The organism is Lactobacillus sp. ESL0230, assembly GCF_003692805.1.
GTDB classification, from domain to species: domain Bacteria; phylum Bacillota; class Bacilli; order Lactobacillales; family Lactobacillaceae; genus Lactobacillus; species Lactobacillus bombicola.
The window spans coordinates 576,713-628,312 of sequence record NZ_REHI01000006.1; the positions used below are offsets into that span (position 1 = coordinate 576,713).

General features: G+C 35.3%; 83 protein-coding genes (2 of these 83 only partly in view). 12 read left to right on the plus strand and 71 right to left on the minus strand.

Annotated elements, in window-relative coordinates:
- The 34 genes from F5ESL0230_RS04465 to F5ESL0230_RS04620 form a co-directional block, all read right to left on the minus strand.
- On the minus strand, positions 1-270 hold the 5' portion of the coding sequence (locus F5ESL0230_RS04465; protein ID WP_158593058.1) for an HK97 gp10 family phage protein. It extends 201 nt beyond the left edge of the window; the window shows 270 of its 471 coding nt (coding positions 1-270); its start codon is at positions 268-270; its stop codon lies off the left edge, out of view.
- Complete coding sequence (locus F5ESL0230_RS04470; protein ID WP_122021759.1) at positions 263-616, minus strand: head-tail adaptor protein; 354 nt, start codon at positions 614-616, stop codon at positions 263-265. Before F5ESL0230_RS04470 ends, F5ESL0230_RS04465 begins: the two co-directional genes overlap by 8 nt.
- On the minus strand, positions 573-929 hold the full coding sequence (locus F5ESL0230_RS04475; RefSeq protein ID WP_122021760.1) for a phage gp6-like head-tail connector protein: 357 nt from the start codon (positions 927-929) through the stop codon (positions 573-575). Before F5ESL0230_RS04475 ends, F5ESL0230_RS04470 begins: the two co-directional genes overlap by 44 nt.
- 2 nt (positions 930-931) lie before the next feature.
- Positions 932-2,161, minus strand: coding sequence for a phage major capsid protein (locus F5ESL0230_RS04480; RefSeq protein WP_122021761.1), 1,230 nt, complete (start codon positions 2,159-2,161; stop codon positions 932-934).
- 17 nt (positions 2,162-2,178) lie between these two features.
- Positions 2,179-2,811: a head maturation protease, ClpP-related gene (locus F5ESL0230_RS04485; RefSeq protein WP_369931589.1), complete on the minus strand. Its 633-nt coding sequence runs from the start codon at positions 2,809-2,811 to the stop codon at positions 2,179-2,181.
- Positions 2,804-3,955 (minus strand): phage portal protein, encoded by a 1,152-nt coding sequence (locus tag F5ESL0230_RS04490; protein ID WP_122021763.1) that lies wholly within the window; start codon positions 3,953-3,955, stop codon positions 2,804-2,806. The genes F5ESL0230_RS04485 and F5ESL0230_RS04490 overlap by 8 nt, the downstream gene beginning before the upstream one ends.
- A 2-nt stretch (positions 3,956-3,957) precedes the next feature.
- Positions 3,958-4,161 (minus strand): DUF1056 family protein, encoded by a 204-nt coding sequence (locus F5ESL0230_RS04495; protein WP_233551644.1) that lies wholly within the window; start codon positions 4,159-4,161, stop codon positions 3,958-3,960.
- On the minus strand, positions 4,142-6,028 hold the full coding sequence (locus tag F5ESL0230_RS04500; protein ID WP_122021764.1) for a terminase large subunit: 1,887 nt from the start codon (positions 6,026-6,028) through the stop codon (positions 4,142-4,144). Before F5ESL0230_RS04500 ends, F5ESL0230_RS04495 begins: the two co-directional genes overlap by 20 nt.
- Positions 6,018-6,155 carry a hypothetical protein gene (locus tag F5ESL0230_RS08400; protein WP_158593059.1) on the minus strand — a complete coding sequence of 46 codons (138 nt, stop codon included), beginning with the start codon at positions 6,153-6,155 and terminating at the stop codon, positions 6,018-6,020. The genes F5ESL0230_RS04500 and F5ESL0230_RS08400 overlap by 11 nt, the downstream gene beginning before the upstream one ends.
- On the minus strand, positions 6,152-6,607 hold the full coding sequence (locus F5ESL0230_RS04505) for a phage terminase small subunit P27 family (RefSeq protein ID WP_122021765.1): 456 nt from the start codon (positions 6,605-6,607) through the stop codon (positions 6,152-6,154). Before F5ESL0230_RS04505 ends, F5ESL0230_RS08400 begins: the two co-directional genes overlap by 4 nt.
- Before the next feature lie 106 nt (positions 6,608-6,713).
- On the minus strand, positions 6,714-7,250 hold the full coding sequence (locus F5ESL0230_RS04510; protein ID WP_122021766.1) for an HNH endonuclease: 537 nt from the start codon (positions 7,248-7,250) through the stop codon (positions 6,714-6,716).
- The gene (locus F5ESL0230_RS08405; RefSeq protein ID WP_158593060.1) at positions 7,237-7,398 is read right to left on the minus strand and encodes a hypothetical protein; all 162 of its coding nucleotides are present in this window, start codon (positions 7,396-7,398) and stop codon (positions 7,237-7,239) included. The genes F5ESL0230_RS04510 and F5ESL0230_RS08405 overlap by 14 nt, the downstream gene beginning before the upstream one ends.
- A 2-nt stretch (positions 7,399-7,400) precedes the next feature.
- The gene (locus F5ESL0230_RS04515; RefSeq protein WP_147440868.1) at positions 7,401-7,724 is read right to left on the minus strand and encodes a hypothetical protein; all 324 of its coding nucleotides are present in this window, start codon (positions 7,722-7,724) and stop codon (positions 7,401-7,403) included.
- Complete coding sequence (locus tag F5ESL0230_RS04520; protein WP_122021768.1) at positions 7,693-8,403, minus strand: site-specific DNA-methyltransferase; 711 nt, start codon at positions 8,401-8,403, stop codon at positions 7,693-7,695. The genes F5ESL0230_RS04515 and F5ESL0230_RS04520 overlap by 32 nt, the downstream gene beginning before the upstream one ends.
- 575 nt (positions 8,404-8,978) lie before the next feature.
- Positions 8,979-9,452, minus strand: a complete 474-nt coding sequence (locus tag F5ESL0230_RS04525) for an ArpU family phage packaging/lysis transcriptional regulator (RefSeq protein ID WP_122021769.1) — start codon at positions 9,450-9,452, stop codon at positions 8,979-8,981.
- Positions 9,453-9,463: 11 nt separating this feature from the next.
- Positions 9,464-9,958, minus strand: coding sequence for a hypothetical protein (locus F5ESL0230_RS04530; RefSeq protein WP_122021770.1), 495 nt, complete (start codon positions 9,956-9,958; stop codon positions 9,464-9,466).
- Between the two features lie 135 nt (positions 9,959-10,093).
- On the minus strand, positions 10,094-10,435 hold the full coding sequence (locus F5ESL0230_RS04535) for a VRR-NUC domain-containing protein (protein ID WP_122021771.1): 342 nt from the start codon (positions 10,433-10,435) through the stop codon (positions 10,094-10,096).
- A gap of 5 nt (positions 10,436-10,440) precedes the next feature.
- The gene (locus F5ESL0230_RS04540; protein ID WP_158593061.1) at positions 10,441-10,650 is read right to left on the minus strand and encodes a hypothetical protein; all 210 of its coding nucleotides are present in this window, start codon (positions 10,648-10,650) and stop codon (positions 10,441-10,443) included.
- Positions 10,651-10,654: 4 nt separating this feature from the next.
- Positions 10,655-11,125 (minus strand): hypothetical protein, encoded by a 471-nt coding sequence (locus tag F5ESL0230_RS04545; protein ID WP_122021773.1) that lies wholly within the window; start codon positions 11,123-11,125, stop codon positions 10,655-10,657.
- Positions 11,118-11,384, minus strand: coding sequence for a hypothetical protein (locus F5ESL0230_RS04550; RefSeq protein WP_090093997.1), 267 nt, complete (start codon positions 11,382-11,384; stop codon positions 11,118-11,120). The genes F5ESL0230_RS04545 and F5ESL0230_RS04550 overlap by 8 nt, the downstream gene beginning before the upstream one ends.
- The gene (locus F5ESL0230_RS04555) at positions 11,385-11,564 is read right to left on the minus strand and encodes a hypothetical protein (protein ID WP_122021774.1); all 180 of its coding nucleotides are present in this window, start codon (positions 11,562-11,564) and stop codon (positions 11,385-11,387) included.
- A complete protein-coding gene (locus F5ESL0230_RS04560) occupies positions 11,561-11,842 on the minus strand; it encodes a hypothetical protein (protein ID WP_122021775.1) in 282 nt (93 codons plus the stop codon). The genes F5ESL0230_RS04555 and F5ESL0230_RS04560 overlap by 4 nt, the downstream gene beginning before the upstream one ends.
- A 126-nt stretch (positions 11,843-11,968) precedes the next feature.
- A complete protein-coding gene (locus F5ESL0230_RS04565; RefSeq protein ID WP_122021776.1) occupies positions 11,969-12,160 on the minus strand; it encodes a hypothetical protein in 192 nt (63 codons plus the stop codon).
- Between the two features lie 13 nt (positions 12,161-12,173).
- Positions 12,174-12,926 (minus strand): site-specific DNA-methyltransferase, encoded by a 753-nt coding sequence (locus F5ESL0230_RS04570; protein ID WP_233551645.1) that lies wholly within the window; start codon positions 12,924-12,926, stop codon positions 12,174-12,176.
- A gap of 2 nt (positions 12,927-12,928) precedes the next feature.
- The gene (locus F5ESL0230_RS04575) at positions 12,929-13,108 is read right to left on the minus strand and encodes a hypothetical protein (protein WP_158593062.1); all 180 of its coding nucleotides are present in this window, start codon (positions 13,106-13,108) and stop codon (positions 12,929-12,931) included.
- A gap of 860 nt (positions 13,109-13,968) precedes the next feature.
- Complete coding sequence (locus tag F5ESL0230_RS04580; protein WP_122021778.1) at positions 13,969-15,261, minus strand: VapE domain-containing protein; 1,293 nt, start codon at positions 15,259-15,261, stop codon at positions 13,969-13,971.
- Positions 15,254-16,048 (minus strand): bifunctional DNA primase/polymerase, encoded by a 795-nt coding sequence (locus tag F5ESL0230_RS04585; RefSeq protein ID WP_122021779.1) that lies wholly within the window; start codon positions 16,046-16,048, stop codon positions 15,254-15,256. Before F5ESL0230_RS04585 ends, F5ESL0230_RS04580 begins: the two co-directional genes overlap by 8 nt.
- Before the next feature lie 5 nt (positions 16,049-16,053).
- On the minus strand, positions 16,054-16,623 hold the full coding sequence (locus F5ESL0230_RS04590) for a single-stranded DNA-binding protein (RefSeq protein ID WP_122021780.1): 570 nt from the start codon (positions 16,621-16,623) through the stop codon (positions 16,054-16,056).
- Between the two features lie 2 nt (positions 16,624-16,625).
- Positions 16,626-17,357 (minus strand): AAA family ATPase, encoded by a 732-nt coding sequence (locus tag F5ESL0230_RS04595; protein WP_122021781.1) that lies wholly within the window; start codon positions 17,355-17,357, stop codon positions 16,626-16,628.
- Positions 17,354-18,739: a DEAD/DEAH box helicase gene (locus F5ESL0230_RS04600; protein ID WP_122021782.1), complete on the minus strand. Its 1,386-nt coding sequence runs from the start codon at positions 18,737-18,739 to the stop codon at positions 17,354-17,356. The genes F5ESL0230_RS04595 and F5ESL0230_RS04600 overlap by 4 nt, the downstream gene beginning before the upstream one ends.
- Positions 18,740-19,297 carry a helix-turn-helix transcriptional regulator gene (locus tag F5ESL0230_RS04605; RefSeq protein ID WP_122021783.1) on the minus strand — a complete coding sequence of 186 codons (558 nt, stop codon included), beginning with the start codon at positions 19,295-19,297 and terminating at the stop codon, positions 18,740-18,742.
- Between the two features lie 10 nt (positions 19,298-19,307).
- Entirely contained in the window at positions 19,308-19,787 is a 480-nt protein-coding gene (locus F5ESL0230_RS04610) for a siphovirus Gp157 family protein (protein ID WP_122021784.1), read from the minus strand.
- Between the two features lie 25 nt (positions 19,788-19,812).
- Positions 19,813-19,995, minus strand: a complete 183-nt coding sequence (locus F5ESL0230_RS04615; RefSeq protein ID WP_122021785.1) for a hypothetical protein — start codon at positions 19,993-19,995, stop codon at positions 19,813-19,815.
- Between the two features lies 1 nt (position 19,996).
- Positions 19,997-20,227, minus strand: a complete 231-nt coding sequence (locus F5ESL0230_RS04620; RefSeq protein ID WP_122021786.1) for a hypothetical protein — start codon at positions 20,225-20,227, stop codon at positions 19,997-19,999.
- Positions 20,228-20,279: 52 nt separating this feature from the next.
- On the opposite strand from F5ESL0230_RS04620, the gene F5ESL0230_RS04625 reads away from it, so the two are divergent.
- Positions 20,280-20,492, plus strand: a complete 213-nt coding sequence (locus tag F5ESL0230_RS04625; RefSeq protein ID WP_122021787.1) for a YozE family protein — start codon at positions 20,280-20,282, stop codon at positions 20,490-20,492.
- A 133-nt stretch (positions 20,493-20,625) separates the two neighbouring features.
- Here the strand turns inward: F5ESL0230_RS04625 and F5ESL0230_RS08640 are convergent, their stop codons facing one another.
- From F5ESL0230_RS08640 to F5ESL0230_RS04635, 3 genes are all read right to left on the minus strand, one after another.
- Positions 20,626-20,757, minus strand: a complete 132-nt coding sequence (locus F5ESL0230_RS08640; protein WP_255409273.1) for a hypothetical protein — start codon at positions 20,755-20,757, stop codon at positions 20,626-20,628.
- A 21-nt stretch (positions 20,758-20,778) separates the two neighbouring features.
- Complete coding sequence (locus F5ESL0230_RS04630) at positions 20,779-20,976, minus strand: hypothetical protein (RefSeq protein ID WP_122021788.1); 198 nt, start codon at positions 20,974-20,976, stop codon at positions 20,779-20,781.
- A gap of 114 nt (positions 20,977-21,090) precedes the next feature.
- A complete protein-coding gene (locus F5ESL0230_RS04635; protein WP_122021789.1) occupies positions 21,091-21,300 on the minus strand; it encodes a transcriptional regulator in 210 nt (69 codons plus the stop codon).
- 270 nt (positions 21,301-21,570) lie between these two features.
- Between F5ESL0230_RS04635 and F5ESL0230_RS04640 the strand changes: the two genes are divergently transcribed.
- The 3 genes from F5ESL0230_RS04640 to F5ESL0230_RS04650 are packed head-to-tail and all read left to right on the plus strand — an operon-like array spanning position 21,571 to position 22,963.
- Positions 21,571-21,963, plus strand: coding sequence for a helix-turn-helix domain-containing protein (locus F5ESL0230_RS04640; RefSeq protein WP_122021790.1), 393 nt, complete (start codon positions 21,571-21,573; stop codon positions 21,961-21,963).
- The gene (locus tag F5ESL0230_RS04645) at positions 21,950-22,354 is read left to right on the plus strand and encodes an ImmA/IrrE family metallo-endopeptidase (RefSeq protein WP_122021791.1); all 405 of its coding nucleotides are present in this window, start codon (positions 21,950-21,952) and stop codon (positions 22,352-22,354) included. The genes F5ESL0230_RS04640 and F5ESL0230_RS04645 overlap by 14 nt, the downstream gene beginning before the upstream one ends.
- Positions 22,355-22,411: 57 nt before the next feature.
- Positions 22,412-22,963, plus strand: coding sequence for an SLAP domain-containing protein (locus F5ESL0230_RS04650; RefSeq protein ID WP_122021792.1), 552 nt, complete (start codon positions 22,412-22,414; stop codon positions 22,961-22,963).
- A 43-nt stretch (positions 22,964-23,006) separates the two neighbouring features.
- On the opposite strand, the gene F5ESL0230_RS04655 is transcribed toward F5ESL0230_RS04650, so the two are convergent.
- Positions 23,007-23,762 (minus strand): hypothetical protein, encoded by a 756-nt coding sequence (locus F5ESL0230_RS04655; protein ID WP_122021793.1) that lies wholly within the window; start codon positions 23,760-23,762, stop codon positions 23,007-23,009.
- A gap of 2 nt (positions 23,763-23,764) precedes the next feature.
- A complete protein-coding gene (locus F5ESL0230_RS04660; RefSeq protein ID WP_122021794.1) occupies positions 23,765-24,100 on the minus strand; it encodes a hypothetical protein in 336 nt (111 codons plus the stop codon).
- 632 nt (positions 24,101-24,732) lie between these two features.
- Here F5ESL0230_RS04660 and F5ESL0230_RS04665 point away from each other — a divergent pair.
- Positions 24,733-25,539, plus strand: a complete 807-nt coding sequence (locus tag F5ESL0230_RS04665) for a ParA family protein (protein WP_122021795.1) — start codon at positions 24,733-24,735, stop codon at positions 25,537-25,539.
- Positions 25,539-25,841 (plus strand): DUF5388 domain-containing protein, encoded by a 303-nt coding sequence (locus F5ESL0230_RS04670; RefSeq protein ID WP_122021796.1) that lies wholly within the window; start codon positions 25,539-25,541, stop codon positions 25,839-25,841. The genes F5ESL0230_RS04665 and F5ESL0230_RS04670 overlap by 1 nt, the downstream gene beginning before the upstream one ends.
- Positions 25,842-26,439: 598 nt before the next feature.
- Here F5ESL0230_RS04670 and F5ESL0230_RS04675 read toward each other — a convergent pair.
- From F5ESL0230_RS04675 to F5ESL0230_RS04760, 19 genes are all read right to left on the minus strand, one after another.
- The gene (locus F5ESL0230_RS04675; RefSeq protein WP_122021797.1) at positions 26,440-26,742 is read right to left on the minus strand and encodes a hypothetical protein; all 303 of its coding nucleotides are present in this window, start codon (positions 26,740-26,742) and stop codon (positions 26,440-26,442) included.
- A gap of 180 nt (positions 26,743-26,922) precedes the next feature.
- On the minus strand, positions 26,923-27,120 hold the full coding sequence (locus tag F5ESL0230_RS04680) for a hypothetical protein (RefSeq protein WP_122021798.1): 198 nt from the start codon (positions 27,118-27,120) through the stop codon (positions 26,923-26,925).
- Between the two features lie 66 nt (positions 27,121-27,186).
- Positions 27,187-27,357 carry a hypothetical protein gene (locus tag F5ESL0230_RS08490; protein ID WP_199692498.1) on the minus strand — a complete coding sequence of 57 codons (171 nt, stop codon included), beginning with the start codon at positions 27,355-27,357 and terminating at the stop codon, positions 27,187-27,189.
- A 66-nt stretch (positions 27,358-27,423) separates the two neighbouring features.
- Positions 27,424-27,603, minus strand: a complete 180-nt coding sequence (locus tag F5ESL0230_RS04685) for a hypothetical protein (protein ID WP_122021742.1) — start codon at positions 27,601-27,603, stop codon at positions 27,424-27,426.
- A 308-nt stretch (positions 27,604-27,911) separates the two neighbouring features.
- Positions 27,912-28,616 (minus strand): N-acetylmuramoyl-L-alanine amidase, encoded by a 705-nt coding sequence (locus F5ESL0230_RS04690; RefSeq protein WP_122021799.1) that lies wholly within the window; start codon positions 28,614-28,616, stop codon positions 27,912-27,914.
- Positions 28,617-28,736: 120 nt separating this feature from the next.
- Positions 28,737-29,036: a YjcQ family protein gene (locus F5ESL0230_RS04695; RefSeq protein WP_233551646.1), complete on the minus strand. Its 300-nt coding sequence runs from the start codon at positions 29,034-29,036 to the stop codon at positions 28,737-28,739.
- Between the two features lie 47 nt (positions 29,037-29,083).
- On the minus strand, positions 29,084-29,293 hold the full coding sequence (locus tag F5ESL0230_RS04700) for a hypothetical protein (RefSeq protein WP_118897872.1): 210 nt from the start codon (positions 29,291-29,293) through the stop codon (positions 29,084-29,086).
- Positions 29,294-29,305: 12 nt separating this feature from the next.
- Positions 29,306-30,718, minus strand: a complete 1,413-nt coding sequence (locus F5ESL0230_RS04705) for a minor capsid protein (RefSeq protein ID WP_158593063.1) — start codon at positions 30,716-30,718, stop codon at positions 29,306-29,308.
- Positions 30,690-32,132 carry a phage portal protein gene (locus F5ESL0230_RS04710; protein ID WP_122021802.1) on the minus strand — a complete coding sequence of 481 codons (1,443 nt, stop codon included), beginning with the start codon at positions 32,130-32,132 and terminating at the stop codon, positions 30,690-30,692. The genes F5ESL0230_RS04705 and F5ESL0230_RS04710 overlap by 29 nt, the downstream gene beginning before the upstream one ends.
- Entirely contained in the window at positions 32,123-33,373 is a 1,251-nt protein-coding gene (locus F5ESL0230_RS04715; RefSeq protein ID WP_122021803.1) for a PBSX family phage terminase large subunit, read from the minus strand. Before F5ESL0230_RS04715 ends, F5ESL0230_RS04710 begins: the two co-directional genes overlap by 10 nt.
- Positions 33,357-33,866: a terminase small subunit gene (locus tag F5ESL0230_RS04720; RefSeq protein ID WP_122021804.1), complete on the minus strand. Its 510-nt coding sequence runs from the start codon at positions 33,864-33,866 to the stop codon at positions 33,357-33,359. The genes F5ESL0230_RS04715 and F5ESL0230_RS04720 overlap by 17 nt, the downstream gene beginning before the upstream one ends.
- A 155-nt stretch (positions 33,867-34,021) precedes the next feature.
- Positions 34,022-36,256 (minus strand): S8 family peptidase, encoded by a 2,235-nt coding sequence (locus F5ESL0230_RS04725; protein ID WP_122021805.1) that lies wholly within the window; start codon positions 36,254-36,256, stop codon positions 34,022-34,024.
- Complete coding sequence (locus F5ESL0230_RS04730; protein WP_122021806.1) at positions 36,249-37,301, minus strand: ATP-binding protein; 1,053 nt, start codon at positions 37,299-37,301, stop codon at positions 36,249-36,251. Before F5ESL0230_RS04730 ends, F5ESL0230_RS04725 begins: the two co-directional genes overlap by 8 nt.
- Positions 37,302-37,790: 489 nt before the next feature.
- Entirely contained in the window at positions 37,791-38,297 is a 507-nt protein-coding gene (locus F5ESL0230_RS04735; RefSeq protein ID WP_122021807.1) for an ArpU family phage packaging/lysis transcriptional regulator, read from the minus strand.
- 10 nt (positions 38,298-38,307) lie between these two features.
- A complete protein-coding gene (locus tag F5ESL0230_RS04740) occupies positions 38,308-38,802 on the minus strand; it encodes a hypothetical protein (RefSeq protein ID WP_147440870.1) in 495 nt (164 codons plus the stop codon).
- 12 nt (positions 38,803-38,814) lie between these two features.
- Complete coding sequence (locus F5ESL0230_RS04745) at positions 38,815-39,300, minus strand: RusA family crossover junction endodeoxyribonuclease (protein WP_122021809.1); 486 nt, start codon at positions 39,298-39,300, stop codon at positions 38,815-38,817.
- A gap of 9 nt (positions 39,301-39,309) precedes the next feature.
- On the minus strand, positions 39,310-39,783 hold the full coding sequence (gene ssb / locus F5ESL0230_RS04750; protein WP_122021810.1) for a single-stranded DNA-binding protein: 474 nt from the start codon (positions 39,781-39,783) through the stop codon (positions 39,310-39,312).
- Positions 39,780-39,989 carry a hypothetical protein gene (locus F5ESL0230_RS04755; protein ID WP_122021811.1) on the minus strand — a complete coding sequence of 70 codons (210 nt, stop codon included), beginning with the start codon at positions 39,987-39,989 and terminating at the stop codon, positions 39,780-39,782. The genes ssb and F5ESL0230_RS04755 overlap by 4 nt, the downstream gene beginning before the upstream one ends.
- 3 nt (positions 39,990-39,992) lie before the next feature.
- The gene (locus F5ESL0230_RS04760; RefSeq protein WP_122021812.1) at positions 39,993-40,178 is read right to left on the minus strand and encodes a helix-turn-helix transcriptional regulator; all 186 of its coding nucleotides are present in this window, start codon (positions 40,176-40,178) and stop codon (positions 39,993-39,995) included.
- A 69-nt stretch (positions 40,179-40,247) separates the two neighbouring features.
- Here F5ESL0230_RS04760 and F5ESL0230_RS04765 point away from each other — a divergent pair, with 69 nt between their 5' ends.
- Positions 40,248-41,003, plus strand: a complete 756-nt coding sequence (locus F5ESL0230_RS04765; protein ID WP_122021813.1) for a DUF4393 domain-containing protein — start codon at positions 40,248-40,250, stop codon at positions 41,001-41,003.
- Positions 41,004-41,071: 68 nt separating this feature from the next.
- On the opposite strand, the gene F5ESL0230_RS04770 is transcribed toward F5ESL0230_RS04765, so the two are convergent.
- The 11 genes from F5ESL0230_RS04770 to F5ESL0230_RS04815 form a co-directional block, all read right to left on the minus strand.
- A complete protein-coding gene (locus F5ESL0230_RS04770; protein WP_122021814.1) occupies positions 41,072-41,362 on the minus strand; it encodes a RusA family crossover junction endodeoxyribonuclease in 291 nt (96 codons plus the stop codon).
- Between the two features lie 347 nt (positions 41,363-41,709).
- Complete coding sequence (locus tag F5ESL0230_RS04775; protein ID WP_122021815.1) at positions 41,710-42,171, minus strand: hypothetical protein; 462 nt, start codon at positions 42,169-42,171, stop codon at positions 41,710-41,712.
- Between the two features lie 4 nt (positions 42,172-42,175).
- A complete protein-coding gene (locus tag F5ESL0230_RS04780) occupies positions 42,176-42,892 on the minus strand; it encodes a hypothetical protein (protein WP_122021816.1) in 717 nt (238 codons plus the stop codon).
- 2 nt (positions 42,893-42,894) lie between these two features.
- The gene (locus F5ESL0230_RS04785; protein WP_122021817.1) at positions 42,895-43,608 is read right to left on the minus strand and encodes a DUF1071 domain-containing protein; all 714 of its coding nucleotides are present in this window, start codon (positions 43,606-43,608) and stop codon (positions 42,895-42,897) included.
- 13 nt (positions 43,609-43,621) lie between these two features.
- On the minus strand, positions 43,622-44,107 hold the full coding sequence (locus F5ESL0230_RS04790) for a siphovirus Gp157 family protein (RefSeq protein ID WP_122021818.1): 486 nt from the start codon (positions 44,105-44,107) through the stop codon (positions 43,622-43,624).
- An 11-nt stretch (positions 44,108-44,118) separates the two neighbouring features.
- Positions 44,119-44,472 carry a hypothetical protein gene (locus tag F5ESL0230_RS04795; protein ID WP_122021819.1) on the minus strand — a complete coding sequence of 118 codons (354 nt, stop codon included), beginning with the start codon at positions 44,470-44,472 and terminating at the stop codon, positions 44,119-44,121.
- Between the two features lie 224 nt (positions 44,473-44,696).
- A complete protein-coding gene (locus F5ESL0230_RS04800; RefSeq protein ID WP_233551647.1) occupies positions 44,697-45,005 on the minus strand; it encodes a DUF771 domain-containing protein in 309 nt (102 codons plus the stop codon).
- A gap of 95 nt (positions 45,006-45,100) precedes the next feature.
- A complete protein-coding gene (locus F5ESL0230_RS08415; protein WP_158592447.1) occupies positions 45,101-45,277 on the minus strand; it encodes a hypothetical protein in 177 nt (58 codons plus the stop codon).
- Positions 45,274-45,606 (minus strand): hypothetical protein, encoded by a 333-nt coding sequence (locus F5ESL0230_RS04805; protein ID WP_122021820.1) that lies wholly within the window; start codon positions 45,604-45,606, stop codon positions 45,274-45,276. Before F5ESL0230_RS04805 ends, F5ESL0230_RS08415 begins: the two co-directional genes overlap by 4 nt.
- A 2-nt stretch (positions 45,607-45,608) precedes the next feature.
- The gene (locus tag F5ESL0230_RS04810) at positions 45,609-46,355 is read right to left on the minus strand and encodes a phage regulatory protein/antirepressor Ant (RefSeq protein ID WP_122021821.1); all 747 of its coding nucleotides are present in this window, start codon (positions 46,353-46,355) and stop codon (positions 45,609-45,611) included.
- Complete coding sequence (locus F5ESL0230_RS04815) at positions 46,312-46,614, minus strand: helix-turn-helix domain-containing protein (protein WP_122021822.1); 303 nt, start codon at positions 46,612-46,614, stop codon at positions 46,312-46,314. The genes F5ESL0230_RS04810 and F5ESL0230_RS04815 overlap by 44 nt, the downstream gene beginning before the upstream one ends.
- Before the next feature lie 145 nt (positions 46,615-46,759).
- Between F5ESL0230_RS04815 and F5ESL0230_RS04820 the strand changes: the two genes are divergently transcribed.
- From F5ESL0230_RS04820 to F5ESL0230_RS04830, 3 genes are all read left to right on the plus strand, one after another.
- On the plus strand, positions 46,760-47,410 hold the full coding sequence (locus F5ESL0230_RS04820) for a LexA family transcriptional regulator (protein WP_122018354.1): 651 nt from the start codon (positions 46,760-46,762) through the stop codon (positions 47,408-47,410).
- Between the two features lie 35 nt (positions 47,411-47,445).
- Entirely contained in the window at positions 47,446-48,078 is a 633-nt protein-coding gene (locus F5ESL0230_RS04825) for a helix-turn-helix domain-containing protein (RefSeq protein ID WP_122021823.1), read from the plus strand.
- Between the two features lie 111 nt (positions 48,079-48,189).
- Entirely contained in the window at positions 48,190-49,065 is an 876-nt protein-coding gene (locus F5ESL0230_RS04830) for a minor capsid protein (protein WP_122021824.1), read from the plus strand.
- A gap of 51 nt (positions 49,066-49,116) precedes the next feature.
- On the opposite strand, the gene F5ESL0230_RS04835 is transcribed toward F5ESL0230_RS04830, so the two are convergent.
- Positions 49,117-49,683 (minus strand): DUF5067 domain-containing protein, encoded by a 567-nt coding sequence (locus tag F5ESL0230_RS04835; protein ID WP_158593065.1) that lies wholly within the window; start codon positions 49,681-49,683, stop codon positions 49,117-49,119.
- Between the two features lie 131 nt (positions 49,684-49,814).
- Between F5ESL0230_RS04835 and F5ESL0230_RS04840 the strand changes: the two genes are divergently transcribed.
- Positions 49,815-50,660 (plus strand): hypothetical protein, encoded by an 846-nt coding sequence (locus F5ESL0230_RS04840; protein ID WP_122021826.1) that lies wholly within the window; start codon positions 49,815-49,817, stop codon positions 50,658-50,660.
- On the opposite strand, the gene F5ESL0230_RS08420 is transcribed toward F5ESL0230_RS04840, so the two are convergent.
- Positions 50,657-50,809 (minus strand): hypothetical protein, encoded by a 153-nt coding sequence (locus tag F5ESL0230_RS08420; protein WP_158593066.1) that lies wholly within the window; start codon positions 50,807-50,809, stop codon positions 50,657-50,659. The two genes, F5ESL0230_RS04840 and F5ESL0230_RS08420, sit on opposite strands and share 4 nt — an antisense overlap.
- 194 nt (positions 50,810-51,003) lie before the next feature.
- Between F5ESL0230_RS08420 and F5ESL0230_RS04845 the strand changes: the two genes are divergently transcribed.
- Positions 51,004-51,600 carry the 5' portion of a tyrosine-type recombinase/integrase gene (locus F5ESL0230_RS04845; protein WP_122021827.1) on the plus strand. It continues 489 nt past the right edge of the window, so the window shows 597 of its 1,086 coding nt (coding positions 1-597); it begins with the start codon at positions 51,004-51,006; its stop codon lies off the right edge, out of view.

The following is a 51,600-nucleotide window of genomic DNA, read 5'->3' on the forward strand; positions in this document are numbered from 1 at the left end:
GTCAACACTTTTACCTGGAACAAAAGTTATAGACTCACGCAAATGCTTAGTTTTGCGCGGCTTTTTACCGTGCTTTGCGTTATTGTGCCCAGTAGAGCGTCCAAATTTATCATATTTTTCAGAACTCATTGGTGTCTTAACTTTTAATTTATCAGCAAAAACAGCTGCACCTGCACCTGTAACTTTACCTTTATCAGTAGCAGATAAATTGGTAACATTAACGACCGAGTTATACCAGTCCTCTAATTGTTTATCTAAGTCATCAGCCATTAGCATCACTTACCTTTCTAATCGTTATTAAATCGTAAGCAGTGGGGTTAGTATATGGGTCCTGATTTATGTTAATCACTTTATAAATGTGATTTTTAAACTGAGCATGAGTAATACCGGACCAATCATTTTTATGGTGTACCACAACAATTGTATTATCTGTTTGCTGAAGTCCTGCCATTTGAATCATTTGATTAGTAGTTAAACTCCATAACCCGCAGAGTGTAGGACTCCCACGTGATACAAAGTTACTAGTTGGTAAACCATTAATATCAGTATCTTGGTCATCAATAGTGCCGAATTTAATTGCTAGACTTAGTCTGTCCGGATTCTGAAGTTGAACCATTATCCTCCTCGCTTTCGTCAAAACTGCCACGTAGTTGCCCAATAATAGCTTTTGCAGTCGTACTGCTAACAGCATTTGATGGGTGGTTAAATAAATTAGCTGCTATTGCAAAACATGCCAATCGATATAGTGGCTCAATATCTTCACGTTTATAAAAATTCGTGCTATTACCAATAGCTCCTTGCACATAAATTTCAGCCCCCAGTAGGGTAGATTTCATACGAGCCAGTGTCTGCTCGTCTAAAGCATCATCATCTGGTAAATAGCCTAGCGTACGCTTAAACTCGTCATCAACTTTTAAAAAGCTAATCATGATTAAGCTTTAGCATCTGAAGTATTAGGCTTTTGATCGGCTACTGTCTTAAATGAAGCAGCTGCAAATGCGCCTTCATCAATCAATTCCACATCAAAGCGGTCAATGAAGCGGATTTTAGTCGTATCAGTTTCAAATGCTCCACCACCTATGTTAGTTGGTGTAATAGACATACTTTGACGGTCGTATAAAGTAATCCCTTGCTTTAAATCGCCAAAATATAGTGGGTGAGCCCCATTAACATCTGGTAACCACTTATCCGCTACCACAGTTACAGCGTGACCACCAATGCGGTAAGTTTCAGGATTTGTTACATCTTGTTGAATCATGTAGCGACCTTCAGCATCTTTCATTTTTGAAAGAATGTTAAAACCGGATTGATTAGTTACATAACTTGATGTAGCAATAATAGCAGGGTCTAACGTATTATTTTGTAAATCTTTAATATCATCAAACTTGGTAATTGTAGGCTTAGCAGGCACTTTACCCATAACAGCTAAGATTGCTTGATTACGCGTAACCACATCCTTTTTAGCAGCCCAATTTTCAAGCCAAGAAATTATATTGGCGGAGGTATCTGCTAGCAAAGTATTAGTAGCAGTTGTGATACCGGCATAACGATGTATCACATACTTAACTAGTGTCAGTTTCGGTTCATCAATATTACCAATTTGAGCTGTTTCATCATCTAAGTTGGCTAGTGGTGTAATATCTGAAAGCTTTTCGTAAACACGTGAGCCACGTGGTGTTGTTACTTTTTCGATGTTAACCAAGTTTGCCAAAGAAGCAAATTGACGCATCAAAGTATGGATTGCAGTTTGTACATCTTCTGGAATGGTCAAACCTGCATCTGTATCGTCACCTGTAATTTTAGTACCGTCCGGCATTTTTCCAGAAGTAGCGATATTCTTTAAATCAGAAACAAATTTGTCAGTAATTTCCTTGGCTAATTCCTTGTCACTCTTTTTCTTTTCAACAGGCTTTAAATCAGTTGGCTTTTCCGTTGCACGCGCATCTTCTAAGGTTTGTTTAGCAAAATCACGTGCATCAATTGCATCTTGATAATCTTTAGCAGCATTCTTCATTTTGTCTTTAAATACTGCTTTTTCATCGTCACTCATATTGGCAAATTTAGCGTTGTATTCCTCATTTAACGCAATCTTTTTGTTCAATAAATCAGTGACTTTGTTGCCTTTGGCAATCCAGTCATCATGTAATTGGTTAATATCCATCTATTTTGATTCTCCTTTTATTCCCATAATAAAAGAGCCAAGTTATCTTTAACCTGACTCTTTTTTGTACTATCTTTATGTATTAAATTTTTCATTTTCGGAATTAATTCCGGTTTGATTGGCAACTCACCTTCGGCATTAGTCATTACTGGCTGGCTGTCAAACATAATATCATCAGCAAAGCCATTTTCGACTGCCGTTTTTGCATTCATCCAAGTTGTTTTGGACATTAGTGTGTAAATATCTTCTGGCGATTGTCCTGTTTTAGCTGAATATAAATCGACCAGCGACTTATCCATTTCACTCAATTGCATTAAAGAGCTGGACAAATCATCAACATTGCCCTCAGTGACCACAGAAGCCCTGTGAATCATCATCTGCGCCATTGGCGACATTTCTACCTTGTTAGCCGCTAAAGCTATCCATGAAGCCGCCGAACATGCTTGACCAACAATCTGTGCTGTGATGTTTCCTGAATACGATTTTAACGCAGTATAAATTTCCGCCCCAGCGGTCACATAACCACCAGGCGAATTGATTTCCAACACAATATCAGCACCATTGGCGTTGTTTAAGGCTTGTTTAACAGCTTTCGGTGACGAATAATCATAACCCCACCAATCGTAAATTTCGGCATCATCATCAGACACCACCGTTCCTTTTATTGGTATTGTTTTCATCTATCTCACCTCCTTCATATTGTGGTAAATCTTGTGGGAAATAACCCGCACGTTGTAGCACGAATTGTGCTTGTGTAGGCGATAAGGCTCCGTCATTAACCATTTTAGAGATTCGTCCGGCAAAGCTATCTCCTACTGCATCAACTGCCGGACGCAAATCTGGTGTAACTGTGACATTTAATTTTTTATTAAACTCACTTACAATTGGTCCAACATAGCGCTTTAAAGCCTTGGCGTACTGGGCATTTTCTTGGTCAAGATTAGACTGTTGGTCACCAGTTCCATTTACATAGCTATCAGGAATCCCATAAACTTTCGCTATTTGTTTACTCGTCCAGTCAACTTGCGCCAATAATTTTGCTACATCGCCCTTGATTTCTAAAGGTTTGTATTCTTCTAAATCATCTAAAACAACTACTCTGCCATCACGAATCTGTTTCATAAAAGTACGACCACGTGCTGCTTTTTTCTTTTCATCAAGCAAACCACCGCCTTTTACGCTTAAAACACCAGGCGAAGTAACAGATTGGCTTAGTGCATTTTTAGTCAAATCGTTAGATTTATTTTTTATAGCAAGTTCTTCCGTCAATGCCATAAGAGGCGAGTAACCTGTCAACCCAATTGAATCTCTAGACATTAGCCTAAAATGAATCATATCGCCTTGCGGGACATTGGTCATCAAGCCGATATTTGGCTCATCAAAAGCAACATCATAAACTAGCCCTTGACCATTTAACTCTTTGTAAGTGGTAACCTGAGAGGGTCTAAGACCTTCCCAGTATAAATCTACCCCATTAGCATTTCGCCAGCGATAAGCGTACGCATTGCCGTCTAACAGTAGCTGTGCAAACATGCTCTGCCAAAAAGAGTAGCCGTTAGTTGAAACACTAGGACTTGCCAAAAAACGCTGCATCCGTGGTGACTTAATTTGAAACCTTACCAGTGCCAAATCAGCCGACAATTGAGAAATTAATGAATATAAGTCCGAATTAGCTAACGCTTGGTTGGCTGAAATATATTTTTCATTATTACCGCCAGTTAAATAATCTATAAAATCAGTGCTGTTTAAATCGACAGTTTGACGTTCTTTTTGATTAAAATTGAAAACCGGCAAAATTAATCACCTCCCTTCTTGTCCTGAGGTAGGTAATCGATAATAAAGCCGGTTACTAGTAATAAAATACCCAACACTACAAAACCGAGTGCCGAGTTAAACATAAAAGCACCGTATGCAATAGCACCAAACCCTAAAATAAATAATAATAAATCTATAAGTTGCCAAAGCAATTTGAAAAGTGTCTTAATCAGTATCGTAATCACCCCCTAACAGTCCAGATTCAGGATTTTCAAACCATGCTAATACTTGCTCTTGCGTCATACGCTCTACTTCAGTAGATTTGTCGTTAATCAACCCGTACTCTTCAAAATGGTCCATTGCTTTGTACATTGCGTCAATCAATGCGTCAACCACATCTATTTTTAACGTAGCTTTATCCTTATCGACCTGAATACCGATTTTATCTTCTTTAACAGAAGCATTTAGCAGAGCTTTTTCCATGATTGGGTCGTTAAAGCGCGTTATTTTTCCCGTAGCAAAACACTCCTGCAAAAACTTAGTAGGATTAGCCAGTTCACTTGTTCTTTGCGCTATATCTTGAATAAACCACCCTGTATTAGCATTTAAACTCTCTGTAATGTTTTTTACCTGATAGCTACCAAAACGGTCATATCCGAAAAATATCGGCTTTAGACGGTGTATTTCTACATAATCCAGTAACCATCTATATACTTGTTCTGGATTGATAATACCCTTTGCATGTGCGGTAATCGTGCAATATTCTGGCAACTCATGATAAGCAATTCCGTCTTGCTTTTCTTTTGCCTCAAGCGAGCCAGCCTGTTGCCACGGTATAAAACTATGTTGGGCTAAGTGCCAGCGTGGTTTACCGTCTTCATCTTGATAAGGAAAAACGAAGCCAATCGCTGTGTTATCCGAAAACATAGAGTAATCCAATCCAATATAAACGTCCCGTCCATCAATACTAAAGTTGTCATCAACCGCATCTTCTACATCTTTTAATTTTAAGTAGCTGGTGGTGGACTGCTTGAGCCACAAATTTAAATTTTTGTTTTCAAAATCAGATATATTGCCGGTTAGCAGGTCATTGTCGCGCTTGTCTTTTAAGCCTGACATCAAATTGTCTTTTTGGTCTGCCAAATCTAGTAATGGATTGGATTTTATCCAAGTTTCTGGTTTGTAAGTTTCTTCTAAATCGTCTTGCGACCATATCAGTCCTAAATAGGAATCTGCTTCACGCTTAAAGTCTTGCTCCATTGCTTCCATAATCATTTTTTCATCTTCATGAAATGGTACAGTGGGGTCTGGATAGGCAGTTGAAATCTGAACAAATTGGTGGTTTTTGACTTTTACTTGACCAGAAATGATTTTTGAAATCCGTTCGCGAGTTTTAATTTCGCCAATTTCATCAAAAATCGCTGTCCGGAAGTGATAAGAGTCGTACTGTCCTGCTTCATGCGAAATTGCACGCAAAATATTGTTGGTTTTCTTCTCAATGATTTGCTCTGATTGAAGTTCAAGCCCAGCCTCTTCGGCTAAAGACTTAAACGGCTCAATATCTATGATTTTGCGTAGCATCGACTTGATATAGCCAAAGATTTTCATTGTCTGTTTATAGTTAATTGAAGCAACCAGATAATCTTGATTTTCTAAGCTTAGCGACTCTATCAAGTAACTATAAGCAACTAATATAGCCATAAGGTAAGTTTTACCTTGACCACGCGCTACACTGACAATTACCCGTGTAAACCGCTTATCGTTATCTTTATCGCGCCAGCCAATCATCAAACAAAAAATAAATTTTTGCCAAGCCATTAATTTTGTCGGCTCCCCAGTGTCCACATTGGGAGAGATTGAAGCGAATTTAAGCAGCTTATTAGCTTCTTTTATATCGTAATGGTACGGGAAATCTTTTGTATCTTGTCTTTGTAAATCGCGTAAATGACGAAAACAAGCGAGCTTAATCATATAGCCCGCTTGTATTTTTTTGTCTAGAACATCAAAGGCGTAGGTAGTGCCTGGATCACGATATTCATCTCTAATAGCTGACCACTCAATTGATTGATAAGCGCCATCCACATCATGAGTTTGTGTTAAATCAATCTTCATCATTGCCTACCTTAAAGATAGTTTTTAACAGCTTAATTTCAGCTTTAGAAAAACGAAAATTATAGTTAGCATATTTACTCATGTCTAAATACCATTTACCATGGCCGTTTTTAAAATAAAACATCATTTAAAAAACTCCTTAAGTTGGGCAGCGGTTGAACGCTTATTATTATCTTCTTCCGGAGCTTTTAAATTAATTAACTCATTCCTTGATTTAGGACTTAGTCCTAATTCTTTGCCAATCATATTAATTTTGTTAAGTGCATCAGACATCATCTGTACTGACGGATTTTTAGCATATCCCGTAAAATCACGAGCTACAATTGTGCCGTCAAGAGGATTTAAAGCTGTTTTAAATTTCTTTTGCTGTAAACCGTCTTTCTTAACGCTTTTATATGCCTCTCTGAACACATCATAAGCACTGCAATACTGTGCAATCAAAAATTGGTCCGCTTTAATTATACTTTTATTCTGATTGAAATAAGGAATAAGATATTGCCACATCTCTTTACCATATTTGCCTAAATATTCCGGTGGGCTTTTAGGCAACTTTGCCCGAGTTAAATCATCTTTTGCCATAGATAACCCCCCCTATCAAAAAGTTTTAAAAAAATAGTGGTGTCAAGAAAGCGGACACCACTTGTTGCGGCTCCCCGCCTAACAATATATGGCGGGGGGACAAAAATTATTTTATCGTTTTTACTTTTTCACTTAACTCAGCAATCAATTTTAAATTTATTAGCGGTGGATTGCCTGTAGGTGTGTTGCCATAGCCAGTTCCATAATACTGTTCCTCAAAGCGAGTTTTCCAATAGTGACAATTTTTGCAACACGTCACTAAATTTTTTAAATCACGCATTTTTTCTGGGAACCTTTCGACCGGCAAAACATGGTCAACAATGTTTCCCTCTCGAATCACACCACGTGCTTTGCAATACTGACACAAGTGATAGTCACGGTTTAGTATTATCTGCCTAAAGTCTTTCCATTGCTTAGAGTGATAGAACTTATTTTGTTCAGCCTTAATTGGATTGCGATAGCGTGTTATGTGATTGTACTTCCATTGTTGTTTCTTTGATTGTCTTGTCGGAAACTTATGCGCGTATTTTTCACGTTCTTGTTGGTATTCTATTTCATGTGAAATATGATTCGAACAATAATGATTTGGCACGAACGCCGGAGCTTTGCAACCATGCACACGACACTTTCTAATTCTTGGCATCTTCCAGCACTTCCACGGTTGCTTTTAAAACAGCTCTGATAACAATTAAAATCCACTTCAAAATCTCTGTTAGCCCCCACAAATTTAGCATTGCTCCCGTGATTGGCCAGATGTTACTGCTTAAATTATTCCATAAATTGTTAAACATGATTATCTCCTTTTGTACCAGTAAGTTTTAACATCATATTTGTCATAGGCACTAATAATCTTTTGCAATACGATTTCAATTAGTTTGTCTAGATTATCCCATTTACCTATTGCATAAATTTCTTTATCCCTATTAGACACAATTTTACCCAAACATGCGAGATTGTAGTCTGTATATCCATCATCTGTAACCTTGCAATTATTTCCATCTGCATAGCCTATTACATAGAGTTCCATCGAATCACTGAATGGATCTAATGCGTCAATTGCTACTTTCCACGTGTTCTTCTTGATTCTAGTCATTGCATACTGCATTTTGTGCCTCATTAATTCTATTTTTTGCTATTTCAAAATATTCCTCGTCTAACTCCATACCAATAAAATCTCTGCCTGTTTCTACACATGCAACACCTGTTGAACCCGAACCCATAGTATTATCAAGAACAACGCCACCGTTATTAGTATATGTTTTAATTAAATATTTTAATAAAGCAACAGGTTTCTGTGTTGGGTGCATACCCTTACGACTTATGCTTTTAAAATCAATTACATCAATGGGATATCTATCTCCTGATGATTTACTGCCTTTATATTTTTTAGCTGATTTAGCGCTGATTTTATAGTTAGTACTAGTTGTTGGATTATTTTTTATACAGTATGGTTTAAAACCTAATCGCATTTGAGGATTGTATATTGGCAAATGTTTATAAAAAATAGAAATGTTTTCATGTTTTCTTAAAGGCATTTTATGAGATTGAAGAAAGCCAACTGCTTTTGATTTAACCCATATCCAATCATAGCGATACATTTTTTCATTACTCATTCTCAATTTACTGCTAAAAGGCTCTTGACCAAACAAGGCTATACAACCGTTATCCTTAATTATCCGATTATACTGAGACCACAACTTATCAAAAGGAATTACAGTGTCCCAAGCATTATCTGTGATACCGTACGGTAAATCAGCCAAAATCATATCAATAGATTTATTTTCAATATCTTTCATTAACTCAAGGCAATTGCCTTGTTCCAACTTAATTATAAAAATTCACCCCATTAAAAAAGACAGCTTAAAGCTGTCTTTTATTTTTTATTAACATAAAACAAAAACCTCATATCATTGCCATAATACAAGATACAAGGCTCTGTTAGTTCGACACCTACTCCTCGGGCCCTTCGAACTTGATCCTTAAGTGGAGTGTCAGGATTCGAACCTGAAGTCATTGACAGATAGCTACAAACATACAGTTTCTGCAATTAATCCACTACACTCCATAATGCAATACGTTCTGGGTATACGTATTGCTATCACACAATCAGGAATCGAACCCAATTATGTTTACTACCGAAGTCCGCTCGCCAAGTGCTAACTCTCAAAAACACTTTATGGGTCGTCGCAGACTATTGCGGTAGCAGGACTCGAACCTACTTACAACCATTACCGCAACTCCGAAAGGAGGTATTTTAAACCTAAAAAAGCCAGTGTCGAAAGGCTATTCCCTTAATCTTTCGACAATACCATAATACAACGTATTATCTCTGCTCAACCTATGATAATCCTATGCAAAACCTATGATGATTCTATGATTTTAAAAAAACTCGTAAATCGTCAATTGAAGCACTATCTTTTTTTCGCCAGTAATCAAGACGTTCAGCGAACTCAACACACGCATTATTTTTTAATTGATAATAACGAGCCGATTGATAACCTAATCTTTCTGCGATTTTTGTATCTGGCATCTTTTTTATAAAAAACAAATATAAGATTATTCCGCTTGAATAATTGCAACTGCTAAGAGCATGATTAACCGCTCTTACGCAAGCTTGAGCGTCGAGATTAACAACTATGCGTTCATCTTGATGATTGCGTCCATCATGTCCGCCAACGTTATTAGGGTCAAGAGTTGGGCTTGATATGTCGCTTAGGTGTTTGTTGGCCAGATTAAGATAATGACCAAAGTCTTCTGTAAAAAAATTTTTAACTGCTTGTGCTGTTTTTGCTTTATCTAACTTCGCTTTCTTAAACAAAACTGATTGCTCAACTCCAATCATCATCCATTACCGACCTATTCTTTAATAAAAATTTTCGTATTATTCTTAGGAACCATATATCTACCACCTTGGGGTATGTCGCACCAATGAGTGCGTTTAGTTATAAGATTAATATGTTTCCGCATTCGTTTATAAACCTCATTAGAATGATTGCTTTGTGAAATACCAAAATATTGTAAATTAGTTGTAGCCGCTAAATAAATTTCAGTTTGATTTTCTGGTTTAACAACATACTTAAAAACAGGTCTAGTATGATAACCATATAGCACTGCTATTCTGCGACAAGCGCTAGGATTGTGACCAACTTTTGCGCTAATTTCGCGATAGTTATAGCCAAGCTTTATCAACCTAATTATTTCTTTATCATAATCATGTTTTACAAATTTCTGAGCTACACCCATCTCTTTATGCAATTTAACCATTAAGGGTTTGTCATCAGGTATGACAAGCGTTCCATATTTATCTTCTATTTCATGTATTAAATCCCAAACTTTTTGCGGTAATCTCATGCTTTATCACTTCCCTTTTAAAGCCCTACCACTTTAATTTGTGTATTTAACAAATTTTCATGAATTTTAATTTTACCCGTATAACCATTTAATTTTTCAACTATCACTTCGTTTTTTTGACAATATTCACAGATTTTAGTATCCATATCCGACTAACCCTTCTTTCACGATTTTTAGCGCGTCATCTGCGCTCCTAGCTATACCGTGCACAATTTTTCGTTTTTGTAACATATTATGAAATCTGATTTGTTCTGGTCGCGGCTTACCTGTTGCCGACTTTACTTCGATAAAAAATATTTGATTATCAATCCACCGAAAGCCAACTAAATCAGGAAAACCTTTAGGTAAGCCTGTATCAAACCAGCGACCGTCTTTCATCAGAACTTTACCCACGTTCGCGCGAAAAACTGTACACTGATTGGCTGATAAATTTAATTGAATTTGTTTTTGGATTTCGTGTTCCGATTTGATTCCCATAGCATTTATATATCTAAAATTTCGGTTAAAATAATTGGTATGCCAAGAAAAAAGTCAAAAAGAACAAAAGCGACACTAACATCTTGAACATCCGATTTACTCATTGGATAGCCAATAATTCTGAATGTGTTAACTATTATAGCTAGTAATACCAGGGTCAAAATAGCTAAAGAAAACACAGAAACGGCAATCACGATTAATTTATGTTGTTTCATAAAATCACCCATCAACAGGCACCTTCTTGCAATCTTCTAAGTGAAATTTCTTAATTTCTGCTTCGGTAAATTCACAGCTGTTATCCAAGCCGTTAAGTTGGTCATATACTCCCTGAACCGATTGCGCACCTAATACATCACTGTCAAACCACTTGTGATAGAAAGTTTTATGTGCGTGCGGCACTTTCACGTACCACATTTTCTTTGACACAGGCTTGCTATATCTGTCCCAAAATTTTTCCATTGCTTCCTTATCTGGAGCTCCATACCAGTGCAAAATTGTGCTTGCATATCGTTCTAAATTTTCATTAGTAGCTAATTTTATAAATTCCTGCTTTGTCATAGGAATCGGTTCAGCTCCCGCATATACTCCTGTACTATCATAGCCTCCATCTAAAACTTTTTTATCACGCCAGTTTTTTGTTATATAGAGGCATCTTCCGTTATGCTTAATAACTCTTTTTTCTTCAGTCATTTTTACCACCTAGAATTAATTTGATTTCGTCAGAACTATATATACGATTAAATGGATATTCCCATAAATATTCTGTCAACTCAGAGCTAGTAAATTTACACTGCTTGATTACACCTCTAACTAGATCAACTAGAGCATATGTACCGTCTAGATTGTCAGCAATCATTAAGTACTCTGCACGTTTTCCGATTAATCGATTAGTCCTAATTATTGAACCCTGTTTAATTTTAGAGTTATCTTTAGTTATAATTTTCATCATTTACCACCCCCAGCTAGTCCACCACATATACTTTTCAAGTAACCCAGCTAATAATGCTAAAACAGTAAACGCTACAAAGAATGCCAAACCTAATTTTTCGTTATCTAGGTAAAAACACACGAACGCTGTTATACATGCAATTGCTCCCAACAAGCCGATTAAAATTATTAATAATTTCATTGGTTACCCCCGCATTCACTAACTTTTTTGTCTTTTATTCGCTCTTTTAAAATCCGAACGCATTTAGCATATGTTTTTTTGTTAACATAATACGTTTGCTTAAAAGGCTTAGGAGAATCGTCAAAAATACCACTTTTATTGGGCACGTGTCTAAAATTAATTACATATTGTCCGTTAGAATGAATTTCTCCACTACTCAAATTTTCGATAAGTTCTTCATAATCGCGTTCCTTTTTAATATCAGTAAATCTAATTGCTTTTTTAGTTATTTCTTTCATTTTTAGCTCCCTCCGTATCTGCGAATTTCTCGTTTTCATCCAACGGATAGTTGTCGGGCACGTGCCCTCGAAACACGTATTCTCCGTTTTTGTTTTTACGATATAGTTTTTTAACATGCGTCATAGTTATTTAATCCTTTTAAAACCAATGCTGATAGTTAACTCTTCTGAATTTTTATTGGAAGTTTTATTAAATAACAATTCACTTAAAGTTAAATCCTTATCATTTGCAATGCCAGATATAGCTTGTAGCTGCATAATTACAGCTGCTAATTCAGGGTACTTTGTATCAATTAAAAATTTTTCTTCTTTTTTCATTGCTAGTCCTCCTTTAAAATAGTGGCACTTCGGCATGCTTTAGCATTTTTTTCGCGGCTTTTTGATACATTTTTTTATCTATTTCAAAACCGTAAGCGTCACGATTCAGCTCAATAGCTGCTCTTAAAGTTGACCCACTCCCAGCTACAGGATCAATCACCACATCACCAGGGTCAGTAAAGATTTCAATTAAATGCCTCAAAACTGGTATTGGCTTCTGCGTGGGCGCTATTTTGGGATAGCTACTATCAATGTCCCATCTGAACCAGTTTTTTATCATACGACCACCGTTGTTAAATTTCGGCAGTTTATCTCGATATAGGACTAGAGCATACTCAGTAGCGCCAACAATTTTCATGTTTACTTTTAAAACTTGCGCAGATGTTGGCTTGATAAAAACTAAAGGAATATAGTGATTAAAGCCATATTTTTTACCGTACTCGATAACCATCTCCAACTGCTGAAAAGCACAAAAAACAATCATTGCCGGTGCCTTACCTGTCCCCTTAGGCTCCTTAACCAGCATGTGTGAACAGAAATGCATAAATTCTGCAACTCTAAAATCTACGTCAGTGTTAAAGAAGTTTGAGTTAGCCTTATCACTTTCGCCATTTTTGATTTCACCATTTTTGTACCACTCACGGCTACTAGCATAAGCATCATTAGCGATATTGTAGGGTATGTCTGCTATAACTAGTTGTGCTTTAGGAAGCTGATATCTTTTGTAGTTTTGAAAATGGTCATTAAACAGTTTCATTTTTACCATTGCTAGTCCCCCTTTAAGTCCTGCACTTTCATTACATCAACATCTACATCATTTAAAGTTAAAAAGCCTTCGACTAAATAGCCTTCAACGCACGAGTAAGAACAAAAACATGTTGTTTCATCAAAAACGGCGCCTTTCATAACCCAAACATCGTCATTCTCACTTAATTCTCTGTCGCACAATTCACATCTTATTTTTTTCATTATTTTTCTCTTTCCGGTTACACTAGGTGACAGTTAACCGTCACCTGTTTTTAACTTACTCTCCCAAGGCTTTATGACTATATTTTTCAAAGGTGACAGTAAAATTGAAAAAAAACTTTTAAAAGCTATCGATAGGCTTATTTATATAAATAAAAAGTTTTATTAAAATATACTGTCTTACTGTCACCTAACCATAATTCAACTTACTCTTCCAAGGCTTTAGATAGGTGACAGTAACCGTCTCCTATCTGTCACCTACTGTCACTTTTTAAATCCCCTAACCGTCTTACCATCTATTTTTTTACGGGCACTCGTATCATATCCGAGGTGTTCCATGTAGTAATTACGGTAAAATTACAGTAACTGTAATGTGCTTTACCGTTACTCTCTCAAGGAATTAGATACCATAATTTTAGAAATTACAGTAAAAATTGAAAAAACTTTTAAAAGCTATTAATAGGCTTATTTATATAAATAAAAAGTTTATATAAATAATAGTGTAATAGTGTAATTTATATTTATAACTCTTAGAGTGACAAGGGTTTGCAAGATTACAGTAACCGTAATTTTACTGTAATTATTGTTTAATAGATGACGCTTCAATGACAGTTACTGTCATTGCCCTCCTCCTTACTCTTTCATAGGTTTGAGGCTCCTAAAATTGCTAATGACAGTAAAATCGAAAAAAACTTTTAAAAGCTATTAATAGACTTATTTATATAAATAAAAAGTTTTATTAAAATATACTGTCTTACTGTCATTAGTACCTCTCGTCCTTACTCTACCAGCGCTTTTCGAAATGACAGTAACCGTCATTAACTGTCATTATCCGTCATCATTTATTTTGAAAAGCCACGTATTGTCACTCCGTTAATTGTTCTTCTTGCACTTGTATTAAATCCTAAATGCTCCATGTAATACCGTACGTTTTTAGTTTGTTTATTGTTACGCGACAGTGCGTTGTAGTCTTGAAACAAAGCAAAGGCCAAATCACGGTTTGGAATAAATTCTTGATTTTTAAATTTATTTTCTAAAATATCCATTAAGTCATCTTCTAACCCAGTCGTATATCTGAACTGCTCACGATTAGCTTTTAGTAACTCCTCTTGTCTGGGCGTAAACAAAAACGGGTCTTTGGCATTTTTATAGAGCCACACCGCTTCGCCCCACACCTGCTCCACCACCTCTGGAGATAGTTCAGTTATCGGACTTTTTGTTTGTTGTTCAGGGTGCGCATAGATTGATAGAAAACGCCGGTCGCCTGAACGGTCTTTTAAGTGACGAACTTCATTAGTTGTCCGCGTTATGATAAATTTTTTCTGGAATTTAATTGGCTTATGTGCATACGGTTTACGATATTCAAAGTCTTGCATTGTGATAAATTTTTTAATTTCTTCAAAACTAGCATCATTACTCGCAGTCATTTCATCATCATTGACGATAAGCGCGTTTTTCATGACTTCAAAATCGTCTTTTTTAGTAAAGCTATTAAATTGGTCGGTATATAGTCCCATTGGAGCAATATTTTTTAAGCACGTTGTTTTACCAACACCTTGGCCACCGACTAAATCGGTAACATAATCTACCTTAACTGCTGGGTCATAAGCCTTTGCTACTACCGCCATATAAAATATCCGTGTAATTAACACATTAGTTTCATTATTATCCGCGCCCAGATATTCAACAAAAAATTTATCCAAACGGCGTTTTTTATCCCAGTGCTTATAAGCGTTATCCATATACTCCACCACGGGGTTATATGGATTCATGTAGGCAACATTATCAACGGCTTGCTCTATAATCATATTTTTAAAAGACGCGTGACCATAAGCCTCTTGGCTTTCGATATATAATTCGATTGAATTAGTAACTTGGTCGGTGTATCGACCTTTAGTAATCGCTACCTTACCAATGTCCGGCAGCGCAATTTCAACCGATTTGACTACATCAACTTCGCCGGTAAACTTATTTAAGCGAAACAAACCTTTTAGATTGGGGTCACGGAGAAGAATCATGACTACGTTTTTAACGCTGGCCGTTTTAACCGCGCCATTAGTTTGCTTGTCGAGGTTGATTGTGGTATTGCGCAATTTATTCGCATTTTTCTCATCAATATGAATAATGTCACTCATCAATCCCCCTCCTTCGTATTTCTTTTTCAATCATAGAGTTAACTGTTCGTTCGACCTCAGTGAGTGGTAAGCTGTCCACCGTGTTTGTGTTGGCTATGATAGCCAGCTTAGCAACGGCATCTGGGTCGACTCCACGATATAGTAGACCACCCACAAAACTAGCCAACGTTTTATTTCTTTGGCCATCATCACCCAAGCCGTTTACTATCTTTTCAAACAAACCTGTTGTTTGCGTTTTTGTTGAAATTTTATAGCTTAAAATCTTCCGCTTTTCGGGCTTCGCTTTTTCTTTTATCAAATCCAGCAAGCCTTGCGGCGCTGGTCTAATCGGTTTGTGGTTGAGCCATTTATAAGATTTATCGCCTATACGGCTAGGTGCAACAACTACGTAGTTATTTTCGTGTGCTTTCAAATCCACTCCGGGCAGGAAACCGATATTTTGTGATATATTTTCATCTTTAGGTTTTTGGAAAAAGAAATGAAAACCGTTGTGTGCTGTGCGTTCAGTTAAGGTATTTTTAAACCATTCATCATGTTTTAAAGCTCGGATTGCGTCCATACCATCTACCTCACCATGTCGGTCAACATCAATCACAAAAAACTGGTCGGTTTTAAGAGCGATATTAGCTAGTGGATAGCGTTGCCAAGTTTGTTTGATTTCATCAATTGTCATTGCAGGTCGGTTAGCAAACTTAACTAAAGGTCGCTTATTGGCGCCAATTGGAATTACACCAAAACCGTGATTAGCGTAGCTAATTGCGTAATTTACTAAATTTTCTAGTGCCATAATATTTAGAATGGAAGATCATCATCTGAAACTTCTGTTGTGTTCCCAGTGCCATTAAACGGATCTTTTGCATCTGCAACCTTAGGCTGTTCGTGTTTTTCAAATTTGTAGTTTCGGAATGGATATTGTGGGTTCTTTTTATTTGGCGTAGTTGCAATCGTTACTTTTAAAAGTCTGCCTAAAGCGCCTTGAAGTTTGTCAGCGATTGCATCATAGGCTTCGGTTTCTATATCAAAATCAAAGCAACTGTTTGGAATCGGATTGTCTACTGCTTCACCCAAAATTTGAATTTTCGAAATAGTGCGGGCAATAAAATCGGGAGAAATCGGGGTACCATCGTTTTTAGTCTGTCTTAATGATGGGAAGTAAGACTCACGACGACCCTCATATTCGCCTTCTACTACACTAAAACTAATTATCAAAAAATCGTGGTCATTTTTAACACTGTGTGAAGCACCATCAAGTGTCATCAGATAATTGCCATCTGGGATTCGTTCGTTGGGGTTAAATTCCTTGCCATCTTTAGGGTCAAAACCGTTTTTCTTTAGTTCATTAACTGCATCTATTAAACTCATAGTTATTTATTCTCCTTTTTAAAAATTCCGTTGCATGTTTGTAAAAGTTGTAGAACCCGCTTATCAGTTATATTTTTTGGGTCGTATTGGGTTCTTAAACCCTTAACTTCTCTGAAATAAGTGGCGTTTGTACCATCACCAACTTTTTTAGTGCGAATCTCAATATCGCAGTTACCGTTGACGATGTTGTAGTATTTCGTTTTAAGTGAAGGGTGGTAAGTAGTCGCCCCAGTGTTTTCATCAGTAATCGCTATTTCGCGCGAAATATAGATGATGTTCATCGGCAGCGCTTTTAAATCCATGACCATTTGCTGAAGCGCGGCATTAAATAGTGCGTAGCCTTTGCCATAGCCGATATCACCTAGCGACTTCACTTTGTTTTCCCAACAGATAGCCTGCTCCAACATGACAACAATATCGTCAATTACATCAACTACTAATGTTTTAAATTGTTCTTCTGGTTTTCTCTGCTCATTTTCGTTTTGCAAAGCTAGAACAATATCGTCGATTTGATTAGTGACCAGTTGCTTAGGCCGGCCATTTTTATCTCTTAAATTTCTGATTTGAAATGCCGGTGCAGTTCCTTGCTCGCTGTTTCCGTCCGTATTTAGGATTAACGGGTTGGGAAAGTAGCTTGCAAAGTAACTTTTACCAGACATGGGAGCGCCCCAGATAAAAAAGTTATGGGGTTGAGATTTCGGAGCCAGTTGCTCCGCTTTGGGTAAAATAATCACTTTTTAAAATATCCTCTCTGTTTTAATTGAAAGTAAACCCAGCCTGGCTTATAGCCATGAAGGTTTGCATAAGCTTTAAATTCGGCTGGCGACTTTAACTCACTTACTTTCTTTGTTGCAACTTTTTTTAATAAGTCGTTATGTACAATTTCTTTAATTAATTTTTGACGTTTTTTAGCCTCAACTAAATCAACATCTGCCACTTGTTTGTCTTCGTGAACCTTGATTGGTTCTCCGCATAAAGGGCATTTACCATTTTTAACTTCGGCTACCTTTACCACGGCGAAACAATAATCGCAGGTGATAATTGCAGTTCCTTGGTTGCTCGTTGCTGTCGTGTCACCTTTTACACCACTTACGATTGCTTGTCGCCAGTCGCGGTCGTCATCTGGATAGCCAAATCTTTGCACGTTGTTAGCGTGGTCGATAATGATTGCCGTCTTGCCTTTTCGCGGGTTTAAGCACCGCATCGAAAACTGGAGGTATAAAGCAAGAGACGTGGTAGGTCTGGCCATAATTACGCAGTCGACGTTTGGCAGGTCAACACCTTCAGTAAATAAATTGACGTTGACAAGTATTTTTAATTGTTGTTTGCGAAAATCGTTAACAGTGCTATCGCGCTCGGCGTCAGAAGTTTTACCATCAACTTCTTTAGCGCTAATGCCTGCCCGATTAAACTCATCGGCAATCTTTTTAGCTGAGTCGATTGAGTAGGTATAAACCACTGCTTGCTTATCTGGCGCTATCCGCTGATACTGCTTAACGATGTGACCATAAATTTTAGAACTCATAGCGTCATCAATTGACTGTGTCGTATAGTCACCAGTTGAACTCCTTTTTAGCAGCTTGCTATTAAAATCGTTTGGAGGTTGGAAATATCTGAACGGTGCTAAAAAGCCTTTGTCAGTTAGCTCCCTAATTGATTGACCGATGATAATATCATCAGCAATCTGGTCTAGTTGTTGTTTACCAGTTCGCCGCGGTGTTGCTGTAAAAAATAAAATGTAAGCATTCTTAAACTTATTTAGTATTTTTTGATAACTTTTCGCTAAAGCGTGGTGACCTTCGTCAATCAAAATTAGCTGAGGTTCGGGCAGTTTATCGACTCGTCGGCAAAGCGTCTGTACTAGTCCCATAGTTGCCAGTTCAGGATTAACTCCCTGCGATTTGAATGTTGCAATGGCTTGGTCTAAAACTTCTTTGCGGTGGATAATGAACATCACGCGATTATTTTTAAGTGTTGTCCGTCTAGCAATTTCAGCCATAACCACCGTCTTTCCTGTCCTCGGCGGCGACTGCACAATAATGTGGTGGTGCCCAGTCTGCATTGATTTAGTAATTCGCTTGATTAAGTCATTCTGATATGGTCTTAATTCGTACATTTATAAATTATCGTAAAAATTCAGCAATTCATTCGCTATATTAATATCTCGCTTTTTATTGGAGCCATTAGCATGCTTCATATTTTTATTTATGAAAGAGTTTTTTTCTTTATTAGTTAAGCTCATCAATTCTATAGTTTTGTTAACTACAGCCTTAAATTGGTCATAAGGATTAATATTTAGTTCTTGGTGGATTAGTAGAATTAAACAGTTCAAAGCTAAACACTTTTTAGTTTCCCTATCATAATCCGCAAATTCACCTTGATTAAATGAATCTAATGCACTATCGGTGCAATTAATCAGTAGCATGGTTTGTAGAATTTTTTGTATTTTGTTTATATCAATTTCGCCTTTTATGTAACTGATGGGTACCTTGAAATAATCAGCTAAGTTTTCCCACATAGCTTCAGTCGGGGTATTTATACCGTTTTCCCACCTAGACCATGTGGGGAAGGTAATGGTTTTCTTTTCCTTATCACGTAAAAAACAATTTAAATCTAAGCATAGCTTGCTTTGTGATAAGCCTTTTTGCTCCCGCAGTTCTTTTAACCTATTCATCTTTTCCTCCCTAGTTAATAATTGTCTTACGATTAGGCTCTAGGTAAGCACCAGGTACAGACAGACCATTTTTTAAGTCAGTGTAAAGTTTTACCTTATTGATTGAAATAACTTCCTTTTTAACGCGGTATTCTGTCGGTATTTTTTGCTCATCAGAAATGATTGTTTTTTGCCGATAATTACGTGGTTTTAAAATATAATGCTTAGTTTGTACCTGCTTGACACCTGCATTATCGATAACTTCAGTCATATACTTAAGTAAATTATCTTTCTGTTTTTCATAATGACGTTTCTGTTCCGTTAACTGCTTAATTTTATTGGTCAAAAAATCGATATCAGCTGTATCCCGCTCAATTAAACCAGCTAGTCCATCAAGTTTTTCGTCTCTAGTTAACTCCAAAGTATCCAGTGTATCTTTCAAAGCTTGCGGATCAATATCATCTCTATCCACTATCTGCTTAATGGAATCGTTAATTTCAAATAAATTCATAATTCAGCATCTCACTTCCATACTCTTAAAATGGCTCCGCATATCGAGCTAAAAAAATCAGTGGTATAATCGTAACTGTTATAATCAGTAGCAAAACCACGATTGAACCTTTTTTTGAAATTGGTGTCTCGCCATAGCTGCCAAAATCAAAATATTTGTTTAAAAAAATAGTCCATTTGTTGATTGATTTTTGTAAAAATACAAGCATTTTACTCCCCCTTTGCAATAGCATCGAAGTACTCATCAAACCATTCTTGCTGGTCAGATAAATCTAACGCCAGCTTTGCAACGCTTTTCCAGATGTGCGCAGCTGAGTAGCTCACGCCATCAACGATTTCTGTTTCTAAATTTTCTGCCGAATCAATTAAATTTCTAATTTGTGTAATATCTGCGGACATTTTATTGTCACGTTTATCGAATTCTTTGTCTGTTAAATTCATTAATTGTCCTTTCTTCTTTTGTTATAATCGTCTCTAGAAAGGAGGCGATTATATGACTTTTTATGAATGGCTTTTAACCATTACTGATAGAGATAATCCTATTGGCGATTTTGCTCGTGACGCCCAATCTGATAGTAAATTCCCACAAGAAGCTAATAGTTGGGAAGAACTTAATGATTATTTAGAAAACCACACTCATGCGGTTAACCGTGCTATTGAAGCTGGGCATGATGCTTTTGTGGAATATAAACAGTCTCAGTGTTAATTTGCTTGCTGTTATATTTAGAAATCAAATCGTAATGACTATACTTGCCAACATTAATTTTTTTAAAATAATTTCTATTAGTTAGTTCCTGAAGTAATTCTTCAGAACTAGCTTTTTTAATATCAGTCATTCCTTACACTCCATATAAGTTTTTTTGTTTTTTACCGTCTATTGGCGAAATGTAAATATTTTCGGTGTGCTTCTTGTCTTCAGCTTGAAGTACACTTTTTATTTCTTCTGGTGAACCTTTTAAAATGAATTCCATTGTTATTGCTCCTTTTTATAGCTAAATAGACGAAATTATAAATGACTTGCCATTTAGCCAAACATAAATCTTTTTGCCATTTGATTTATCCATTAATGCTGATAGTTCTTCTTTTGATAAGAAGATTACCATTGACAAATCATTGGCGTTACCCGTTACAATTGGTACATTTTCTCCACATCTATTTTTGTAATAATAGATGTAATCTATTGAGGACATTGCATTCTCCCTTTAATACTTCCATCAGACTTAATACAAGTCTTTATTCCATTAATAGTTAGCACCGCGTGTTTGTGTGGTGCTTTTTATTTTTGTCCTGCATTAGCAATCCTTTTACTCCATTCCTAAAATTCGATAAATTTTTTTTCGAATTTTAACATCACGCGGTGTTGTTCCTCCTCGAATAGCATAACTGACTAGCGATTTGCGTATATTTAACAAATCTGCCAAGCTGACATTTGAATACCCTTGTCGGTCCATTTCAAACTTTATATCTTTATAGATACGATTTTTAGCATCAAGCAAAGCTTTTTCCGCTGACATCTTCAACCTCCTTTTGTTACGTAAAGCGATACGTATTTTTATCAATATTTTTATGAAACCCGTTGACTTTTATTAGCGAAAACGCTAATATGTAAACATAGTCGCAATTATTAAGCATGTATCTCCCCAGACATTTGCTACTTTTTTTGCGTTACGTAATTTCATAAGTAATTCAATTGACAAATATATTATTACGCGTTTTCACTAATAAGTCAAATATTTTTAGTGTTTTCGCTAATATTTTTTGTCAAGGATAGAAGAGGCCTTGATATGACTGCATTTGATAGAATAAAAAAATTAGCTAAAGAACAGCATTTGACTTTAGCTAAAATAAATGAAAAAGCTGGTATAGGGACAAACTCTATATATAGATGGAAAACTCAAGTTCCTACTAGTGAAAATTTACAAAAAGTTGCCAAAGTCTTACATACTTCAACCGACTATCTGCTGGGCAATACCAATGACCCATCACAGGTGTCACAAAAATCCGACGAAGATGAAGACCTAACTTGGCAAGATTTTGGTATGGCTTACGGTGGTCGCATACCAGACGATTTACGAAAATTGTACACCGCAATGGCAGAACAATACGTTAAAGACCATCCTGAAGCACTTAAAGAGTCTTTTGAGGAAGAAGATGATGATTTAGATGACCTCTTATGAAGATGTGATGATGTGGTTAGCTGATTATTGCGAAAAGCATAAAATTGAAATCAATTATTTGAGTGACATGAGTCCTACAGATAAACCTCAGTCTTTTCGGTATCCCAAAATTATATTTTTGAACGATAAGTGGTTTAATATAAATGAAAAACCATTTATATTTGCACATGAAATAGGTCACACACTGTGTGCCAGAGAAGACTTGGTTAAAAAAAGCGATACTTATAGTAAAAAATCTAAAAATGAGTATTTTGCTAACCGTTTTGCTATTCGATTGCTTCAAAAATACTGCGAAGAAAACGACATTGTGTTTAATTCGGTCTATGACTTTGCAAATGCTTTTGGCATTCCGAGCAAGTACTGGTATTTGTTAGAGAAAGTCTGTTCTTAACAAGATTGTCCATAGAGCCAGTGACATAAAACCTATGGCATAAAGGAGGTTTTAAACATGAAATTAAAAAAAGTAATGGCAGCAGGAGTGGCTTCACTAACACTACTAGCCACCAGCGTAAATGTGGTTAGCGCTCATTCTGTAGGCACATTAATTGTACTAGACGCTAATATGCCAGCGTATAATACTAAAGGCCAAAAAATCAAAAAAGTACGTCCTTTTGCTAAAGGCAATCTTTATGAGATTCTTGGCGCCAAAAAAATAAAAGGAAAAAAATTTTATCGACTTACAAAAAAGAAGTATATAATTGCGGACGACTCTAAACTGATAGATGACCGTACTATTCCTACTGAAAAACCAATCGAAAAGCCTTGGGAATCCAGACATTTGGTTGATACCGACAAAGGAGGATTAGTAACTCAAATTAAAAAAGCTTTAGCATTAGAAGGCGAAGATAGACTTGAAGCTGAGCAAGAGATTGCCGCTCAAATGAACATGAATCCTAAATCCGTCACTTCAGCAACGCAAAAAGGATTTGAAGACCGATTAAGAAGCTATATTAATTCGATGGACTCTGCCAAAAACTGGATTGAGAACGGCGGTAAATAATTTGAATTGTAGCTTTTAAGAACCCTGATTTATGGGTTCTTTTTTATACCTGTGGTTGAGTATCCCCAAACGTTTGTGCTTCAAAGTCAGCAAACCATTGTTGGATACTATCCATATCGGCAGTACAATTTTCAGCCACATGCTTAGACCAGTCTGTAGCTTTTTCAATATGCTTTTTAAATGGTTGATAGTGGGACTTAGTAGATTGACGCTGTTTATATTGCTGGTAATATCTCTTATTCGATTTGGTTGGTTGATGTTGTTGTTCAGTCTGATTGCTATTTACAGTTTGAGATTCAGATTGTGATTGATTTGAATTGAATTTATAGACTGTAGTAATTTTTGTGTTACTCTCTGGTAATCTTTGGTTATTGCTTGGAACTGTGAGTCCCTTTCCATTGGGACTGTCAGTCCCTTTGCTTTGGAACTGTGAGTCCTCTTGGCAGGAACTGGTAGTCCCTTCGGCATCTAATTCAGATTCTCCTAGCATTTCAGCTAATTTTTTGTAATCAACACGATACCACTTAGTTCTGTCAATTCTCATTTTGTTGAAGTTGTCAGCAACTAATAAACCCATTTTTACCAGTGATTTTAAGTATCTTTGTACAGTTTTAACGCTAAGCCAATCGAATTGTTCCTGCCAGTCTTTGGCCGTGTTATAAACCCAACTATAGCCTTCTCTAATATTGACGTTTTTGTCTGTCCAGTAGCTAATTTGGCTAACCATGATAGCTTTATCAACACCAATTTTTCTTGCAAGTCTGTGGTCAAATCCTCTGTTTAATTCTAATGTTGTCATGGTTACGCCTCCTTACTACCTTTAATTAGTTCATCAATTTTTTCATAGTCAACTCTGTACCATTTAGTTTTGTCATACTTAGTCTTGTTAAAATTGCCTGTAATTAGTAAACCTTGCTTCTCTAATTCTGAAAAAGCTCGTTTTAACGTGCTAAGAGCTACCCAGCTAATTTTTTTATGCCAATCTTTTAAACTTTTACATACCCACTTTTTACTATCATGAGTGTTTGTCGATTTAGTTGTTTCTTCATCAACCAATTGAATGATAATCGCTTCCGTCATACCTAACTTGTTTACGATTTTTTCATCTGCTACAATTTTTCTGCCGTAATTAATCATGTTTATATCTCCTATAAAAAATTAATAAATAAAAAGAACTAAGTAACACCGTGCCTAGTCTACTTAGTTCTCTTACTTAATTTTTATAGTTTGCTACTTGATAAAAGCTACAAAAAAGTATAAAATACTATACATAAGTTAAAGAGAACTTAAGTATGTAGATATTAGGCTTAAGTTAAAAGGTTGACTAACTCTAACCGCCAAGTAAGAGTTAATTCAACAAAGTAACATGTGGTGTTACTAATATGAATCAGGTAAGGCTTTAAAAGGTCTTGCTTTTTTCATATCTTCTTTTTTATTCAGTTTTCAATGCTATTTCTAGTCTGCTAATTTCAGCGGAACTGAAATAGCTTTTTTATATTACTGATTTTAACGTCTTCCAAAGTAAAAAGCAAGCCTTAATTATTCATGTAGTATTTACTACAAGTGTTAAAAGCTACAAGTATTATTGTATGCAATATTACAATACTACAATAATACATGTAGTTTTTACCATGCTGATTAACCCAACATACAAAAGTATTTTTCAAAATAATTCTGTTGTATAGTTGCATTATTGTATGCTATACTACAAGTAGTAAATGCTACATGTATAAATTACTACATTATAATCAATTAAGGAGGCTCATAAAATGACCCAAATTATTACATTTGGTAACTTTAAAGGAGGGGTAGGCAAAACTACCAATGCTGTTCAAGTTGCCTATGAACTATCTAAACGTAATGCTAAAACTTTACTCGTAGATTTAGACCCACAAGCTAATGCGACAAATATCCTGCTAAAAACTAAAGCGAATATAGACAATGAGTTAGCACATTTTGAATCTTCTCTAATGGTAGCTGTTCAAAATGAAAATTTAGAATCTTCCATAATTACAGTTAAGGATAATCTTGATTTAATGGGTTCAGCACCCGATTTTGCTCTTTTCCCTAGGCACATGGAAAAAATGTTCCCTAATAGTTATATAGACCGTGTTAAATACTTAAGTACTTTATTAGCACCATTATCTAAAAAGTACGACTATGTAATCATTGATATACCACCAACGATATCTTTAATCACAGACGCTGCTTTATACGCATCTGACTGGTGCTTAGTAATCATGCAAACACAACAACAGTCTTTTGATGGGGCAACAGCATTTATTGAATACATTCAAGATGACATCATTAATAAATATGGGGCACCAAGGTTAGACGTTATTGGCATTTTAGCAGTTCTTATTCAAGCTGGAGCCCCAGTTGATGAGTCAACAATGATTAATGCCAAAAAATATTTTGGCGAAGACAACATTCTACCAACAGCTATACACAATATGCAGCGCTTAAAACGATATGGAATAACTGGCATTACTGATACGCAAAGACACGATAAAAAAGTTTTTGATGTTTATGCAAAGGTTACAGATGAAATTCTAGAAAGAATAGGAGATAAATAATGAGTTTAGTAAATAGCAATCGATCAGTCACTGATTTCAAGCCAAAAAAAATGATGACTATGGATGATTTAACGGAAGAAAAAGCAACTAAATCTGTCACATTTGACACTAGTATCCGTATAAGTAATCATTTAAAAAATAAGCTTCAAGCTATGATTGCTTTAGGGTATACATCTACTATAAAAGGTGCAATCGCTTTAACATTTGATGCTTACTATAACAATTTAAGTGATTCTGAAAAACGAGATTTAGATGTTCAGATAAAAACTTTTGAAAAACGAGACGCAAAGTTAAAAAAATGAAACATTATTTTTTATAGTGCATAAATTATATACAGTAGATTGTATACAGTAACACTATCATTATTAACTAGACCACTGGTAACTTTACATAATAGCCATTAAACGAAGTAGCTAAAAAACATGACTAAATCAAGACTGATAATTGCCACAAATAATAGTTTGTGAAATCCTCATGTTTCACGGATAAGAATCCCATTAATTCGGGGTTCTTTTTTTCGTCCAAAATAAAATTCACAAAGTATACCAATTTAATTTTTGACAAATAAAAAGCAGCTAAACCTAATAGGTCTAGCCGCTTTGCTAAATGTCTAATCCGTGGTATCATATCCATGAGATATGAAGTGATAGTGGAACGGAGCTATGAGATTAAACTTTTAGGCACTGCGTTCCGAGGTACATGGGCGTGTACCTCATAGCCAGTGCCGTTAACCAAAAGGATTGTCAAATAGAAAACTCCTTTTCGAATACTACGAGGTACATGATAAATCATGTACCATTTTTTATTATATCAAAAATGGTCAGCATCTGCATTTTAGTTAATTTTATACACAAAAAGCCACCCAGAAATTAATCTGAGTGTCTTTTTTTATGTTGTTATTTATATTTTTTGATAGTAATCAAATCCCACATTCATGATGGCCAGCTCGGTTAAATCCGTGTCTAACTTGTCCATATCAGATTGCGATCTAGAGCTTAAACCATTGTCATCAATAATTTTGTTTAGCACTTCTGAAACAGAATCCTCATTCGAATCAAAAATACCGTGATTATCGTAGATAACCATATCAGCGATTTTTGTTAAATCGTCGCTTTCGACTTTTGCAACTGTTCTGGAAAAAGCTCCTTTAGGACTATCTTCTAGCAATTCACCAATCATTATAACTGAGTTTTCATTTTTCATTTTTAAGTTCTCCTTTATCTTTTTTTCAACTTTATAATTATAGTATAGGCTTAAGTCTATAATTTGTCAAGACTTTTTTGCATAAAAATTCAAAAAAATGTATAATATTATTACTCCGAGTTTTGGATTTCAACTTTATAAAAAAAGACACCTAGCTTAATTTCTAGGTGTCTTTTTTGTTTAATCATTTAATTCATCAGTAATAGTTTCTTTTGTTTCTTGTAAGTCATCAAAGTAGCTTACGCCATCATCAATACTGTCTGGCCATAGAACCCAACAATTTTGTTCTTTATCGAACTCTAAAGTGCCGTACCTATCTTCGTCTACATATACATCAAATCTGTTTGTATCAACTTCGTTAAATTCTACTTTTTTCATTTTAAGTTCTCCTTTTTCTTTCTTTCAAACTTTATAATTATAGTATAGACTTAAGTCTATAATTTGTCAACTATTTTTTTCAACGGTTTTAATAAATTTACTTAAGTCATCCAAATCTTCGGGCGTTGCCATTTTGATAAAGCGTTTGGCTTGTGCTTTGGCATCAGTGTATAGCTTCTTTTCACGGTTGGCAGCACGCCATTTTTTGGTGGCTCTTTTTTGTGCTTCTGTTGTCACGCATTTTTCTCCTTTCAACTTTATAATTATAGTATAGACTTAAGTCTATAATTTGTCAACAGAAATTTATATTTTTTTCCGTTTTTCTGCAATTATTTTTTCTAATTCGTCTAAATCCTCGCTGGTAGCAAAGCGACGAATGAAACTCTTGGCTTGTGACCTGTAGACTAAATATTTTTTTCGGTCTTTATTCTTCTCGTCCCACTTTTTATTAGCACGTTTCTTTGCTTCACTTAAAGTCATAATAATTCACCAATTTCAAATAATATTATTCCAAGCAAGATAGCAAAAAGTGGAGCTTAGCTCCACATCTTTTGGTTATTTACAAAAGGCTTTAGCAATTTTTTCATTTGATTCTTGTTGAAGTCTTTTTTGCTTCTTTGACATCTATTTCTCACCCCCTTACATATTATATAACGCACTACATAACGTGTACTGTCAACTATTTTTTTAAAAAAAGCCACCCTAGTTTTACCTAGAGTGACTTCAAAAAGGAATTAAATCATGTGATAAAAATTTAATTCATATTCCATTCGTATATAAGTATACATCAACTATTTAGTTAATGCAATATTTAGCCCGCTAAAACCTTTGGTCAAATCCTTAGCAAACTTGGCTTTTGATATGCCAATTTTAGGCAAGTATTGCCAAGGGTCGGTATGGTCTGTATTACTGTAGCCATGTTGCACAAGCCAAGAGTGAGTTTTGATTCCACGATATGAGTTAGTGTCTAGAGCTAATGGTATGCCATACTTTTTAGCTGACCATCTGAGCCAGTTTACATAGTGTTTATACGCTTTTAAGGCTCGTCTGTGATTGCTAAACTCGCATAATTCAATTTGTACAGGAGCCAAACTATTAGCAGGACTACCAGCACCCCACGCTACATATCCAAGCTCTCCCACTTGATATATGCTTTTATCGTCAATTACAAAGTGCACGTAAGTCTGGCTAACATTGATGCCATTTTTCATGTTGCGGGAAATAGCCCAGGCTTCTCCATTTGGTGTAGCGGTTGAGTGAGCAATAATAAGTCTCGGTGTTGCCAGTTGTGAACTTCCTTTATTGTCACCAGTTTGCTTTTTGAGCGTCTTTAAATCCTTGTCACGCTCTGCAATTTGGCTCTGTAGCGACTGATTGGTCTTGCCCAGCTCATCTGTCTTAGCTTTCATTGCTTCGACATCAGCACCATGCAAGCTCATGACCTTGTCAATTTGTTCATCGATTAAAGCTAATTTTTTTAATTCTTCACGTCTCATCTTATTTCCTCTCTCGCAATATTTTACGTGGGGCGACCACTTTCAAGGTATAAAAAATAAGCCTTTTTTACGCCATACTCAGGGCAAAATAAAAAGCAGCTAATTTGGCTGCCTTAAATTTTATTTAATCAATGGAAGCCAATCTCTGACTTCTTTAAAAATTCTATATGCTTTCTGCATCATTGAGTTTTCTGCAAGATACTGCAATCCGTCACTTGTTATAACCGTACTTCTTCTATTTCCTAACAGTACGCCACCATCTAACACTGGTGAGAACGTAAGTCCTTTAATGTAGCTATCATCACTTAGCATCTGTAGCGTACGAATGAATTGTTGCTGAGATATATCAAAAGTATCAGCTTTCAATATATTAGGGTCTTCATCTTGACCATTTTCATAGCAATATTTTAGATAACTCAATATTTTATAAGCAATTGTAAAATAATCGTTGTTACTAATTACTCTACCTATGCTGGTTCTGCACTAACAATATCAGAAATGCCTATCTCATCTTCTAAAGTTCCGCCAATGAAAGTAAGCTCAGGCTCATCATCATCTTCATTTAAGATGTCCTCAACAAATATCGTTTTATGCTTACCATTCTTTAAAGTGAACTTCACATTCCTGCCATAGAAATGCTGATCAATTTCTTTAATCGTCATTTTTCGTGGGTTCATGATTTGCCCTCCTTATTTTAAATAATCTGGCTTCTGAGGCGTGACATGACAGCCTCTCTTACTGTAGCCGATACGTCCTTGCTTAGTTGGATAATAATTGCCATTTATGTCCGCCCATAAGCCTATATAAGAATTATGGTTGAACAAAACCTTTTGTTTATCCGTATTCTGGCGTTTCTTACCATATTTGTCAATTAATGCTTGAGTTTCAACAGGTGAAATAATCAATTCACTTACTGGTCGTTTACGACCTTTAGCATAGTTATCAAATTCGGGCGTTCCCTTTACATGTTTATTATACTGCTCTGCATTGAGTTCATTCCAGTTATATTTTCCCGATTTTGGAATATATCTAGCAGCAGTATTCGGTAACGACTCATTTTGCCTTTGGTAATCAACCGCCTTCTTCCACTGGTCGAAAGTCATGTTGTCAACATAAGTGCCTTTACCAGTTTCTGGATCTCTTGACCACCTTACTCGGTCATCTGGTAAGACTTCAATATAAGGAACTGTTGTACATCTACAATAAGGATGAATTAACGGATAATTAATGCCATCTTTTCTATCTTTCAGGTCAAAAATCTCACCATCTAAGTGCCCACATTCTTCGCAAGTGTGGGACTCTAACGTTGCTAAATACTGGTACTGTTCAACTCCCTCTTCTTTGTAAGCATCTGCAGTAGCTGTTTCGGCAATGTGCCCCATTTCAGTAATCACTAAGCGATGCAATTGATAGTCTTCAACGTCTCTCAATCGCTGGCGCATCATTTTAAACACTTGCTCATGAGAATGTCCTAAAACAGAGCCCCTTAATAACGCATCACCTAATTCATTAGGTAACACCTCAGTGTAGTTTTTCCAAATCCGTTTAGAGAAGTTGCTGCCATTCCAGGGCTTGTTGACAATTACTTTGACTTGATATTCATTAACATTGGCAAAGTTACTAGATAATTTAGCCTGCTCTAATTGTGTTAAGTAGATGCTGTGCATGTATGTTTGTTGAAATTGGTTAGATAGACTTTGTGCTAATTTGTTACTCTCAGCTGTCGCATATTGACTTAATAGGTTGGTCAGTTGCTCGTCTATGTTCTCAAGTCTTGATAATTGACTTTTGAAATATTCGGCATCTAGTTCTTTATCAAAGCCACCTTCTTTAGCCTTACGCTTGAACTCCTTCAATGTCATGTGCCAATCACGAGTACCAATTGTGCTCAAGATTTTACGAGCATCTTCTTTGCTGATTTTTTGATTGTTGGCATAACGATTGAGCCAGTATTCAACTTCCTGCTCTAGTATTGGCTGAACCTCTTTTAAACGAGCACGCATGGCTGACTCATATTCAGCTGCATTAGTCAACTGATTGTCTTTTTCCTGTAAAAACCTCTTTTGCCAATAGCTACGACTTCTTGCTGTCTTCTTGCTCATCGTCATCATCACCGTTTAAGCTATTAGGGTTTCCGTACTCGCCATTGCGATTTTTAAGGTCTTCTTGTTGGTCTTTGAGTTCCTCTTGCCAGTCTTCCACAATTGGATTAGCTTTAGCGATTGCTTCTTTACTTGTCCAGTTAGCTAATTGACTAACTACTTGAGCTCGTTCAACATCATTTTGAATTGCTGTTCTAGTCCAAGTTTGATTAATTCTTCGACTATCCGCATCTGAAATATTTAACCAATGCATGATTGCTCTAACTAATTCAGTCACTGCATCCCTAAAATAGGCTTCTGTTTTAGCTGCTTTTAACTCCAAATGAGAATAGAGCATCTTAATTGCAGTCCCAGTTGCATTGTTAGTTTTAAAATCCGTTGGGTCAATGCCTTGCGCATGAACAAAAATATTAGTCTTAGTTGTTTCTAGCATTGAATTCCGAGCTTCAGTAGGGATATTAATGGCTAATTGGTCAACACCTGAATCATTGCCACTGCCCATACTCCTAACTTTAATGGACTTATACCGTTGGAGGTCTTCCCTAAATTCATCCAAATCTTGACCGTCGTAATTCTTTAAGATTAAAAATATTTGTTGAATATCATCTAAATCATTAACGTAGCCGTTATAAATTTTGTCATAAACGTCAATTAAGCCCTTGTAATGAAATAAATCTGGTTGCTGTTCCTTGTTTTTTGGAAACGCAATAAACGGAATTCGACCAAAACCATGATAGTTAACACTTGACGTTCCTGTAAGTTCATCTGTTGTTAAATCATAAACGTTGAATCTATCTTCAATAGGCTCTAAATTATTAAATTGCTCGTCACGTGATTTAAAAACAGTGACTGTTTCATCATCCCAGTATTCATGTACCCAATAAGTTTTAGCGGTTTCTGAATCAAGTTCTTTATACGAGCGTCTTAGTGCTACTAACTTACGATTTAAATCAGTTGAATAAATTGGTGTTACTTGGTCTGGTGGCACAATCGCATATCTAAACTGGCTATTTTCATCAAGCCAATAATGTAGCCATGCTATACCAGCATTGGCTGCATCAACAACCAATTCATTTAGTCTTAAAGCAAAGTTGTCGCCTAAAGTATCTTTGATTTGGTCATTTAGCTTATCTTCACCTACATCAATAGTGGGGGGCTTAGTAACCAAATAGCCCGCCTCTTGGTCAACTAGCAATTGATGAAAGTTAGAACTCACACGGTTATCAGCTGGTCTTAACGGATTTTTACTCTTTTTTGCCGCATCGTCTTCTTTAGTTTTAGACTCGCCATTGTTTTTTATCGTGATGTCATTCTCATTGAGGTAATAGCTTTTAGATTTAGCATATTTAGCATTAAAATTAACTCGCCTTGTTTGCGTGTTTTGTAGCAATTTTTTCATTGCTTCTAATTCCATTTAATAAAACCTCCTTTCCTGATTAAACTCTCAAGAGCATATCTTGTAGCGTCCATAGTGTGGTCGTTGCCATCTGGATAACCTGACTTGTAATTGCCATTCAAATCAATTTCAAATTCATAACTAGTAAATTCACGCCAGGCATCGGGACAACGGTTGGGGTCAATGATAATTTCACGTAAATCTTCCAGCCACTTGTAGCCGTGATCACGTGAACCTCCGCCTTTGATTGCACCATAAATGTTCAGTCCCTGGTCTTGGTATTCCGCAATCATATCAGGGGAGGCTGAATCAGCTGTTAATGGTTCATTTCTGGGATTACGTTGCTTTATCATCGCAACTGCATCACGTACTTTTAGACCAACACGTTCAAATTCATCAAAAATAAAAATGCGACGCCTTGCTGAGTCCCAATAAATTTTAACGAATGCCGTCGGGTCTTTAGCAAAGCCAAAATCAAGTCCGTAGTAAACCTTATCAAATCTAGCAATTTCATCATCTGTAATTGGTCTGGTAGTAATATTGTTGAACACTTCTGCACCAGTTCCAGTTACTTCACCCAGATATTCATGTCGGTATGCTTTCTCATTGTCTTTTTCAAGTTGTCTCGCGTCAGCAAGGAATTCAACTCCAAGCCAACTTTTAGGTACAGAACGATAATCTGATAAGTTAACTAGCGTATCATCACGCATTTGTTCACTATCAACTGCTTGATTAACCCAGTTAGATTGTCTTGCTGGTGGATTATATGAATAGAAAGTAATAATACCAGACCCACCTCGACCAAGAGATTGGTTGATTGACCGAATTTCTTCCATGCCTTTAAATTCGGTCACCTCTTCAAAATGTTTGAACTTGGTGTAACCCTGTCTAAACGTTTGCGACTTGATTTTCCTTGGATCATCTGCACCCTTAAATCTAACTTGCTGACCAGTTGGCTTATATGTCAACTGCATCGGGCTTACTGATGACTGCCAGTAGTCATCAACATGGAGTAAGTCAATCGCCCACAAATATTGTTCAAAAACCGAATCACGTAGAGTGTTAGCCACCTTACGCAGAACAATCGCATTAGCATCCTTATCTTGCATTATTCCCAGTACAATCATGAGCGAAATAAAAGAGGACTTGGTCGAACCACGTCCTCCTTTGAGCCAATAATTGGCATGTTTTTTGTTATGAATATCCCAAAAAAGCTTATAGAAAGCCGGCGAGATATTATCTTTAAGACTCACTTGCATTATTGTCCTCCTTTGGGATATTGAAATTGATGTTGACTGTCGTGTCTAGATCATCACTGTTTAACTGCTCAACTTTATATTCAGCCATCTTAGCTTCGGCAACCATTTTACGCAGTTGCGCATTAGAAATAGGGTCACTTGGATACCGTTTAAGCAATTCTTTAGCAGCAGTAATTCTGTCTTTAGCCGAAACTTCAATACCCTCAAAAATGCCCTTAGCAGTCGCTACAGTCTCCGTTTGTTCGCCTCGCATAACTGAGGTTAAGTATTCTAAAACCTCTTTGGCGCTCGCTAATTTGGCAGATTCGAGCCGTTTCATGCGCGATTCGATATAAGCTTTAACGTTAGCATTTGTTAGCATGCGACTAGCATTAGCTCTCGCAGTTTCATTATTTTTAACCTTGTAGCCAGCATTTACATATGCTTCGGTCGCATTACCACTTTTGATATACTCGTCAGCAAACTTTTTTTGTTTACCTTTTAATTCAGTCACATCATTTCACCACCTCCTGATTTTGGGGCACTAAAAAAGAGCACCGCTGGGATGCTCTTTATTACTTAACTAGTTCATATGTTTTCTTAAAAACTGCCATATTAGCAAAGTGCACTGACTTTAAATAAATTAATAATAATTGCGTTCACAAAAGATTATTCAAGCTTAATATTTTGATTGCCTTGTTCATAAACATCAATTCGATTCTGAACGTCAATTTTGTTTACCAACCAGCCACGAAAATTTGCTTGTTGAATAAAGTCATCAATTCGATTAACATTGTTCATTTCTTTTAGAGTAACAACAATACCAAATTTCAGACCTCGACCATCTTTGTTAGATAATCTTTCCTTCTCCCTGAGTTCAATTCCCCAAATTGGATCTTCACCATAAGTACATCTCGGTCTTGGATTCGTTGTAATCTGCTCACTGATGGTCTTAACATTATCCCATTTTCTGAACTGCTTTCTGGCCATTGCCTCATTAACTAGTGGGTAACCATCATTTTGATGATTATTATTAATCGATTTGATTTTGGCTTTACCTTTAACACTCTGTAACCGACCAAAAGACAGGTCAAGTTCTGTATTAGTGTAGTCAACCCCTTGATTTCTTGTGCACTTTGGAAAATAACACAGAGTTGCTTTGGCAAAAAAAGGATACTTATTTTTAACAACAGGAACGGGAATTTGATAATTATAAGTATTCCATTTTTCTGCTATACCTTCTAAGGTAAACTTAATCTCATTATCAGGACAATTAATAATATCTTCAATTCTAACAGGTACTACACCATTGCCTATCATTTCAAGATCCCCATTAGTTTCATTTTTTCTGGACCAGCCAACTGATGAATCGATCAACAAGGCCTTAGCAATTTCTCTGCTAAGTCCCAAAATATCAATCAAGTAAGCTAATTTTCGTGCAATCCAAGGAGCAGCAAAAGAAGTCCCGCTCACAATAACTTCACCATTAGGACCATAAGCCTTGAGAGGATTTTTTTTATCACCATCATAATAACTTAAATCTGGTTTAGTAAAAAAAGATAAAACTATTCCCTTACGCGAATATGGTTCTGGGTTACGGCTACTATCAACAGCATTTACAACAACTGAATTAATTGAGTCAGCAGGAGCACCTATTTTTTTTGGAGGCTCACCTAGCTCTTTATTAGTACCAGCAATTACAAAAAGCACATTATTTTCAAATTGAATTTCATCTAGAGCTGCTCCTTCAGCTGATACAAAATTCCGATTAATTTCGAATTTTGAACCTAGCGAAAGATTCCAAACATGAATTTCAGGGTTGGCAACCACCGCTTCTCTTATACTCTTAATAATGGCGAAAGAACTAAAACCTTTTTCAACTGAGACACCAAAATGTTTAACTCTAAACCTGCCACAACCGTCATCAAAAATCGGATTTAATGCTGGGCCATCAACAATAATTGATGAAACAGCCGTACCATGATCATAATCTTCCGAAGTTGTACTGATATTAGAATCAAGCATGTTTTGATAACTGACCCAGTCATTAAAATAAACACTTTGATCAAAAAGTGTATCAATTACGCCAATTATTGGTTCATCATTAGGGGCTGGAATGCTACGCTGATAAGTATCTGTTGAGCTCGCAGCAACTGACGGAGAAAGCTGGGCCAAATCCTCAGTCGCCATCGATACTAAGTAAGGCGCTTTTTCCATCAATAAATTAACAGAATCAGTATCCATTAACACCGTTCTATCATCTAAAAAATTTATCTGATAAGTCTTGATTCCAATTTTATCCAATACTTTACTTAAATCTTCATCCGTTTGATAAAAGGAAACTATGGAATTGTTATTAATAGAAAAATCAGCTTTCTCCACATCAAATTTAGCAACAAACCAAGCATCTATAACAATTTTTTGAAACTGTGTTTTACTAATTGAAAACCGCGGAAAGTCAATTTCCTCTAAATTAGATTTATTATTAAATTGAATATTAGAAACATTTCCATTAAAGTATTGATCTAGGATTTTAGCGACTTTTTCACCGTCACTAATTGCATTTTTCATTTGCAAATTAGATATTAAATAAGTAATTATGTGCTTTTCATCTTGATCAAACTTAGAGCCAACAATCAATTTATCAGGGTCACTACCAAAAAAGCCTTTAATCCGATTAGATTTAGCAATATTTTGGCGATAATGCGCACTAACCAGCATTTTCGAGATGATATTGTGCTGTTTTTGCCAAAACTGCTGAATGACTTTCAAATCGTTGACTAAGTTTCTAATTATGGTACTGCTTACCATGACACCTTTTCTATTTGGTAGTGTTAGCACTACCTGACTTTGTGGGTGTTTTTGCTGTTCAAATTTTCCTTTAAGAGTTAAAATTTCATTCATCCATTTTCTCCTTCAACATTCTAGCAGCCTGACTCTTTGAAATATTCTTTAAGACACCAATTTCTCTTACAGTAAAGCCTTGCCTTTTTAACTTTGTTGGATCAAGATCCTGATTTTGCTTATTCAGAGATTGATAAAGTCGAATCAAATAATCAAAATGTGCGTCTGGATTACTAAAAGCTAAAGAAACTTTAATGAGATTTTTCAATTCACCAGGATTAGGAAGAGCAGGACAAGTATTAAGAATTTTTTTAAATAACTTAGTATCTCTACTTACTTTAGTAAAATTTTTCAGATAATTATTTAATATTCCAACTCCTATATCATCTACTAAGTCAGTTTTTGAATAACGATCAAAATTGACGATACTATCAAACCTACGTTGAAAAGCTTTGTCCAGTTGTTTATATAAGTTAGTAGTAGCAATGATGACTACTTCCTCATTAACATTATCCAGTGCTTTTAGGATATTAGAAGTAGCACGACCCATTTCTCTAATATCATTTGTATTAACTCGATCCAAAGCAATTACATCAATTTCATCAAACAAAATGACTACTTTATCTGGATGTGGCATCCGATTTATTTCATTAAAGACTATTGAAATATTTTTAGCAGTTTGACCCATTTTACTATCAATTATTTCATTAAAATCAACAGAATACAAAGACCGTTGTAATAATCGAGCTACTTGCTTGGCTGATTCAGTTTTTCCTGTACCAGGTGCACCTTCAAACAAAAACTTGTTGATACCAACATGATGATTAACAGCATTCATAATACCTTTAATATCAGCCATAATAGGAATTGGTAAAAACAAAGAAGGACTATCAAGAGCAATTTTTTTAAAAAATTGACTTTCAAAAGAAATAGACTGAGGCTTAAACATATTAACATTTGAAATTAGGCTCATCACATATTGAGCTAACTGGTAGTCACCTTCTTCATCAAAGCTTCGTGCCACATCATTAGAAGTCTTTCTAAACAGATTGTCATCGCAATCATAATGGGCACGAATCAAATTAATTATTTCCTTCTTCTTCATGATTTTACACCTCTTGATTTTATTGTAACACTTTCTGGGACATTTTTATACATTATGGGACAAATATAATTATTTCGCCAAAAAAATACCACACAAATAAATTGTGAGATATTTTGTTTAAAATTAAAAAATTCAATATAACCTGAACCTTATACTAAAAAATCTTGTTCCAGATTGTGTTTGGGACAACATAGGTTATCATGATTTCTCAAAAATAACAAACTATTTATTTCACCTAAGTTTGTACTTACTCCTTACCAAATTGAAAGATCACACGTCTATTGCGGTGTCGAGAATCGAACTCGGCTACAACCATTACCGCAGCTCTTTTTTGCATTTAATGAGGTTAGAAATGAATAAAATCTAGCTAGTTTAACGTCGTTTCGGACGGTTTTAAAGCTATTAGGAATTACCCTAATTTTTTGACAATACAATAATACAATAGATTATGACCGCCTGGCTTTCGCTCTTTGACCGCTCTTATGTCGCTCAATGACCGCTTTTTGAAATTTCCTCAGCCGTTTCTAAGCTCTCAAAAACTTGTAAATCTTCAATGGATGAGCCATCTTCTTTTCGCCAGAAATCAAAGCGTTCAGCAAATTCAACACACGCATCATTTTTTACCTCATTAAATCTAGTACTTTGATATCCCAACTTAGACCTAATTCGGTCATTAGACCAGTGTTTAATAAAATACAGATAAAGGATAGTTCCACTAATGTGGCTGCAACTACTGATAGTATGATCTACTGCCAGCACGCAAGTTTGAGCATCAAGATTAGCTGTCATTCGCTCGTCTTGATGATTAAGCCCATCATGGCCGCCAACATTATTAGGATCAAGTGTTGGACTAGATATATCACTCAAATGTTTGTTGGCCAGATTAAGATAATGACCAAAGTCTTCTGTAAAAAAATCCTTAACTGCCTGGGCTGTTTTGGCTTTATCTAACTTCGCTTTTTTAAACAAAACTAATTGTTCAACTCCAATCATCATCCTAACCAACTTATTTTTTATTTATCTTACCGTTAACAATATACAAATCACCTAAATCAATGTCTTGCCAATTATACTTATTTCTATTCTGTATTAGTTCATAACCTGCATGGGCTAGATTTATCTTTGCCCCAATAAAAGATGGACAATTGACCATATAACTGTAACCAGTGTAAGTTGTACTGTAGATTTTGGCATAAGTTATTTCGTTTATCGCTAAATACTTAAATTGTGGATGAGCAACAAGCTTATTTTCACGAATAACCTTTAAAATCACATCGTCTGAAGTATCCATTGCTTCAGCAATACTCCTTATGCTGTATCCTTCGTCCAACAGTCTTGCAACATTGTCACGGTATCTATCGACTTTTGTTCGGTTCTCAAGTCCTTCAAGTTTGTTACGTAGCTTTATTAACATCTCGTTATTTTCAGGAATATAGCCCTTATTTTTATATTTATCTTCAAGATAGTGTAACAAGTTATATGGTATAGTACTGCTCATCACTAATCACCTTCCTCATTCTTCATGCCACAAGGCTGTTATTTCAACCTGTGGCTCTTTCCCATACCATTTTTCAACTGTCAAATCGACTACTTGCTTATCGTCTCTATATAGCCCTTCGCTTAGGCACACAGCCTTGTGCAATGCGTGATTAACTTTCATTTTAGGATTTAACCCATCTAGCACAATCTTCGCTATATTGTCGCTATCAGGCTTTTTAGTTGGTCTCTCTTCCCCACTTAAGCACCTTGCCCTGCGCTTTTTTGAATAAGAAGTCGGTATTCCAAAATACACTTTGATTGAAATAGCCATATCCTGCGATATTGGCTTATTTATGTTGTGCGCTCTTCTTGCAACTTGAGCACTGTACCTAACTTGATCTTCATAGTGATGCGTTTTATCAGGTGTGTAAGTAATTACATGATCATTTTGCCTAGAAAATCGTGGTCTTGCTTTACTTTTAGGTTCCCCAGGGACGATAAATTTCAAACAACGCTCCATAGTTTCCTCCTAAAAAGGTAAATCATCGTCTGTTATATCAATCGTGTCGCTTGAACCGCTAAATGGGTCTTGCGGGGCGCTATTATTGCTGTTACCTGTATTATTGCCACCATTGCTACTATAACCGCCGTCATTCCCCATATTTGCGTTATTTTGCCTATCCTTTTTAGACTCAAGTAATGAAAAGCTATCAACGACTACTTCAGTCACATAAACCTTTTGCCCATTTCGGCCATCGTATGATCTAGTTTGAATTCGCCCATCAATGCCAACAAGTGACCCTTTTGACGTAAAATTACAGAAATTCTCTGCGGCCTTGCGCCAAATGACACAACTGATAAAGTCTGCTCCTCTCTCACCTTGAGCGTTAGTATACTGACGATTAACAGCAAGCGTAAATGTGGCTACTGACAGCCCACTCTGCGTTGTTTTTAATTCCGGATCTCGTGTTAAGCGACCAACAAGTACAACTCGATTAATCATTTTCGGTCTCCTTTTTTTCTATAAGAATAGTAAGCAACTACTATATTTTCGATAAAGAAAAACGCTGAGCATAGTGTGGCAAACAACGCTATTTTGCTTTGCCATATGAAATAAGCAATTATAGCAACCACTAAAAATACGCCCCAAGTTTTCGTATTACTTGCCCTTTTTTCAAATTTACTTTGCCAATCATTATTTACTTCCATTGATTACCTCAATTCGTCTAAGCTGATACCTAACGCATCAGCAATTTTACATACTTTACTAAAGCTGGGTTCCTGCCCAGCAAATTTATATTTTTTCAATGTTTCATAATTTACATTAGATTCCCTGGCTAATTTCGCTAAAGACCAATGCTTTTTATTTAAAACAATTTGTATTTTATTCCACAACATCTTGTGCCTTTCGTGTATAATAGTACATATATTTAGTATTAAATTAACTTTTTAAAAAAGGAGATTTTTATGGATCCAGAAAATCCACTTAATTTTTTACCTCAAAATACTCAAGAACTATTGATGAATCCTACTGCTAAAAATATTGGTGACACCTTAGGTGGTATTTCAGAATTATTATTATCGCCATTCAACATAGTGACAACATGGACTAATGCACATATAAGAAAATTTAAGCAGTCAATTATTGATAATGTAAATAAAATTCCTGAAGAAAATAGGGATTTTTCTAAACTAAACTTAGCTATGAAAACCATAGAAGATTCTAAATATCAAATAAGTGATGATAACCTAAGAGAAATGTTCGCTAAACTTATTGCCGCATCAGTTGATAAAAATCAAAATCAAAATTTATCTCCAAGGTTTTCAAACATTTTATCTCAGCTAAGTCCATCAGATGCAAAGCTGTTAAAACAATTATCTTTTAATCCCCCTCTTCCAATTCCTACTGTGAGTTATACATTGGATATGGGATCAAAAATTGAATATCCTATATTTGAACACCGCATTGGTATTAACTATTCTAAAAAAGATATAATCATAAATGAGGCTGGACTTGATACTTTGACATCATTGGGAATAGTTAGGTTAAGAGATAACTTTGAAATTCCAGAAGCAAGTATTCAAAAATTTTATAAAGAAATGAAATATGCAGAATATCCTATGCAATCAATTGATGGACGCGCAGAAAGAGATATGAAAATTGTAAATGGGATTATACAATTTACAACATTTGGTGAAACTTTTATAAATACAGTTATTTAAGTCTATATCAATGATCTAATAAATTAATTCCATCTTGCTATAATTTCAACCCGTGACTCCTCCGCATATCACTTCTCAACATGCAGACATACAACCTGCTTGTCATCTCTGTATAAACTTTCGTGTACACATTCTGCTTTATGCAGATCATGGTTCAGCTTCATCTTCGGGTTAAGCCTATCCAAAATAATCTTGGCGATATTGTCGCTATCGGGCTTCTTTCCTGGCCGCTCGATTCCGTTCAAGCAATCCTGTCTGCACTTCTTTGAATATAACCTGGGCACTGGGAAGTATGCCTTAATGCTTAACGCCATATCTTTTGATATTGGCTTTTTTATTTCGTCTTCAACTCTTGCCATCAGATCATATCCTATATGTAAGCGTTACTTTATAGACATATACTTTTAAATAATCATCTAAACATTTTTTGCTACAAAAAAATTTGTTCGATATCGTAAATGGTGCTATATATGCTTCTGCATTTTCATGCAATTCATGGCCGCAACCAGCACACGAAAGTGTATTCTTCTTATCAGTCATTGCTAGTCCTCAACCTTTCTACAATTTGCAATTCCCTCATCATCACACATTGCCCGATACAGTTCGAAGCATTGTCTGGAGCAAAACACTGAATCGTCATAATCGCATACATAAAATTTGGATTTTAATTTTTTGCTGCATAATGTGCATCGATTTATTTCTTCTGTCATTGCTTTTCTCCCATATACTTATTTTCAAAATCTACAAAAAACTGATGTATCTTTTGACAGTCTTCTTGTTCTTTTTGCTCAAATGCTCCAGCACCATGGACTTGATTGTAGTTTGCAATTAGTTGCTCCCGTTTGTTCTGTCTCTTTAGCTCTACTTCAGCCCAGTCAGTACCAACCTCCACTGCTTTTTTAGAAGAAAACCCGCTTTTAGTACTTTTACTAATCTGACTATTAAATGGGTCAGCAGCTGGTCTAATTACCCTTAATTGCCTAGTAATGTAGGAAACTGGCTGCATACAATGCTGTTTAATTGCTTGATGAAAAACACGATTAAGATCTTTATATGAGATGTTTGGATATAGCCCTTTTAAGTCATCCATTTCAGGTTGGCTAATGCTACAATTAGGGATTTGTATTTTAAGATAATCTACTAAATCTTCAATTTTAGGTTTATCCATATTGCTATCCCCCCGCTTTGACTGCATTATCTAGGCACTTGAATAGGTAAGTTATGCTATTATTCTTGTCTGGTGCAGCGATAGCATTATTAATTACCTCTTTCACTGTTTCAGCTGGTAATCTATCCATGTAATTACTAATGACTGATTGTTGCTCTGCTTTAGTAAATTTGCATCCTGTTAGTTTTTGATAAGAGTCAAGTAACTGCTTAAATAAAATATGATTTTCGTCATCGTCTAGATGATGATGACTTTCTATTGATATTTCTTTATCTTGATAATTCTTACTATTGATATTACTTAGTGTGGGATTTTCCGCCGGACGGTTTTTCCGTCCTCCGGATTTTCCGTCCTCCGACAAATCCCTGACTTTTTGCTGTTTTTGGCTGTTTTTACCGTCATCGGTATTTTCCCCATGACGGTTAAGCTGTCCTGTATCATCAAGAATCCAGTCTAACCCTCCAAATCTACCCTTTTTAGTATGCCGATTAACCCTTTTCAAATAGCCTCTGTTTTCAAGTTCTTCTAAGCCTTTCCTCAATGAATCTTCTCCATCAATCGAATGTTTGGCTATTTCACTGACATAAAAATTCCAGCCATCTGCTTGACTCCACAGGTAGTTAAAAATACCCCTAGCTTTCCACGTTAATTTTGGATCTCTTACCAAGGTATTATCCGTGTTGGTATAATTGCCTCTACTCTTTTTTATTAGTCGTACCACGGTCAAGCACCTGCCTTTGTGGAATTGTCTAACCAACTCTTATATAGCTCCCTAGCGTAAATTTGCTTATAAGCTTCGTGACTTTCGCCACCTAAGCTTTTAATCGTCGCTGCACTATCAGGGTTACCATTAATAGCTTCTGAAACAACTTGCACTAGTTTGACAGTGCCTTTTTTGTCAGTAATTTCATAATCCAATAATTGTTGGTCAGTAAATTGTGGCTTTGCTGGCTGTTTTCTAGTTGATGTTGCTTGCCGTGGTTTAGATGCTTGCTCATTACTCTTCTCCTCAGGCAAATCCTCCCCTGCATAGACACTTAAGCCTAATCCCGCAATTGCTAGTGCTTTTACCAAAGCTCGTTGCTGCGTTTTATTAATTTCGAAATAAGTTGCCTTGGATAAGGCTTTATTGCGGTAATCCATGACAAACAATTTTGAGCTGTACTCTTGTCCATCAATGGTCACAACTGCTTCAACTTCATATCCGGCAGCCGTTTGTCGATAGTCAACATCTCTGCCAGTAGCTACCCAGCCCTCTTTGGTTAGAATGTATTCAGGAAATTCTGTGATTTTGTAGTTTGCGCTGGGATATGCCCGTTTAACTAGCGTCCATGCCTTGGCCCAACTGAGATAGTCTAGCCCGACCTTTTTATCCAAATAAGGACTAACATCGATTTCTGATAAGGTAGCAAAGACACTCTTTTTATCTTCCGTCATTGTGCATTCCTCCTTAACTAATTATTGTTCTGCGGTTAGGCTCTAGATGTGCCCCTGATACTTCCATGCCATCTTTTAAATCTTTATATATTTGATTTGTGTTAACTTTAGTAGATTCAGTTACTTTAGTAATTTTGTATTTATCTGGCAGTTTTTTCTCATCTGAAATAATGGTTTTTTGTCTTGCACCTCGTGTCTTTAAAAGATAGTGTTTCGTTTGAAGTTGCTTAATATGGGCGTTGTCTATAACGTCGGTCATATATTTTTGTAGATTGTCTTTCTGCTTTTCTAAATGACTTTTTTGTTCTGATAGTTCTTTAATCTTGTTAGCAAGGAAAGCAATATTAGCTATATCCCGTTCAATCAATCCAGCTAAACCGTCAAGCTTCTCATCTCTAGTTAATTCCAGTGAATCAAGCGTATCTTTAAGTGTCTGTGGGTCAATGTCGTCACGGTCTGCAATTTGCTTTATAGCATCATTAATTTCAAATAAATTCATAATTCAGTACCTCACTCAAACAAATCGCTAAGTTTTACGCCGTTGTAGCAATCAACTAGGACATCAGTCATGTTATCTAAGCCCATCATTAAATCATCGATAAAATCGTATTTTCTTCTATACCCTAGTTCATCAGCCAACTTGTCAATCGAGCCGCCATTAGCTTTAAGCCTGCTTCTTAAGTAATCTGCAGCATCATCATATGCATAGTCAATATCGTTGGCATAATCTGTATTGATGATTGACTCAGTTTTGTCGTAAAGCAAAATTGCATCTGGATCATCTTTTGCTAAGCTACGCATTTCTTCATCTTGATTAATTTGATAAATAGTTTTCGATAATTTTTTGCCAGTTTTAACTTCCATATGGTATAATCTCCTTATATGGTTTATATTTTTTAATTGAGTCCGATTGTCGTCGGGCTCTTTTTATGTTCCGGGAAGTCTTTCTGGTAGGGTCAATATGTAGATCGTTCCTACCAAACCAAGAATTACTAGTAATAATGAGATTATCAGTGACATCTTGGTGTGTAGTTCTAGGTCTGTGTAGGTTCTTAAAAAGTTTGCCCATTTTTTCAATATCCTTTCAATCATGGTAGTTTTGCGTCCCAATCTATTTCTGTATCATGTTCATCCATCCACTTTGCTGCCCTTCTTTGAAAAATAATTGTTGTTTTTCCGTTTTTAGTTCGCCGTGGATGTACTACCCACCCGCCGTTCTTAACATCAACTTCTGGATATTCGTCGAAAATGAATGTCCGTATCCACTCAGGTGCTCTATTTCCGCAATAATTTTCGCTAAATTCTTTCATCTTGATGGTTTTGCCTTCCAGCGACTCTGCTGGAACATAACCACGTTCTTGCATGATTTGATCAACCACTTCAATCAGAGGCCCCACTTGTATTTGTAGATTTACTAGATCAGTCACTTGATTTCACCTCGTTTTCCATTAGTTTTCTTCCTCTCTTAGTTTGTCTAAGCTGCTTTTAAAGTCTATCTTTCAAAACGGACTGGTATCGACTTTAGCTGATGATTCCGTTTATCAAGTTCTTTAATGGCTTCATTAGCTTTGATTTCAACTAAAGCTTTATTTTTATATTTCTTATCTTTTATAACTTTAAATTCAATCTCTATTTTGTTTAAACCAATTTGAGCTACTAACTTTTTCATTTTGTCTCGTTTTCGTTAATAATATTTTTTAATCGTTCTAGATTAAGCTCTTCTGGTTTTTTAATTTTGAATTCAGTTCCATCAATCCACACATAAAGCTTTTGTGACAGACCACATTCCTTAGATATTCCTGTTAAAATTCTTGAATATTTTTCATCAATCAAAGTTGCCCGTTTTAGTTCATTTGGCTCCAATGACATTGTGGCTAAAGGTACTTTGCTGTTGTCTCTATCATGAGCATAAAAGATAACGCCATAACTTTTTGTATTTTGTTTTAAAATTTTCGAGTAATCATTTGATTGCTCTTTTTTAGTGCTGTCTTTTTCCATCACTACACCTCCAGCAAATTCATTTGTTCTAGTACAGGATGAATATTATCTTCAGCAAGTAAGTCATAGATGAACTTCTTTCCTTTCTGGGTCCACTTCAAATTGTTGTGGACACCCTGATCTTTCTTGCCATCTTTTGCATAAGAATATGGTTCATACTGTGTATAACCTTTTGCGTCATATTTTCGATATAGCACCCACACTTTCCCTTGCTTATAAATAACATGACGATTATGAAGTTCAATGTTCATCTTCTTAGCAGTCCAGCCATAGTCCTTTGCTATTTCAGTAGTTGTCATTAAGCCTGGATTGTGCATCTGGCTGTCGTAATAGTCTGCTTTTGGCTTAATTTTCAAATAAGCTTTCTTTTCCTCAACCCACTTTTGTGCCCTTTTGACTGGGTCTTCAATCATGTAGCTGTCGAGATGTCCAGCTTGAATTGCTTTTATTTCGTTCTCCATTTGATTAAAAGCATTGATATACTTGAGCTTAAAATTGAGAGCCTTCTTTCCTGTAAATCCCATAGCCAATAATATAAAACCGTCTCGTGTCATAAAATATGCTCGGCGTTTTCTACCATAACTATCAGGCTTGTTACCTTCTTCAAACATCTCCCCAAAATTGGGGACATCTTTTTGAATTGCTTCAATATCCCTTAAAATATGGTCATGTCTTTTTCCAAACGTTTTTGCAACTTGTAAGCTGCTAGTCACAGCTTGTTGATTTTGCATAATTACTAATTCCTGCATGTTGTTTTCTTCTTTCCTTAACTATATTTATTTTTTGTTCTCTTTTGTCTACACTTTTTGTAAAAAAAATCGAAATTTTATTTTCTGGATATCCCAGTACAGTAAGCATTCGTGTAAATTCTTCCACTCCAATATCTGATTTTCCATTTTCTTTTTTCCAATAACTTGTTCTGCTTATACCGCTACGTTTTGCCATTTCAGCCTGAGTTAACCCTTTAGCAACTCGTTCAGCTTTCAGACGCTTAAAATTAAAAATCACTTTTCCGCCTCCTGTTCACTTTAGCGAACAAATATATAATAATTCCTTTGTTTCTTTTTGTCAACAAAAATATCAAAAAAATAATTTTATTGTTTATTTTAATGAACATCAGTAATATAATATTATTTAAAAGTAAGGAGAGAAAATGAAAACAAGTAGACAAATAATTGACGAACTTAATGAACTAAGAAAAGAGCAAGGTATGTCAATTACGGAACTAGCGAAACATGTAGGGATGGCTAAGTCGGGTGTGTCAAAATATTTTAATCATACAAGAGAATTTCCAATTAACAGAACCCCAGAATTTGCTAAAGCTTTACATACTACGGTTGAAAAAGTTTTAGGAGTTGACAATAGTCAATCCGATTTAGATCCCAAATTTCCTTCTAATGCAATAGATTTATCAAATTTGCATCATGTACGCATTCCTATTGTTGGTGATATAGCTTGTGGTACCCCTATTACTGCTGAACAAAACGTTGAAGGTTATCACGATGTTTACTTAAAACACGTGCCAGCTGGTAAATTGTTTGCATTACGCTGTAAAGGCGACTCTATGGAGCCTAGAATTCCAAATGGTGCATATGTTACTATTCTTCAACAGCCAACGATTGAAACAAACGAAGTTGCAGCAGTTTTAATTAATGGTGAAGCGACGCTTAAACAATTTAAGCAAATGGATTCAAAACACGCTATCCTCTACCCCTTTAATACTAAATATGAACCCATTTTTTTAGATGGTAATGATGATGTAAAAATACTAGGAAAAGCTATCCATTACGATGGCGAACTATAGAATTTAACTAAGATATAAAATAGGTTTAATAAATAATGGCAAATTTAGGTTCTAAATTAAAAGCGTATAGGAACAGTAAAAAATTAACTTTAGAGCAGTTAGCACAAGCATTAAATTCTAAATATTCAAATGCAAAAATATCAAAAGGTAGGCTCTCACGTTGGGAAAATGATAAGGAAGAACCCAAACTTTCTTCTTTAAAATTATTAGCTGATTATTTTGATGTTTCTTTAGATAACTTAATAGGATTGAATGAGGAAATAGTTTCAAATACAACTCCAGAATATTTATTGAAAGATAAATCTCCTTCTAACAAGGATGGCATATCCTGGCAAGACATAGATTTACCATATATTGGAGAAGTTCCGGATGAATTAAAAAGATATTTTCATGCAATTTCAAAGGTGTATGTAAACTATCATCCTGAAATTATCCAGTCTAAAAAAATTAAAGATGAAACAAAAATATCAAAGTACATTGGTCTACAAATAAAAAAATTGCGTAAGTCATTAGATATGGATCAGCAAACCTTTGCAGACAAAATTGGCACTTTACGCATAAATGTTTCCAGATATGAAAATGGATTAAGAAATGTTAATTCGGAAATAATTTTTAAAATAGCTAAGGAATTTAATATTGATATTAATTATTTCTTTCCTAAAATATAAAATCATTAAGCTGTCCAATTAATATTAAGAAGAAAGTTTTAGGAAAAATATAATGGTTTAAAATATTAATAACAATAATTTTGTTATGCACCATACTTAATGGAATAGGATATGAAATATACTATGAATCTTAAAAAAATTATACATAGTTTAATGTTGAAAAAAGCTCAGCAATATAAGCATAAAAAGTATATGCTTACAAAATCTTCTCAGATTATAGCTGCTAAACAAAAAAAGGAAAACTATATTACTAAGCTTGAAGACAAATACCGAGAAAATAACTATAATAATATTCCTTATATTAAAGATGAAGAATCAGCCGAATATGTTTTAAATAATTGGAATACTTCCGCCCCCGTACCACGTGCTTACATGAAAAATCAGATTTTTAAGGGCAAAAAGCTTGTTACGGGCGAAATAGTTTTATTATGGTGGTTAACATCTCGAAAAAATACTAATAGTATTCCGCTTTACTTTTATAGAGAATATGGAATTAATGCTAATGAAAGTATTAAAAAACTGCAACGTTACGGATTATTATCTACTGAAAAAAGACTAACTTTAGATGGAAAACAACTTCTAAAAAACAAACAAAAAATTATTCATAACCATAAAACCGATAAAACTTGGGCAGGAATTGGCCCGATTAAGTATCATTATAACAAAGTCAAAGAAGCCGAAGAGTTAGAAAATGCAACCTATCAAGAATATTTAGATAGTGGCATAAAGCAATATTCTTTTCTAGCTACACTTGATACAAAAACTTGCTCTATATGTGGTAACTTAGATGGAAAAATATTCGACATTAAAGAAACAAAGACAGGTATCAACTATCCTTTAATACATCCTGGTTGTAGATGTACAACTATGCCATACATCGAGGGCTTGCCTGATAGTTCCGAAAGATGGGCACGAAATCCGAAAACGGGAAAGGGAGAATATATCGATAATATTAGTTTTAACAAATGGAAAAGTAAATATATTTAGAAAGATAAAAACTGCTGTACTTCTATAGCACAGCAGTTATCTTAATAAAATCTAATTTACTCCAAGTTTGTTACTTTGAGATGTAAACTTGCCAAGCTTGAATGTCTTTTGGCCAATTTTTGGTCCATCAACACCTTTGGTAGCTTTCAAAGTAACGGGAATCTTATTACTATCAAGGTTATATGCAATAGCACCTTCGAGTTTTCCACCTTTTTTTATGGACTTATTTTGATTATTCAAGATTTTACCAGCATAGTTCAAAGGTGTTGAACCAACTTCTAGTTTGCCATCTGTATTTTTATTATCTTGATATGCATTGAATACGGCCAACCAAGAAGTTGTGATATCTAATTTCTTTTTACTCTTATTTTTTACAATATATTCAAAAGCTATTTGTTTTTTATCCTTAGGAGTTAATCCCTTAAAAAACCTAACTTTTGTAATAGTTATATCTAAATCACGGATACTTGCCTTTTCACCATCAAAATAATACTTTGGCTTAGGTTTAACTGTGGATGTTTTAGATTGATTATTACTCTTGTTAGTAGAGGAACTAGAGCATCCCGCTAATGACAAACTTGCAATCACAGCAGAAATAATTGTAATAATTTTCTTCATAGTATACTCCTTCATAAAATGATTATTTCATATATATAATTATTATATTTGATTAAAAATATAAAGAAAAGAGTAATTTTGTCCACAACACCAGTGACGTTAAACCTATGGCAGTATTTTGGGAGAAAGTAATGAGTAAAGAGAGTAAAGAGAGTAAAGAAATAATCTACTTAGACACAATCGAGTTGTATTCATCTTTAGCACAAATTGATCATGGACTTATTGAATCTATTCAGTCTGGTAAGCAAAAGAGCGAAAGCCAAGAAAATTCAACCAAAGGAGCCGGCGATATAGAAACAAGTTTATTCAAGTTAGTTGAAGGAGGTATACAATTAGAATTAACAAATTCTCAAAGCAATTTATCTTCTGAACAAGAACTAGTAAATATTACCTTTAATGATTATCAATTAGATAGATTACTTAACAAATTAGGTGTAGGCAAACTTAACAACAATTCCAAGCAAGGTGATCCTACAATAGAGAATGGTGAATTTGAAATATATGACTTTTCGTCATTAGCTAGCTTGAGCAATGATTCTTTTGGAAGTTTTATTAACTTATTAATGGAGTTTGCTAATGATCAAAAAGACGTAGAAGATGATAAAGAAGCTAAAGATATTAAAACTGGACTGGATATACTTAAGAAATATGGTCAAGTTATGACAGACTTATTACCTGAAACTGTGTTGTTAAAAGTTGGCAATAGTATTTCATTCTTAAAAACAGGCTGTTTAAGAATGAGCAACAGTCAATTACAATTACTTTCTGGATCTATACGAAAAATTCATGTTTTAGGTGTGATTGAAAATGAGATTTCAAATGAAAAGAGAGAACTAGAATCATTATTTGAAAAGATTGGCGATAATCCTAGTTTAATAACTAAGTTTGTCCCTGATTTTATTGACTTCTTATTGATTCAAAGTCAAATTGCACAAAAAAACGACAAACTTATCAAGCCTGTCGCAGTTTATTTTTAAATCTTATTAAACCAAGAATCATTTTTATCTTTTAATTTTTTAAACTCTTTATGCGATTTTTTGATTTTTTCTTCAGTAAAAAGCTTGTTCTTCTTTACATCAGTAGCTAATGAGGCAAAATTTTCTAAAATTAATTTCTTATACTTCATTTTAACCACCCTTCTTACTTTGAGTTAAGTATAAAACATTTAAAGATTAAAGCAAATACTAAATTCAAAAACGTATAAAAATCAACAAAAAGCCCCTAAGAACTTGCTTGGAACCAACTCTTAAAGGCTTAATCACTGTAGACAAAAGCTTTTTGTCTACCCTATTTTAGCAAATTTTAAAGGGAAAATAAAATATGGCATATTTCAAAAAACGCGGCAACAGTTGGCAAGCACAAGTATCGTGGTATGACACAGACAATACTAGGAAGTATAAAACCAAAAGTGGCTTTGCTACTAAGACTCAAGCTAAAAAGTGGGCTAATGAATTCGAAGTTGCTAAAGATAAAAATCAAATAACAAATTATGACCCTATTTTTATTGAATACTTTTTAGATTGGGCCAAAACTTATCGCATCCCTGGCAAAACAACCACTTCTGTTGATAGATATTACCAAATTTACAAGCACCTAAAAGAATATTTTAAAAATCAAAAACTAAGTAAAATTAGTCGATCTCAATATCAAAAATTTATTAACGAATATGGTAGCAAACACGCTAAAATAACAGTACAAAAAAATCATAGTACAATTAGCGCTTGCGTGAATGACGCAATTGCAGATAAGATTATTACCACTGATTTTACTAAACGAATTAATTTAATTTGGGATAAAGACAAAACTAGAACGGTTGATTATTTAACTAATAAAGAAGTTGTTGCATTACTTGCAAATTTAGAAAATAAAATTAATCCACGTTTTACTAGTCGTTACATGATAATAACTGCGCTTTAT

Excerpts from the sequence above, each read along its gene's own strand:
- F5ESL0230_RS04535 (WP_122021771.1), bottom strand. The coding sequence starts at position 10,435 with ATGGGAATCAAATCGGAACACGAAATCCAAAAACAAATTCAATTAAAT.
- F5ESL0230_RS04630 (WP_122021788.1), bottom strand. The coding sequence starts at position 20,976 with ATGTCCTCAATAGATTACATCTATTATTACAAAAATAGATGTGGAGAA.
- F5ESL0230_RS04715 (WP_122021803.1), bottom strand. The coding sequence starts at position 33,373 with ATGCAAGTGAGTCTTAAAGATAATATCTCGCCGGCTTTCTATAAGCTT.
- F5ESL0230_RS04670 (WP_122021796.1), top strand. The coding sequence starts at position 25,539 with ATGAGTTTAGTAAATAGCAATCGATCAGTCACTGATTTCAAGCCAAAA.
- F5ESL0230_RS04650 (WP_122021792.1), top strand. The coding sequence starts at position 22,412 with ATGAAATTAAAAAAAGTAATGGCAGCAGGAGTGGCTTCACTAACACTA.
- F5ESL0230_RS04550 (WP_090093997.1), bottom strand. The coding sequence starts at position 11,384 with ATGATGAAAATTATAACTAAAGATAACTCTAAAATTAAACAGGGTTCA.
- F5ESL0230_RS04500 (WP_122021764.1), bottom strand. The coding sequence starts at position 6,028 with ATGAAGATTGATTTAACACAAACTCATGATGTGGATGGCGCTTATCAA.
- F5ESL0230_RS04570 (WP_233551645.1), bottom strand. The coding sequence starts at position 12,926 with ATGGTAAAAATGAAACTGTTTAATGACCATTTTCAAAACTACAAAAGA.
- F5ESL0230_RS04835 (WP_158593065.1), bottom strand. The coding sequence starts at position 49,683 with ATGAAGAAAATTATTACAATTATTTCTGCTGTGATTGCAAGTTTGTCA.
- F5ESL0230_RS04510 (WP_122021766.1), bottom strand. The coding sequence starts at position 7,250 with ATGCCAAGAATTAGAAAGTGTCGTGTGCATGGTTGCAAAGCTCCGGCG.
- F5ESL0230_RS04840 (WP_122021826.1), top strand. The coding sequence starts at position 49,815 with ATGAGTAAAGAGAGTAAAGAGAGTAAAGAAATAATCTACTTAGACACA.
- F5ESL0230_RS04580 (WP_122021778.1), bottom strand. The coding sequence starts at position 15,261 with ATGAGTGACATTATTCATATTGATGAGAAAAATGCGAATAAATTGCGC.
- F5ESL0230_RS04610 (WP_122021784.1), bottom strand. The coding sequence starts at position 19,787 with ATGAATTTATTTGAAATTAACGATTCCATTAAGCAGATAGTGGATAGA.
- F5ESL0230_RS08420 (WP_158593066.1), bottom strand. The coding sequence starts at position 50,809 with ATGAAGTATAAGAAATTAATTTTAGAAAATTTTGCCTCATTAGCTACT.
- F5ESL0230_RS04640 (WP_122021790.1), top strand. The coding sequence starts at position 21,571 with ATGACTGCATTTGATAGAATAAAAAAATTAGCTAAAGAACAGCATTTG.
- F5ESL0230_RS04585 (WP_122021779.1), bottom strand. The coding sequence starts at position 16,048 with ATGGCACTAGAAAATTTAGTAAATTACGCAATTAGCTACGCTAATCAC.
- F5ESL0230_RS04635 (WP_122021789.1), bottom strand. The coding sequence starts at position 21,300 with ATGTCAGCGGAAAAAGCTTTGCTTGATGCTAAAAATCGTATCTATAAA.
- F5ESL0230_RS04520 (WP_122021768.1), bottom strand. The coding sequence starts at position 8,403 with ATGAAAGATATTGAAAATAAATCTATTGATATGATTTTGGCTGATTTA.
- F5ESL0230_RS04700 (WP_118897872.1), bottom strand. The coding sequence starts at position 29,293 with ATGAACCCACGAAAAATGACGATTAAAGAAATTGATCAGCATTTCTAT.
- F5ESL0230_RS04755 (WP_122021811.1), bottom strand. The coding sequence starts at position 39,989 with ATGGAAGTAAATAATGATTGGCAAAGTAAATTTGAAAAAAGGGCAAGT.
- F5ESL0230_RS04515 (WP_147440868.1), bottom strand. The coding sequence starts at position 7,724 with ATGAGGCACAAAATGCAGTATGCAATGACTAGAATCAAGAAGAACACG.
- F5ESL0230_RS04560 (WP_122021775.1), bottom strand. The coding sequence starts at position 11,842 with ATGAAAGAAATAACTAAAAAAGCAATTAGATTTACTGATATTAAAAAG.
- F5ESL0230_RS04600 (WP_122021782.1), bottom strand. The coding sequence starts at position 18,739 with ATGTACGAATTAAGACCATATCAGAATGACTTAATCAAGCGAATTACT.
- F5ESL0230_RS04785 (WP_122021817.1), bottom strand. The coding sequence starts at position 43,608 with ATGACGGAAGATAAAAAGAGTGTCTTTGCTACCTTATCAGAAATCGAT.
- F5ESL0230_RS04705 (WP_158593063.1), bottom strand. The coding sequence starts at position 30,718 with ATGAGCAAGAAGACAGCAAGAAGTCGTAGCTATTGGCAAAAGAGGTTT.
- F5ESL0230_RS04805 (WP_122021820.1), bottom strand. The coding sequence starts at position 45,606 with ATGGAAAAAGACAGCACTAAAAAAGAGCAATCAAATGATTACTCGAAA.
- F5ESL0230_RS04775 (WP_122021815.1), bottom strand. The coding sequence starts at position 42,171 with ATGGATAAACCTAAAATTGAAGATTTAGTAGATTATCTTAAAATACAA.
- F5ESL0230_RS04730 (WP_122021806.1), bottom strand. The coding sequence starts at position 37,301 with ATGAAGAAGAAGGAAATAATTAATTTGATTCGTGCCCATTATGATTGC.
- F5ESL0230_RS04810 (WP_122021821.1), bottom strand. The coding sequence starts at position 46,355 with ATGCAGGAATTAGTAATTATGCAAAATCAACAAGCTGTGACTAGCAGC.
- F5ESL0230_RS04725 (WP_122021805.1), bottom strand. The coding sequence starts at position 36,256 with ATGAATGAAATTTTAACTCTTAAAGGAAAATTTGAACAGCAAAAACAC.
- F5ESL0230_RS04565 (WP_122021776.1), bottom strand. The coding sequence starts at position 12,160 with ATGAAAAAAGAAGAAAAATTTTTAATTGATACAAAGTACCCTGAATTA.
- F5ESL0230_RS04525 (WP_122021769.1), bottom strand. The coding sequence starts at position 9,452 with ATGATGATTGGAGTTGAGCAATCAGTTTTGTTTAAGAAAGCGAAGTTA.
- F5ESL0230_RS04505 (WP_122021765.1), bottom strand. The coding sequence starts at position 6,607 with ATGGCAAAAGATGATTTAACTCGGGCAAAGTTGCCTAAAAGCCCACCG.
- F5ESL0230_RS04620 (WP_122021786.1), bottom strand. The coding sequence starts at position 20,227 with ATGAATTTAACAGACAAAGAATTCGATAAACGTGACAATAAAATGTCC.
- F5ESL0230_RS04710 (WP_122021802.1), bottom strand. The coding sequence starts at position 32,132 with ATGGAATTAGAAGCAATGAAAAAATTGCTACAAAACACGCAAACAAGG.
- F5ESL0230_RS04770 (WP_122021814.1), bottom strand. The coding sequence starts at position 41,362 with ATGGCAAGAGTTGAAGACGAAATAAAAAAGCCAATATCAAAAGATATG.
- F5ESL0230_RS04530 (WP_122021770.1), bottom strand. The coding sequence starts at position 9,958 with ATGAGATTACCGCAAAAAGTTTGGGATTTAATACATGAAATAGAAGAT.
- F5ESL0230_RS04690 (WP_122021799.1), bottom strand. The coding sequence starts at position 28,616 with ATGAGACGTGAAGAATTAAAAAAATTAGCTTTAATCGATGAACAAATT.
- F5ESL0230_RS08415 (WP_158592447.1), bottom strand. The coding sequence starts at position 45,277 with ATGAAAAAGTTAGTAGCTCAAATTGGTTTAAACAAAATAGAGATTGAA.
- F5ESL0230_RS04675 (WP_122021797.1), bottom strand. The coding sequence starts at position 26,742 with ATGAAAAATGAAAACTCAGTTATAATGATTGGTGAATTGCTAGAAGAT.
- F5ESL0230_RS04590 (WP_122021780.1), bottom strand. The coding sequence starts at position 16,623 with ATGAGTTTAATAGATGCAGTTAATGAACTAAAGAAAAACGGTTTTGAC.
- F5ESL0230_RS04830 (WP_122021824.1), top strand. The coding sequence starts at position 48,190 with ATGAAATATACTATGAATCTTAAAAAAATTATACATAGTTTAATGTTG.
- F5ESL0230_RS04825 (WP_122021823.1), top strand. The coding sequence starts at position 47,446 with ATGGCAAATTTAGGTTCTAAATTAAAAGCGTATAGGAACAGTAAAAAA.
- F5ESL0230_RS04680 (WP_122021798.1), bottom strand. The coding sequence starts at position 27,120 with ATGAAAAAAGTAGAATTTAACGAAGTTGATACAAACAGATTTGATGTA.
- F5ESL0230_RS04545 (WP_122021773.1), bottom strand. The coding sequence starts at position 11,125 with ATGACTGAAGAAAAAAGAGTTATTAAGCATAACGGAAGATGCCTCTAT.
- F5ESL0230_RS04615 (WP_122021785.1), bottom strand. The coding sequence starts at position 19,995 with ATGCTTGTATTTTTACAAAAATCAATCAACAAATGGACTATTTTTTTA.
- F5ESL0230_RS04605 (WP_122021783.1), bottom strand. The coding sequence starts at position 19,297 with ATGAATAGGTTAAAAGAACTGCGGGAGCAAAAAGGCTTATCACAAAGC.
- F5ESL0230_RS04625 (WP_122021787.1), top strand. The coding sequence starts at position 20,280 with ATGACTTTTTATGAATGGCTTTTAACCATTACTGATAGAGATAATCCT.
- F5ESL0230_RS04555 (WP_122021774.1), bottom strand. The coding sequence starts at position 11,564 with ATGAAATTATTAATAATTTTAATCGGCTTGTTGGGAGCAATTGCATGT.
- F5ESL0230_RS04790 (WP_122021818.1), bottom strand. The coding sequence starts at position 44,107 with ATGAATTTATTTGAAATTAATGATGCTATAAAGCAAATTGCAGACCGT.
- F5ESL0230_RS04765 (WP_122021813.1), top strand. The coding sequence starts at position 40,248 with ATGGATCCAGAAAATCCACTTAATTTTTTACCTCAAAATACTCAAGAA.
- F5ESL0230_RS08405 (WP_158593060.1), bottom strand. The coding sequence starts at position 7,398 with ATGTTTAACAATTTATGGAATAATTTAAGCAGTAACATCTGGCCAATC.
- F5ESL0230_RS04745 (WP_122021809.1), bottom strand. The coding sequence starts at position 39,300 with ATGGAGCGTTGTTTGAAATTTATCGTCCCTGGGGAACCTAAAAGTAAA.
- F5ESL0230_RS08400 (WP_158593059.1), bottom strand. The coding sequence starts at position 6,155 with ATGATGTTTTATTTTAAAAACGGCCATGGTAAATGGTATTTAGACATG.
- F5ESL0230_RS04665 (WP_122021795.1), top strand. The coding sequence starts at position 24,733 with ATGACCCAAATTATTACATTTGGTAACTTTAAAGGAGGGGTAGGCAAA.
- F5ESL0230_RS04470 (WP_122021759.1), bottom strand. The coding sequence starts at position 616 with ATGGTTCAACTTCAGAATCCGGACAGACTAAGTCTAGCAATTAAATTC.
- F5ESL0230_RS04645 (WP_122021791.1), top strand. The coding sequence starts at position 21,950 with ATGACCTCTTATGAAGATGTGATGATGTGGTTAGCTGATTATTGCGAA.
- F5ESL0230_RS04795 (WP_122021819.1), bottom strand. The coding sequence starts at position 44,472 with ATGGAAGTTAAAACTGGCAAAAAATTATCGAAAACTATTTATCAAATT.
- F5ESL0230_RS08640 (WP_255409273.1), bottom strand. The coding sequence starts at position 20,757 with ATGGAATTCATTTTAAAAGGTTCACCAGAAGAAATAAAAAGTGTACTT.
- F5ESL0230_RS04540 (WP_158593061.1), bottom strand. The coding sequence starts at position 10,650 with ATGAAACAACATAAATTAATCGTGATTGCCGTTTCTGTGTTTTCTTTA.
- ssb (WP_122021810.1), bottom strand. The coding sequence starts at position 39,783 with ATGATTAATCGAGTTGTACTTGTTGGTCGCTTAACACGAGATCCGGAA.
- F5ESL0230_RS04480 (WP_122021761.1), bottom strand. The coding sequence starts at position 2,161 with ATGGATATTAACCAATTACATGATGACTGGATTGCCAAAGGCAACAAA.
- F5ESL0230_RS04655 (WP_122021793.1), bottom strand. The coding sequence starts at position 23,762 with ATGACAACATTAGAATTAAACAGAGGATTTGACCACAGACTTGCAAGA.
- F5ESL0230_RS04475 (WP_122021760.1), bottom strand. The coding sequence starts at position 929 with ATGATTAGCTTTTTAAAAGTTGATGACGAGTTTAAGCGTACGCTAGGC.
- F5ESL0230_RS04760 (WP_122021812.1), bottom strand. The coding sequence starts at position 40,178 with ATGTTGTGGAATAAAATACAAATTGTTTTAAATAAAAAGCATTGGTCT.
- F5ESL0230_RS04660 (WP_122021794.1), bottom strand. The coding sequence starts at position 24,100 with ATGATTAATTACGGCAGAAAAATTGTAGCAGATGAAAAAATCGTAAAC.
- F5ESL0230_RS04735 (WP_122021807.1), bottom strand. The coding sequence starts at position 38,297 with ATGATGATTGGAGTTGAACAATTAGTTTTGTTTAAAAAAGCGAAGTTA.
- F5ESL0230_RS04820 (WP_122018354.1), top strand. The coding sequence starts at position 46,760 with ATGAAAACAAGTAGACAAATAATTGACGAACTTAATGAACTAAGAAAA.